The following is a 57,045-nucleotide window of genomic DNA, read 5'->3' on the forward strand; positions in this document are numbered from 1 at the left end:
GGAAGCGGTAGACGCCGGGATCGGTCGGAATCTCCCCCTGTCGCGGCTTGTACGGAAGCTCCTGCGCCATCAGCCCGCCTTGCGCGCCGCCCGGTCCACCCCGAGTACCTCGGCGAGGAACTGTCCGGTATGGCTCTCCTCGACCCGCGCCACCTGCTCGGGCGTGCCGACGGCGACGATCTGCCCGCCGCCGGAGCCGCCTTCGGGACCGAGGTCGATCACCCAGTCGGCCGACTTGATCACGTCGAGGTTGTGCTCGATCACGATGACGGTGTTGCCCTTGTCGACGAGCCCGTTCAGCACCTCCAGGAGCTTGCGCACGTCTTCGAAGTGCAGCCCCGTGGTCGGCTCGTCGAGCACGTACACGCTGCGGCCGTTGCTGCGCCGCTGCAGTTCGGTGGCGAGCTTCACGCGCTGCGCCTCGCCGCCGGAGAGCGTCGTGGCCGACTGGCCGAGCCGCACGTATCCGAGCCCCACATCGACAAGAGTGCGCAGATAGCGGTGGATGGCCTGGATCGGCTCGAAGAAGTCGGCCGCCTCTTCGATCGGCATCTCGAGCACCTCGGCGATGTTCTTGCCCTTGTAATGCACCGCGAGCGTGTCGCGGTTGTACCGCTTGCCGTGACAGACCTCGCAGTCCACGTACACATCGGGCAGGAAGTTCATCTCGATCTTGATCGTGCCGTCGCCGGAGCACGCTTCGCAACGCCCTCCCTTGACGTTGAAGCTGAACCGGCCCGGCTGATAACCGCGCACCTTCGCCTCTGGCGTCTCGCTGAACAGTGTGCGGATGCGGTCGAAGACGCCCGTGTACGTCGCCGGGTTCGAACGCGGCGTGCGGCCGATCGGCGCCTGATCGACGTGCACCACCTTGTCGAGGTTGTCCAGGCCCGTCACGCGCGTGTGTTTGCCCGGCACGTTGCGGGCTCCGTTCAGGCGGCCCGCGAGAACCCGGTAGAGGATGTCGTTGACGAGCGATGACTTGCCGGACCCGGAGACGCCGGTCACCGCCGTCATCACGCCGAGCGGGAAGTCGGCCGTCACCGACTGCAGGTTGTTCTCCCGCGCGCCGACGACGCTGAGCATCCGCTTCTTGTCGATGCGTCGTCGCGTGGCCGGAGTGACGATCTCGCGGCGACCGGCCAGATAGTCGGCGGTGAGCGACCCTTCGGCCGACAGCAGCGCCTCGTAAGGGCCGGAGTGGACGACGAGTCCACCTCCGACACCGGCTCCCGGGCCGATGTCGACGATCCAGTCGGCGGCCGCGATGGTCTCCTCGTCATGCTCGACAACGATCAGCGTGTTCCCGAGGTCGCGCAGGGTGACGAGCGTCTCGATGAGGCGGCGGTTGTCGCGCTGGTGCAGCCCGATCGACGGCTCGTCGAGCACGTAGAGCACCCCGGTCAGGCCCGACCCGATCTGCGTGGCGAGACGGATGCGCTGCGCTTCGCCACCCGACAGCGATCCTGCGGAACGGCTCAGGTTGAGATAGGCCAAGCCGACCTGCAGCAGGAAGTCAAGACGCAGCCGGATCTCGCGCAGCACCTGCGCGGCGATCTTCGCCTCGCGCGGGGTCAGCTCGAGTTTCTGCATGAACACCTGCGCGTCGGCGAGGCTCATGTGCGAGACCTCGGCGATCGAGTGCCCGTGCACGAGCACCGCGAGCACCTCGGGCTTGAGCCGGTCGCCGTTGCACACGGGGCACGGCACCTCGCGCAGGAACTCGCCCCAGCGGTTGCGCTGGTTGTCGCTCTCGGCCTGCAGGTACTGGCGCTCGATATACGGCACGACGCCCTCGAAACCCGACGTGTACCGCATCTCCCGCCCGTAACGGTTCTTCCACTTGACGGTGACCTTGTAGTTCTCGCCGTGCAGCACGGCGTCGCGCACATCCGAGTGGAGCTCCCGCCACGGTGTGTCGAGCGAGAAGTCGAGGTCGCGCGACAGGCCCTCCAGCAGCCGCTCGTAGTACTGGAACAGGCCCTTGCCCTGGGTGGTCCACGGGATGATGACTCCCTCGCTGATGGAGAGGTCCTCATCGCCGAGCATGAGATCGACGTCGACCGACATCCGCGTACCCAGCCCCGAGCAGGCCTGGCACGCGCCGAACGGCGCATTGAAGGAGAAGGTGCGCGGCTCGATCTCGGTGAGCGTGATGGCGTGCCCGTTGGGGCAGGCGAGTTTTTCGGAGAACGACTGCCAGGCGTCGTCGCCCTCCTCGTCGACGAAGTTGACCTGCGCCACGCCGCCGGCGAGCCCCAACGCCGTCTCGACCGAGTCCGTGACCCGGCCGAGGATGTCGGGAGCGGCGACGAGACGATCGACGACGACGGCGATGTCGTGCTTGTAGCTCTTCTTGAGCGCCGGGGGTTCGGCCAGCTGGACGAGCTCGCCGTCGACGATCGCGCGCGCGTACCCCTTCGCGCCGAGCTCGCGGAACAGGTCGACGAACTCGCCCTTCTTCTGCGTCACCACGGGCGCCACGATCTGGTAGCGCGTGCGTTCGGGCAGCTCCATGAGCTGGTCGGCGATCTGCTGCACGGTCTGCCGCTGGATCTTCTCGCCGCACTCGGGGCAGTGCGGGATGCCGATGCGCGCCCACAGCAGACGCATGTAGTCGTAGATCTCGGTGATCGTGCCCACGGTGGATCGCGGGTTGCGGTTGGTCGACTTCTGATCGATCGACACCGCCGGGCTCAGCCCCTCGATGAAGTCGACGTCGGGACGGTCGACCTGCCCGAGGAACTGACGGGCGTAGGCGCTCAGCGACTCGACGTATCGGCGCTGCCCCTCGGCGAAGATCGTGTCGAAGGCGAGGCTGGATTTTCCCGAGCCCGAGAGCCCGGTGAAGACGACGAGCGAGTCGCGCGGGATCTCCAGGTCGACGTTCTTGAGGTTGTGCACGCGGGCACCGCGGACACTGAGCTTTCCTGGGCTGGCAACGGGAACAATCGGCACCCGACAAGTCTAGGAGGGGCCACCGACATCGGCTCCGCTGCACTGCCAGCCCCGGGTTCGGTCAGCTCGACGTCTCGGCCGCGCTCTCCCTGGCGGCGCCGATCCAGAACATGAGCGACTCGTCGTCGCCGATGGCCGTGGGTGCCACGTCGAGCCAGCTCGGCCCCATGGTCTTCGCGCCCATCACCGCCACAGAGGCTCCTGGCTCGGCGAGCAGCGCCGCGCCCTTCTCGTCCGTCACGCGCACGAGAAGCACACCGTTCTTGCGGGCCCCGACGAGGATGCGGCCGTGCAGCAGAAAGGCGCGCGTGCCGAACATCCGCTTCTCCTCCAGGCCCGGCTCGGCCATGAGCAGCGCGCGAACGCGATCGGCGAGTTCTGTGGCGGCGGCATCCATCGTCCGATCCTCTCACCGCCCGTCGGTCATAGCGTCACCGCGCCGACGAACGGGGCGAGGCCGTCGCGCACCGCGCTGACGTGTGCGGCATCCATGCCGAGCCGGGACATTACCTGGCGCGGCACGGTCACGGCCCGCTCGCGCAGCGCCCAGCCCTCGTTCGTGACGTCGATCTCCAACCGCCGTTCGTCTGCCGATCCGCGCCGACGCACCACCAGCCCGTCTGCTTCGAGACGCTTCACGAGGGGTGATGCCGTGGCCGACTCGAGCGCCAGAGCTTCCGCGAGTTCTCCGAGGGAGAGCGGCGCCGATTCCCACAGAGCGAGCATGACGAGGTATTGCGGATGCGTGAGACCCAGCGGCTCGAGGATCGGCCGATAAATGGCGACGATGTTGCGCGCAGCGGTCACCAGCGCGAAGCACAGCTGGTTCTGCAGCAGCAGGAGTTCGTCGTCCGTGGGTTCTGACATGATTCGATCATACTTGCGCTAATCATTAGTACACTAAGCATTATGGACGATCCGATGCCCGACGCTCCTCGAGCGCGCTTGAGCGACCGCATCCGCGAGGCCGGCGGGTTCTACGCATGGTTCAACAGCACGCTCATCCGCGTCGCCGGTCCCGCCTCCGTCGGGCCGTACGAGACGACCCCGCCGCCGTCCGAGGCCGAGCGGGCTCAGCGGGCATGCCCGCTCTGCGGAGCACCAATGAGCGAGCACGAGATCGACAGGACCGGGCCGAAGCCGCTTCTGCACTGCCCGTGATCCGCCTTCCCCGCGAACGCACGGTCGCACGTGACGGCGTCAGGCGTGACCGGCGCGTTCCATCGCCCTCAGCTCCTTCTTGAGGTCCTGCACCTCGTCGCGCAGGCGCGCAGCGAGCTCGAACTTCAACTCGCCCGCGGCCGACAGCATCTGCTCGGAGAGGTCGGCGATCGTGGCCTCCAGCTGCTGAGCTCCCTCGGCGGCGATCCCGGTGCGATCCTTCGAACCCAATCGCGGCGTGGGGCTCTTGCCCTTGCCCGTCGCGTTCTTTCCGCTCAGCAGCTCCCGCGTATCGGATGCCTCCCGAGCAAGCACGTCGGTGATGTCGGCGATGCGCTTGCGCAGCGGCTGCGGATCGATGCCGTGTTCGGTGTTGTACACGATCTGCTTCTCACGACGGCGCTCGGTCTCGTCGATCGCGTTGCGCATCGAGTCGGTCATCGTGTCGGCATACATGTGCACCTCGCCCGACACGTTGCGCGCCGCGCGACCGATGGTCTGGATGAGCGAGGTGCCCGACCGCAGGAACCCCTCCTTGTCGGCGTCGAGGATCGCGACGAGCGATACCTCAGGCAGGTCGAGCCCCTCGCGAAGCAGGTTGATGCCGACGAGCACGTCGTACACGCCGGCGCGCAGCTCGGTGAGCAGTTCGACGCGACGCAAGGTGTCGACGTCGGAGTGCAGGTAGCGCACTCGGACGCCGTGCTCGCCGAGGAAGTCGGTGAGCTCTTCGGCCATTTTCTTGGTAAGGGTCGTCACGAGCACGCGCTCATCGCGCTCGACCCGCACGCGGATCTCCTCGAGCAGGTCGTCGATCTGCCCCTTCGAGGGCTTGACGACGATCTTCGGGTCGACCAGTCCGGTCGGACGGATGATCTGCTCGACCACGCCATCGGCGATGCCCATCTCGTACTTGCCCGGTGTCGCCGAGAGGTACACCGTCTGACCGATGCGCTTCGTGAACTCGTCCCAGCGCAGCGGCCGGTTGTCCAGCGCGCTCGGCAGCCGGAATCCGTGATCGACGAGTGTGCGCTTGCGCGAGGCGTCGCCTTCGTACATCGCGCCGATCTGCGGCACCGTCACATGGGACTCGTCGATGACGAGCAGGAAGTCGTCGGGAAAGAAGTCGAGCAGCGTGTGCGGCGGCTCGCCGGGCTCTCGCCCATCCATATGCCGCGAATAGTTCTCGATGCCTGAGCAGAACCCGAGCTGCTGCAGCATCTCCAGGTCGAAGCTCGTGCGCATCTTCAGCCGCTGCGCCTCCAGCAGCTTGCCCTGCTTCTCGAGCTCGGCGAGGCGCTCAGTGAGTTCGTCCTCGATCTGGCCGATCGCGCGCTGCACGACGTCGGTGCCGGCGACATAGTGCGATGCGGGGAAGATCGGCACGGAGTCGAGGCGTTCGATGACCTCTCCGGTGAGCGGATGAAGCGAGTACAGCGCCTCGATCTCGTCGCCGAACAGCTCGATGCGGATCGCGTGCTCTTCGTACACCGGGATGATCTCGATCGTGTCGCCGCGCACCCGGAAGTTGCCCCGCGAGAAGTCGACGTCGTTGCGGTTGTACTGCATCGCGATGAACTGTCGGATGAGGGCATCGCGGTCGTACCGCTCCCCCACCTGGAGGGCGACCATCGCCCGCAGATACTCCTCCGGCGCGCCCAGTCCATAGATGCACGACACGGTGGAGACCACCACGACATCGCGCCGGCTGAGAAGCGAGTTCGTCGTAGAGTGCCGCAGCCGCTCGACCTCGGCGTTGACCGAGGAATCCTTCTCGATGAAAGTATCCGTCTGCGGCACGTAGGCCTCGGGCTGGTAGTAGTCGTAGTACGAGACGAAGTACTCCACCGCGTTGTGCGGCATGAGGTCGCGGAACTCGTTGGCCAGCTGCGCGGCGAGCGTCTTGTTGTGCGCCAGAACCAGCGTCGGCCGCTGCACCTGCTCGATGAGCCACGCGGTCGTCGCGGACTTTCCCGTACCCGTGGCCCCCAGCAGCACCACGTCGGTCTCACCTGCGTTTATTCGCGCCGCCAGTTCGGCGATCGCCTGCGGCTGATCGCCGGCAGGAGCGTACTCGCTGACGACCTCGAAGGGCCGGACGCTGCGCGTGGTCTGCATCACTCCAGCGTATGCGGGACCTCCGACAAAGGGGCCGCGACCTCGACGTCCGCGGCCCGTCCACCGGTCAGTGCGTCACGCCTCGGGCCAGCTGGGCGGCGTCGGCCCGGCGAGGGACCCCGTACCCAGGTTCGGGTCGACGATCATGTTGACGAGCGTTCCACCGTCGGGGAAATCGCCTCCGGGAGCCAGGACAACCGTGCCGGTGAACGTAAGCGAGTTGTCTTCCGGGCGCACGGCGGGGTCGAGCAGCCACTCGTAGGAGCCGATCGTCGGCTCCGTGCTCGCGAAGGCCGTCGTCGCCGAGAACGTGACGGTGTTGGCGGTGACGTCGATCGCCGGCCAGGCGGGGTTCTGCGCCTTCATCCAGTCCACGCCGTACGGCGTGTTCAAGAAGCTGAACCCCGGGTTCGATCCCGTGTACGTGAGGGTCACCGTGAACACGGTTCCCGCGGCGACGACCTTCGGATCGGACGGATCGGTCGGAGAGATCCGCACCCCGTTGGAACGCACGGAACCGGCCGCGTTCGCGTTGCCGATGACCTCGCCCGCGGTGAGGTAGAAGTCGAACTGCTCGGCTACCGAGCCGCCTGCGCTCGCCGCTCGTGCGGGTACCGCGACAGCGGCGGCGACGAGGGGAACGGACCACGCCGCTCCCTTGATGACGGTACGGCGGGAAAGGCCCGATTTCTGGATGTCCACGACGATGCTCCTGTGTGACGGCATGACGGCATGGCTTCGGCCACGCCCATGAGGTCGGCAGACAGAAGGTCTCCGCACCGCGACGGCGGCTGGCCAGCGCTCCGGCGCGCGCCCGGAATCGGGCTCTGTTCCAACGCCCTCAGATTAGCGACGACACCTGGGATAACGCCGAGTGCGGGCCGTAGGGTGGTCGGTGTGATCGAGTTCGTCATCGGCATGAGCCTGGCCGCCGCCGCAGGGCTCAACGCGTGGATGCCGCTGTTCCTGCTCGGGCTCGCCGACCGCGTGATCCCCGTCGTTCAACTGCCCGCGGGGTGGTCATGGTTGTCGGGCGATCTCGCGCTCTGGATCATCGGCGGTCTCCTCGTGTTCGAGATCGTCGCCGACAAGATCCCCGCCCTCGATTCCCTCAACGACGTCGTGCAGAGCCTGCTGCGTCCGGCCGCGGGCGGGGTGGCCTTCGGGGCCGGGTCGGGAGCGCAGACCATCGCCGTCGACGACCCGTCCTCGTTCTTCGCCGACAACGCGTGGGTGCCGATCGTCGTGGGAATCGTCATCGCCCTCGCCGTGCACGTCATGAAGGCGGGGGCGCGCGTCGCCGGCAACACGCTGACGGCAGGCCTCGCCGCACCCGTGCTCAGCACCGCGGAGGACGGAGCATCGTTCGCCCTTGCAGCGGCCGCGATCCTCGTACCGCTCCTCGCGGCGCTCCTGCTCATTCTGCTCATCGTCGGCGCCATCGTCTGGTTCCGCCGCATACGTCGCTCCGGTGTCCGGATAGAGCAAGAGCGTAGAGAAGCGACCTGATCAGGATCGGCCCGCGACACGCCGCCACAGCGCATCGGTCTGCGCGAGGGTGTCCTCCATCGAGCCGGAGGTGTCGATCACGACATCGGCGAGAGCGCGCCGGTCGGCGTCGGAGACCTGCGCGGCGATCCGTGCACGCGCATCGGCCTCACCCATCCCGCGCTGCTCGACCATGCGCGTGACCCGCAGCGCTGCGGGCGCATCGGCGACGACGACGAGATCCCAGGAGTCGTCCGACCGGGCTTCGGCGAGCAGCGGCACGTCGTAGACGACGACGGCCTGGGAGTCCTCAGCGAACGCCGCCGCGAACTGCCTCGCCGACTCCGTCCGCACGGCGGGATGCACGATGGCGTTCAGCCTGGCCAGGGCGCCGGCGTCGCCGAACACGCGGGCTCCGAGCGCCGACCGATCCAGCTCGCCGTCGGCGGTGAGGATGTCATGCCCGAACTCCGCCGCGATCCGATCCAGCACAGGCGAGCCCGCGGACTGCACCTCGCGGACGATGCGATCGGCATCCACGACGACCGCGCCGTGCGCGGCCAGGCGTGCGGCGATGGTCGACTTGCCCGAGGCGATGCCTCCCGTGAGGGCGATCAGCGGCATGCCGCCAGTCTTCCACAGGAGGGTCCGGATCCCCGCAGGGCTCAGCGCGCGGCGTCCTCCCAGCGGAACCGCCCGCCCTGCGCGGCGAACTCCTCGGCCACGGCCGCCCGCAGCGCCGGATCGGAGAGGTAGTCCGCCGCCGTCGAGGCGAGGGCGACCGCGGCATCCGCGAGCGCCTCGAACGCCGGAGGCCGCACAGTGCACGCGGCGAAGGCCGCATTGTGCGGGTGCACGTCCTCGGGCCCGCCCAGGCCGATGGACGGCTGGATCGCGGGCAGGTACCGCGTGACGTTCCCCATGTCCGTCGACGCCCCGCCCTGCACCGCGACGGGCGGCGAGGGCGGCACCCTGCGGCCCCGACCGCGCACCGAATCTGCCCAGCGCCTGGTCAGCGCGAGGTTCTGCTGCAACGGCAGATAGGGAGGCACCGGATCGACATCGATCTCGGCCCGGGTCTCCGTCGCGACGGCGGCGCCCTCCAGCACGCGGACGACCCGATCGGTGAGGGCGACGAGCGTCTCGATCTCGGCGGAGCGCACGTAGAACAGCGCCGAGGCGCTCTCGGGCACGATGTTGGGCGCGGCCCCGCCGTCGGTGATGATGCCGTGGACCCGATCGATCGGAAGGATGTGCTGGCGGAGCTGAGCGACCCCCTGATACGCCGAGACGACGGCGTCCAGGGCGTTGCGGCCCAGCCACGGAGCCCCGGCGGCGTGCGCCGCGCGCCCCCGATAGGTCACGGCGACCCGGCGCACCCCGGTGTTGCGCGGTGCGAGCACCGGTGAGGCCGCAGAACCCGGCCCGGGATGCACCATGGCCGCCGCATCCACGTCGTCGAAGCCGCCCGCGCGGATGATGAGCTCCTTGCCGCCGCCGTTCTCCTCCGCGGGAGTGCCGATCAGGCTCAGCCCGACCCCGAGCCGCTCCGCGACCGGTGCGGCCGCGAGAAAGGCGCCGACGGCGCTGGCCGCGATGATGTTGTGCCCGCAGGCCTGCCCGATGCCGGGTAGCGCGTCGTACTCGGCGATGAGGGCGAAGTGCGGTCCGTCTCCCCGATGCGCGCCCGTCCGGAACGCCGTCTCGACCCCGAAGGCGCCGATCTCGGCGGTGTGCCCGTGCCGCCCGAGCAGCTCGACGATGCGGGCGACGGAGCGGTGCTCCTCGAAGCCGATCTCCGGATCGTCGTGCAGGGCGATCGCGAGATCCTGCAGCTCCGGCCGTCGCGCCTCCACGGCGCGCGCGAGCTCGGCATGGACCTCGGGGCCCGCGCCATCGAACGGGGAGCCCTCGTCGACGGGCGCGGGCACCTGGCCGCGGAGCGCGCGCTGATGCCAGTCGAGCGCGGGGGCGAGCGTGCTGCTCACAGCACGACCGTCTCTCCGCTGGGCGTGCGCAGCGTGAGCCGGAAGCCGGCGGGATCGCCCTGCACGGTCGGGGCCGCGCCGCCCTCGGGCAGTGCGCGCAGGCGCGCGGCCGCGTCGCCGGGGTCCGGTTCGACGCGCTCGAAGGCGACCAGTTCAATCGTGGCGATGTCACTGAGTCCCGGCTGCTCCGTCCGCCCCCAGTCGATGAGGAACGGCGTGCGGTATCCGGCAGTCCCGCTCCGCGTCAGCCGCCATTCCAGCAGCACCCCGTCGGGCCTACGGCGGGAGAGGTCGCGGATGTCGCCGGGGTCGAGCCCCTGCGCCCGTACTGCCGCCAGCGCGGCCTCGATGTCCTCGGGATGGATCGCGTAGGTGACGATGGTGGGAGCGTCGAGTCCGTCGATCCCGAAGGCCTGGGGTGCGGTCTCGTGCTCGACCTCCGGGTTCGGCCCGATCAGCTCCATGTAGTGCGGGCGCCGTTCGCCGCCGACCGTGAGGGCGACGAGGGCGTTCGCGGTGCCCGTCGGGTGGGCGCCGCCCGGGGTCGCCGTCACGCCGGTGCGTTCAGCGAACCACGACACGACCTCCTCCAGGTCCGGTCCCGCGATGACGACGTGGTCCAGCAACGTCGGGTGGTTCACCAGGGTCTGCGTGCTCATGCGTTCTCCTTCGTGGTCTGTTCGTCGTTCCGGCGTGGCTCGTCGCGGACGGGTCTCGTGGGTGCCTCGGGCTCTCCGAGGGAGAGCATCAACCGGTTCGCCCAGTGGAAGAACGCGGCGCTGCTGATGATGTCGAGGATCTCCGCGTCGTCGAAGCCCGCGGTGCGCAGCCGAGCGATCTCGGCGTCGCCGAAGGCGAGCGGCGTCTCGGCGAGCGCATCCGCCGCAGCGACGACCGCGTTCCACCGTTCGTCGCCGAGATCGGCGGAGACGCCGTCGTCGAGAAGACGCTGCACGTCGTCCCTCCGCCCCGACTCGCGTGTCGCCGCGGCCGCGTGCACGGAGGCGCAGAACACGCAGCCGTTGCGGCGGGAGGTCACGGCGGCGGCGAGCTCGCGCTCGGCACGGCCGACGCCGCCGTCGGTGTTGAAGAAGATGTCGAGGTCGGTGAGCGTGCGCGCCTTGAGCGCCGCCGGATCCCGGGCGAGCAGCCGGAAGTACGGCATCGCGGCCCGCTGCGGCTGGATGAGGGCGTCGATCTGTTCCTCGGTGAGCTCGCTCTGCGCGGGGGGAGCCAGCCAGGGCACCCACCCGAGCCGTTCCTGGGTGAACCGCTGGGGCCTGCTCAGCTGTGGGTGCTCGGTGACAGGAGCGCTCATCGGACGTCTCCTTCCCCGATGACGGATGCCCCTGCCGCCGGACCCTGCGCATCGGCGGCGAGATCGTCGCTCAGCACGCGGAGGCCGTGGACGAGGCGCAGCTGGAACGACAGGAACGCGACCAGCTGGGACAGGCTCACGATCTCGTCGGCGTCCCATCCCGCCGTCGCGAGGGCGCGGAGCGCGGCGGCATCGGATTCGCGGGGCCGGAATACGAGCAGGTGCGCGTGCGTGAGCGCCGCGGCGAGGCGGGCGCCCAATGCCACATCCGCCTGCCAGATCGTTCCCGGAGCGCTCTCGGCCGACAGCCCCGGTTCGCGGTAGGCGCCGTAGGGCCCCGCGGAGGCACCATCCGCCGCGGCGGCCAGGATCGACGGCACGAGCTCCGGCTCCTCGTCTCCGAGGAGATCGGCGTAGAACTCCGCGGCCCGCTCCTGCCCGTGCACCCGGGCGACGAACGCCGCGACGGCATACCGCTCGCCGAGCGAGAAGGCACCAGGGTCGCGAGGCTCCAGCAGCGCCTCGAAGCTGCGCTGGGCATTCTCCCGTGCCTGGGCGCGCAGGGCGCGGAGCCCGTGGATTCTGCTCTGCGGGGCAACCCCGGCGAGCAGGTCGACGATGTCGGCGGTCGCGACGGTCATGCGCTCGCCTCCCCGTCCGTGCGGCGTGAGGCGGAGGCGACGAGGTGCGCCTCGCGCAGGTCCTGCGCGGCCTCCGGGCCCACCCGGTATCCCAGGCGGGGTGCGACCTCCGTCGCGAGCAGCTCCAGCGAGCGGAGCGTGAGGTCGTGCGGGGCGTCGACGGAGTGGATCTGGAAGGACACGTCGGTGGACGCGGCGATGGCCAGATCCTCCGCGAGCGAGGCGGCCACCTCGTCCGCCGTGCCGATGTGGCTGTCGGTGCGGCGGGCGAGCTCGTCGAGCCCGAGACCGTCGACGTCGATGCCGTGCATCGTCGCGGCGAGGCGGCGAAGTCCCGGCTCCGCCGCCTCCCGCAGCCGCGTCCGATTCTCCTCGTCGACGACGACGGCCGTGCGCGAGGCGAGCACGCGTGCCGGTGCGCCCTCGGGAAGGCTCTCCCGATACGCCTCGATGATCGGCAACTGCGGCTCGTGCAGCGGCAGCTCGTGGGCACCGCCCGGGCGCGGCTGGGTGCGCGAGAGCAGGAGCCCGTCGCCGTCGCGTCCGGCGCGGATTCCGCCGTCGACCGAGAACGTCGCCTGCCAGATCCTGCGCTCCAGCCCCTCCGCCTCCGGGTAGATGCGCGCCTCGGTGCCCCGCACTCCCCTGCCGCCGAGAGCGTCGCGGAACACGGACGAGTGCTCGGCGAAGATCTCCCGCCGCTGCTCGGGATCGCGGCCGAACGGAACGAACGACGCCGGTGTTCCGCCCGCGGCGATGCCGAGCTGCACCCGCCCGCCGCTGAGCGCGTCGACGACGCTGGCATCCTCGGCGGCGCGCAGCGGATCGTCGATCGGGAGGGTGAGCACCCCCGTCGCCAGCGCGATCGTCGACGTGCGCTGCGCGGCAGCCGCCAGCAGGACGAGGGGCGAGGGCAGTCCTCCTTCGTCGGCATGGAAGTGATGCTGTGCGATCCATGCGGAAGCGAAGCCGTGCCGCTCGGCGTGCTCGATCTGCTCCAGCGCGTAGCGGTACCGCTCCGCCGCGCTCACCGGCTCCAGCAGTCGTGTGAAGAATCCCAGACGTGGGGCGTTCATGCGTTCTCCTTGATGATCGTGCCGCTCACGGCATCCGGGCGGAAGGCCGCCCCGGGCACTGCGGCGAGCAGTTGACGCGTGTAGGCGTGCTCCGGCGCGTCGAACACTCGCGCGATCGGCCCCTCCTCGACCTGTTCCCCGCGCCGGAGCACCGAGACCGTGTCGGCGATCTGACGAACGACGGCAAGGTCGTGGGAGATGAACACATAGGTGAGCGACAGCTCGTCCTGCAGGCGGGCGAGCAACCTCAGGATCTGCGCCTGCACGGTGACGTCCAGGGCGGAGACCGCCTCGTCCAGCACGACGAGCTGCGGCTCCAGGATGAGCGCACGCGCGATGGCGACGCGCTGACGCTGACCGCCGGAGAGCTCCGCGGGGCGCCGAGCCGCGATCTCGGGCGCCAGCGCCACCTGCTCGAGCTGATGGGCCGCACGCTCGGTGCGTTCGGCACGATTGCCGATGCCGAAGTTCTCCAGCGGCTCGGCGAGGATGCTCCCGATGCTCTGCCGCGGATCCAGCGAGGCGAAGGGATTCTGGTATACCAGCTGCGCCGCGCGCCGGAACTCCCGCGAGGTGCGGGCGCCCGTCACCTCCGTATCCCCGACCCTGATCGTCCCCGACGTCGGCCTGTTCAGCCCCGCGATACTGCGTCCCGTGGTCGTCTTCCCCGAACCGGACTCGCCCACGAGGGCGTGCGTGGTTCCGCGCGCCACAGTGAACGACACGTCGTCCACCGCGACGAAGGACCCCCGCCCCGGTGTGCGGAACTCCTGCCGCAGCGCCCTGACCTCGACAAGCGGAGGCTCTCCCTCGACAGGGCTGTGCGGCCGCCGCTCCACGATCTGAGCCAGCGAGGGCGCATCGGCCAGGAGGTTTCGGGTGTATTCCGCGGTCGGCGCGGTCAGCACGGCGGCCGACGATCCGCTCTCCTCGACGCGCCCGCGGCGCATCACCACGAGAGAGTCCGAGTGGTCCGCCGCCACGGCGAGGTCGTGCGTGATGAAGAGCACGCCGCTGCCGGACTCCTGCCGCAGCCGGTCGAGAAGTTCCAGCACGCGCCGCTGCACCGTCACATCGAGCGCGCTGGTGGGCTCATCGGCGATCACGAGCTCGGGCTCGAGCCCGAGGGCGGCGGCGATGAGCACCCGCTGGCGCATGCCGCCGGAGAGCTCGTGCGGGTACTGGGCGGCGCGCCGCTCGGGGTCGTCGATGTCGACGCGCTCCAGCAGCTCCAGCACCCTGGCCCGGATCTTGCGACGGTCCCTCCATCCGTGGATCCGCAGGGCCTCCGACACGCTGGCCCCGATGGTCGCCACCGGGTTGAGCGAGGTCCCGGGATCCTGCGGGATCAGTGCGATGCACCGGCCGCGCAGGTGCCGCCAGCGGCGCTCGGGGAGCCCGACGAGCTGGGTCGGCCCGCCTGTGCGCTCGTCGAGCACGATGCTCCCCCCGGCGACCCGGCCGTTGCGTGCGAGCAGACCGATCACGGACTGCGCGACCGATGATTTCCCCGATCCGGACTCGCCGACCAGCGCCGTGGTCTTCCCGGCCTCGACGGCGAGCGAGACGCCGTTCACCGCGGTGAGCGCGCCGCGCGAGGTGCGGTACGTCACCGAGAGGTCGTCGATCTCCAGCAATGAGCGCGTCATGCGGCACCTCCGTGGATGGTCTGGCTGAGCCGGTTGGTCGAGAGCACCACGGCGGCGACGACGGCGCCAGGCAGCACCGTGAGCCACCACGCCGTGGCGACGTAGTCCCGTCCCTCGGCGATGAGCAGCCCCCACTCCGGTGTGGGCGGCGGCGCGCCGTACCCGAGGAACCCGAGGGTGGAGATCTGGAGGATCGCGGATCCGAGCTGCAGGGCGGCCAGGGCGATCACCGGGGTGAGGGAGTTAGGCAGGATGTGGCGCCGCAGGACCGTGAAGAACGTCCCTCCCGAGCCGTAGGCCGCTTCGACGAACTCCGCGCCGCGCACGCTCACCACCTGCGAACGGGAGAGGCGCGCGAACACGGCGATGGACGTGACTCCCACGGCGATCGCGGCGTTGGTCGTGCCGAAGCCGAGCAGGATCACGATGCTGAGCGAGAGCAGGAGGCCGGGGATGGCCAGCAGCACGTCGACCAGCCGCATCAGCGTCTCTTCCACCGCGCCGCCCACGGCGCCCGCGGTGACCCCGATCGCCGTTCCCGCGACCAGCCCGACGAGGACGGCGACGACGGCGCCGAGCGCCGACTGGGAGGCGCCGTGCACGACGCGCGTGTAGAGGTCGCGGCCGGTGGCGTCGGTGCCCAGCAGGTGCGACAGGCTCGGCGCCTGCAGCGCCGCCCCCGTCGACTCCGTGGGGCTGCCGGGGGCGAAGACTCCGGGGAACAGCGCCCAGGCGAGCGCGATGAGCAGCACGATCACGGGCACGATCGTTCCGGCGTGCACGCGCACCGGGCGACGAGCGCCCGTTCCTGCAGGGCGCGGGGGCGCCTCGACGTCGAATGTCATCGCACGACCTCCTTCTCACGGATCACCGCTGGTTCGCCGCCCGCCTCGGGCCGGGAGCCCGGGCGCCGCCCCGCGGAGGAGGTCCGCAGCCTCGCGTCCAGGACCGGGTACAGCAGGTCGACGACCAGGTTGACCACCACGAACACGACCGTCGACAGCACGACGACGGCCAGCAGCACCGGGGTGTCGCGGTTGGCCACGGCCTGCGCCGTCAGCTGTCCCACGCCGGCCCGGGCGAATACGGACTCGGTGACGACCGCGCCTCCCACCAGCTCGCCGAAGAGCACTCCCGCCATCGTCAGGGTCGGGAGGAGGGCGTTGCGCGCCACCGTCCGCCACAGCAGCCAAGAGGTGCTCGCGCCGCGCGATCGCACGACCGCGACGAAGGGCTGCTCGCGCACCTCCTCGATGCTGCGCATGAGCACCTGCGCGAGCGGAGCGGCGATCGGGATCGACAGCGTCGCCACCGGGAGGATGAGCGCCTGCACCGGATCGGCCCCGATGACCGGCACCAGGCCGAGCCGGAAGGAGAAGATCTGCACGAGCACGATCCCGACCCAGAACACGGGCAGCGAGACGAGGAACGGCGGGATCGCCTGGAACAGCCGACGCAGCCAGAGCGCCCCGCCGTAGGTCGCCGTGAACGCGATCGTCACAGCGAGGAAGACCGCCACCACGATGCCCGCGACGGCCAACACCAGCGTGGAGGGCAGGGCCGTGGCGATCAGCGCAGCCACCGAGGCGCCGCTCTGCACCGAGTACCCGAGCTCGCCGCGCAGGAACCCGAGCGTCGAGTCCGCGAAGCGCTCCAGCAGGCTCCGATCCGCACCATAGGAGGATCGGATCTCGGCGAGCTGCTCGACCGAGAGCCCCAGCTCCGGGGAGCCGTACCGCGCGAGCACGGCATCCCCGGGGAGCGCGGCCAGCAGCAGATATGCCAGCGTGTAGGTCAGGGCGAGGACGAGCAGCGCCTGCCCCACCCGCCTGAGGATGTACCCCATCGTCGTCCGCCTCCGTCGCGCCGGGTCAGCGGTCCAGCCAGGTGGCGTAGAACCACGGGCGGCCGACCGACTCGGTGCGGAAGCCCTGGACGTCCGCGCGCAGACCGAACACCTGGGGCTCCTCGAAGAGGGGCAGGAAGTAGGCCTGATCCGCGATGTGGCGCTGCGCGGCCTCCGACGCCGCCTGCCGCTCCTCGACTGTCGGTGCCGAGGCGACGGCGGCAAGGAGGTCGTCCAGCGTCGGGTCCCCGATGCTGTCGTCGTCGTTCGACCGGTTGAGAAGGGTGTTGCGGTTGCCGGTGTGGAACTGGGACTTCAGGACGTCGAAGTCGGAGCGGCCGACCATCGAGTGGTACACCTGGATCGTGTCGGCCGACAGCGACGCCTCGGTCTGCGCGGCGCTGTCCCCCGCGAACAGCTCGACCTCGATGCCGATCTTCGCCAGCTGCTCCTGCACGAGCGTGATGACCTCCTTCGAGCGCGGCTGCGGCAGGGCCTCGTTGAAGGTGAGGGTCAGCTTCTGACCGTCCTTCTCGCGGATGCCGTCCGCCCCGAGGGTCCAGCCCGCCTCGTCCAGCAGCGCCGCCGCGGCGTCCTGGTCGTACTGGTAGTACTCCGAGGTGTCGAGGTAGCCGAGCGCGGTCGTGGCGAGCGCTCCCGTGGCCAGGGGGTAGCTGTCCGTGAACAGGGTGCTCACGATCGCCTCGCGATCCACACCGCTGATGATCGCCTGGCGCACCCGGATGTCGCTGAGGATGTCGTTGCGGAACCGGAAGCTGAAGCCGTTGTTCACGCCGTTCGTGGTCGCGGCGACCAGGCTCAGCCCGTCAGCGGCGAACTGTCCCTCATCCGGCGCGTCGACCTGGCGCGCGATGTCGGCCTGCCCGGCGACGACGGTGCCGACGCGGACGCTGCTCTCTCCCGCCACGACGACGTCGATGCCGTCCAGCAGGGCGGCCCCCTGGTGCTCCAGCGACGGCGGGGCCCAGTCATAGTCCTCACGGGCGGTGAGCGCCACCTCGGTGCCGATCTTCTCGTCGGAGATCACGAAGGGGCCGGAGCCGATCACCGTCGTGGCGTTGCCCGGACCGAACTCCTCGTTCGTCTTGTCGAGCGAGGCGTCGGCCAGCAGACCGGAGTTGATCGTAGAGACCGCCTGCGCGAATCCCGGGGACGGAGCGGTGAAGAAGAACGTCACGGTGTGCTCGTCCACGACCTCGCCGTGGTCATAGTTGTTGACCGCCTCGGAGACGGTCAGCGCGCGGTCCGGGTCGCCCTTGCCGTAGAGGTCGAAGTTCTTCACCACGTTCTCCGCGTCCAGCGGCGTGCCGTCCGAATAGGTGACGTCGTCGCGGATCGTGAAGGTGTACTCCGTCGCGTCCTCGTTCACCACGGGCAGCGCCGTCGCGATCCACGGCTCCAGCTCGAGGGTCTCCGGATTCTGGTAGAGCAGCCGATCGGTGATGTTGTTGACGAGCCCGCCGTTGGGGTAGAAACCCGCGGCCGGCGGGTACAGGGTCGTCCAGGTCTGCGGCTCCAGGTACGTGAGTGTGTGCCCCGGCACCGGCTCGCCCGAGCCGCCCGAGTCCGTGGCCGTGCCGGCGCATCCGGCCATCAGGGTCGCCGCGACAGCGAGTGCGGCGGAGGCGCGGAGCAGGCGGAGAGAGCGGGACATGAGGACTCCTCGGGGTGGGGGCGTCGGTGGATGTGTCGCACAGTCCAGCACAGGCGCCGCCACGGCGTCGGCGCACCGGTAACACGGTGCAACCGCGCTTAACATCGCGTCATCGATCGACCCATCGCGTCATGCGACGACATCCGAGGACACACGATCCGTCCGAGGATCCCCGCTACGAGGAGAGAAGAGGAGCGGGCCGCCACCCGAAGGTGACGACCCGCTCCTCGAAGAACGCTAAGCAGCGAGGGCGCTCAGGAATTACCGCCCGAGAGCTTCTCGCGCAGAGCCGCGAGGGCCTCGTCGTCGGCGAGGGTGCCAGCGCCGGCCGCGTCGCTCGAGAACGAGCCCGTTCCGGCAGCGACCTCGTCGCCCGCAGCGGCCTCGACCTCGGCGGCCTTGACGACCTGCGCCTTGTGCGCCTCCCAGCGGGTCTGCGCAGCAGCGTAGTCCTGCTCCCACTTCTCGCGGGCCTCGTCGAAGCCTTCCTTCCACTGGTTGGTCTCGGCGTCGAAGCCCTCGGGGTACTTGTACTCCCCGTTCTCGTCGTACTCGGCGAGCATGCCGTACAGCGCCGGGTCGAACTCTGTGCCGAACGGATCGACCGACTCGTTCGCCTGCTTGAGCGACAGCGAGATGCGGCGGCGGTCGAGGTCGATGTCGATGACCTTGACGAACACCTCTTCGCCCACGGAGACGACCTGCTCTGCCAGCTCGACGTGCTTGCTCGACAGCTCGGAGATGTGCACGAGGCCCTCGATGCCGTCTGCGACGCGCACGAACGCACCGAACGGAACGAGCTTGGTGACCTTGCCCGGCGTGATCTGACCGATCGCGTGCGTACGGGCGAAGACCTGCCACGGGTCCTCCTGCGTCGCCTTGAGCGACAGCGAGACGCGCTCGCGGTCGAGGTCGACCTCGAGGATCTCGACGGTGACCTCCTGGCCCACCTCGACGACCTCGGAGGCGTGCTCGATGTGCTTCCAGGAGAGTTCGGAGACGTGCACGAGGCCGTCGACGCCGCCCAGGTCGACGAACGCGCCGAAGTTGACGATCGACGAGACGATGCCCTTGCGGACCTGGCCCTTGTGCAGGTTGTTGAGGAACGTGGTGCGCGACTCGGACTGCGTCTGCTCGAGCAGGGCGCGGCGCGAGAGCACGACGTTGTTGCGGTTCTTGTCGAGCTCGAGGATCTTGGCCTCGAGCTCCTGGCCGAGGTACGGCGTGAGGTCGCGGACGCGGCGCAGCTCGATGAGCGAGGCCGGCAGGAAGCCGCGCAGGCCGATGTCGACGATGAGCCCACCCTTGACGACCTCGATCACCTGACCGGTGACGACTCCGTCCTCTTCCTTGATCTTCTCGACGTCGCCCCAGGCGCGCTCGTACTGCGCGCGCTTCTTCGACAGGATGAGGCGGCCTTCCTTGTCCTCCTTCTGGAGAACGAGGGCTTCGACCTCGTCGCCGACCTTGACGACCTCGTTGGGGTCGACGTCGTGCTTGATGGAGAGTTCGCGCGAGGGGATGACGCCCTCGGTCTTGTACCCGACGTCGAGCAGAACCTCATCGCGGTCGATCTTGACGATCGTGCCCTCGATGATGTCGCCGTCGTTGAAGAACTTCAGGGTCTTCTCGACCGCGGCCAGAAAATCCTCGGCAGATCCGATGTCGTTGATCGCGACCTGCTTGGCGGCCGGGGCGGTCGTTGCGGTAGTCATGTAGTGGGTTGTCCTTGTAGGTGGATACTCGGGCTCCGACGCCGCCCTGCACGCAGGAACGATGGTGTCGCCGAAGCGGATGGATGAGTGATTGCTCGCCACGCGCGCGGAAAGACCCGCCACGGGTGACACCTCAGGATATCAGACCTCGCGGCACAGCGCCGACCCGGATCTTCTTGAGCAGCGCACCCGGATCAAGGCTGTGGACAACCCTGATCACCGGGCATCACGCGGCTACCGTGACGGGATGCCGACGAGAAGCTTTCAGCCGACGGTCCTCGCCGGCGCACTGCTCCTGGGCCTGGTCGCCCTGGGCGGATGCGCCGCGACGCCTGACGAGACCACCCCGACGTCCTCCCCCGTTTTCGCGAGCGAGGACGACGCCTTCGCCGCCGCCGAGGTGACCTATCTCGAGTACATGGAGACGTTCAACTCCATCGATTTCACTGACGAAGACACCTTCGCTCCGCACCTTGATTTGACAGTAGGAGAGCTCCGCGACGAGGAACGAAAGTCGCTCTCAGAGATGCATGCCAACGGCACGCAGGTGACAGGAGCAGCGTCAGTCAAATGGTTTCGAGGGCTTGACGTTTACGCCGACGGTCTTATCTCTGCACGAGTGTGTACTGACGTTAGTCAGACAGAACTTGTCGATTCCTCCGGCAGATCACTGACGTCAGCGTCACGTCCGACTCTTGTAGCCACGGAAGTCTCGTTCGTCACTTCCAATGGCGTCCTTCTGCTGTCAGACGAGCGACCTGTGGAGGATGAATCTTGCATAAGTTAGCTCTGCTCCTCACGGTTGCCGCAGCGTTGTCGGCGCCACATGCTCTGACTGTGCCGGCCACGCTCTCATCGTCGTGCTCATCGGTCGACAAACTCAATGGAACGTGTGACCCGGAGTATGACAACGATGGTGATGGTGTCGACGTGTGGGATGACGTGAACGATCCCGGAGCCCCTGGAGGAGACCCGAGCCCGGCCGGCGACCCAGGATGGGGCGACGACCCCGCTCCAGACCCGGACGACGACGATCTCGCCTCCTGCCTGGACCCCTGGGAGAACGACCGCCAATGCTTCCCCTCGATCATTCCGGGAGTACCCGAGGACCCCGACGACCCGCTCCCGCCGATCACGATCTCAGATCTCGTGCGGTTCGTGCCCACCGGAAGCATCAGCACGACCGAGCCGGGCAACGTCGCCGTGGTCGGGCTGCCCGCCAACACGATCAACAACGCAGGAACCGAACAACTCACCGCAACACTGCTCGGGCGCACGATCCAGGTGCGATTCACACCCGTGTCGTTCGACTTCGACTACGGCGACGGCACCGCCGTATCGACAGCCACCGGCGGGGCGTCATGGAACAGCCTCGGTCAAGCCCAGTTCACACCGACCGCCACCAGCCACGTCTACACCGCACGCGGCACCTACCCCCTCGCCGTCACCATCCACTACCACGCCGACATCAACACCGGACACGGATGGACCCCGATCCGAGGCACCGTCACAGGCCCACCCGCAACGGCGACGATCCACGTCTTCCAAGCACGCACCGCCCTCGTCGACGACACATGCAACGAAAACCCCGACGCCCCCGGATGCTGACCGTTGCCGTGTCGCCCCCCTGGCAGACTGAGCGCATGAAGGACGCCCCCGGCAAGCTTCTGCTGCTCGACACCGCTTCGCTCTACTTCCGCGCTTACTACGGCGTGCCCGACAAAGTGCACGCCGCGGATGGAACCTCGGTGAACGCCGCTCGCGGACTGCTCGACATGATCGCGAAGCTCGTCGCCCTCACCGAGCCGTCGCACCTCGTGGCCTGCTGGGACGACGACTGGCGACCGCAGTGGCGCGTCGATCTCATCCCCTCGTACAAGGCGCATCGCGTCGTCGAGGAGGTCGCCGCCGGCCCCGACGTCGAAGAGGTGCCCGATCCGCTGGAGGCCCAGCTGCCCGTCATCCGCGAATCGCTGCAGGCCCTTGGCATCCCCATCGTGGGCGCCGCCGCGCACGAAGCCGACGATGTGATCGGCACGCTCGCGAGCACCGCACGCATGCCCGTCGACATCGTGACGGGCGATCGCGACCTCTTCCAGCTGGTAGACGACGCGCGCGGGGTGCGCGTCGTCTACACCGCGCGCGGCATGAGCAATCTCGAGATGATCACCGATGCCGTCGTGATCGCGAAGTACGGCGTACTCCCCACGCAGTACGCCGATTTCGCGACGCTTCGCGGCGATGCATCCGACGGGCTTCCAGGAGTCGCCGGAGTCGGCGAGAAGACCGCGGCCACGCTGCTCGCGGCGCACGGCGACCTCGCCGGCATCCGCCGAGCAGCCGCTGCGGGCGAGGGAATGTCGAAAACCGTCGCGGCGAAGGTGCTCGCGGCCGACGACTACCTCGAGGTCGCGCCGACCGTCGTCAAGGTCGTGACGAACCTTCCGCTCGATGCCGATCTGCCGCCCCTGCTCCCCCTCGACGCGGAGCGCGAGGCCGCCGCGCTCGCGCTGAGCGAGCGATGGAACCTCGGCACGTCGATGCGTCGCGCGATCGACGCCCTCGCCCGCTGACGGCGAGGCTCAGTCCAACCAGCGGCGCAGCCGCTCCAGACCCCATGTCGTCACGATGCGGGCGGGCGGGATGCCGGCGCGTTCGGCGCGTTCGGCGCCGTGATCGAGCAGCGACAGCTGGCCGGGCGCGTGCGCATCCGAGTCGATGGAGAACAGGCACCCGGCCTCCAGCGCGAGCGCGATGAGCTCGTCGGGCGGATCCTGCCGCTCCGGTCGGGAATTGAGCTCCACGGCCACGCCATGCTCGGCGCACGCGTCGAAGACCGTCCGGGCGTCGAACGTCGACGGCGGCCTGGTGCCGCGCTCGCCCTGCACGAGCCGCCCCGTGACGTGGCCGAGCACGTTCACACGAGGGTTCCCCACCGCCGCCACGAGACGTCGGGTCATCGGCGCGGAGTCCATCCGGAGCTTCGAATGGGCTGAGGCGACGACGACGTCGAGTTCGGCGAGCAGCGCGTCGTCCTGGTCCAGTGCGCCGTCCTCGAGGATGTCGACCTCGATGCCGGTGAGCATCACCAACGTCGCATCCCCAGCCCCGCGCACGAGTGGGATCTGGGCGCGCAGCCGCTCCGCCGTGAGTCCTCTGGCGACGCGCAGTCGCGGCGAGTGATCCGTGATCGCGAGGTAGTCGTGCCCGAGGTCTCGTGCCGCATCCGCCATCTCTTCGATGGAGGTCGCCCCATCGGACCAGTCGGTGTGCGCGTGCAGATCGCCGCGCAGCCGAGCACGCAGCGCCGAGGTGCGCTCAGGCTCGACGGCGCCGCGCAGTTCGACGAGGTAGTCGGGCACCGCGCCGTCGAGGGCCTGGTCGATCACAGCGAAGGTCGATGCGCCGATCCCCGCGGTCGCCCGGATGCGGGCGCGATCCCGACGGGCGTCGTCGGAGAGCCCGGCATACGCGTCCGCGGCCGCCCGGAACGCCTTCGCGCGGTATCGCGACGCGCGCTCGCGTTCGAGCAGCCGCGCGATCTCGTGAAGCGCCTCGACGGGTTCCATGCCTGCCCTAGGCCGCGAGCTCCTGCGACACCGCGACCCAGTCGTCGAGCTTGGCCGCCGCACTGCCGTCGTCCACCACGGCCTGCGCCCGGGCGTATGCATCGGCGAGGCGCTCGACGATGGGGCGCTGCGCCTGCGACACATCGTGCGAGAGCTCGTAGGCGACCACGCCTGCCGCGGCGTTGAGCAGCACGATGTCGCGCACAGCGCCCTTCTCGCCCGCGAGCGTCCTCCGCAGCACCTCGGCGTTGTGCGCAGGGGTGCCGCCGATGAGGTCGGAGAGCTCCGCGAGCGGGATGCCGAGGTCGCGCGGGTCGAGGTCGTGCTCGTGCACGTCTCCTCGGCTGACCTCCCAGATTCGACTGTGGCCGGTGGTGGTGAGCTCGTCGAGCCCGTCATCGCCGCGGAAGACGAGCGCCGTGGCGCCGCGCGTGCGGAACACCCCGGTGATGAGCGGTACCCGATCGAGTTGAGCGACGCCGACCGCGTTGGCCTCGGCCCGCGCCGGGTTGCACAGCGGGCCGAGCATGTTGAAGACCGTGGGCACGCCCAACTCGGCGCGCACGGCGCCGGCGTGCTTGAAGCCGGGATGGAAGGCCCCGGCCCAGGCGAACGTGATCCCGGTGCGATCAAGCGTGTCGGCGACGCCCTGCGGGTCGAGCGTGAGGCGAAGGCCGAGCGCGTCGAGCACATCGGACGAGCCGGAGGCCGAGCTGGCGGCGCGGTTGCCGTGCTTGACGACGGGGATGCCGAGCGCGCCGATCACGATGGCCGCTGTTGTGGAGACGTTCACGGTGCCGATCCGGTCGCCGCCGGTGCCGACGATGTCGAGTACGTCCGAGGAAACGGGAAGCGGGAGCGCCGCTTCGAGGATGGCGTCTCGGAACCCCACGATCTCGTCGATCGTCTCGCCCTTGCTGCGCAGGCCGATGAGGAATCCGGCCAGCTGCGCGGGCGTCGCCTCGCCGTGCATGACCTGCCGCATCGCCCAGGTCGACTCGTAGACGCTGAGGTCGCGCCGCTCCAGAAGGGTCGAGAGAATGTCGGGCCAGGTCAGCGCATCCACCATGTGAGCGATCCTAGCGATGTGATGCAGTCGTGATCCGCGCCGGCCCCTGCGACGCCTCCGCGGGATGACCGGCATGCACAGGCGATTCACGGTCGTTTCTTAGGATTGCCTAAGTCAGATCGGGCCGAAACGGCTCCCCACAGTGCGAGAATCGGGCCCGCGGATCGGCCATAATGGAGGGGTGACCACCTCAGCGACCTATGCCCCGGCGGCGAGAACGATCAAGCGTCCCAACCCGGTAGCTGTCGGCACCATCGTGTGGCTCGGCAGCGAGGTGATGTTCTTCGCGGGGCTGTTCGCGATCTACTTCACCATCCGCAGCACCTCCCCGGAGCTCTGGGCGTCTCGCACCGAGCTGCTCAACGTGCCGTACGCCACCGTCAACACGATCATCCTGGTGCTGTCCTCCGTGACCTGCCAGATGGGCGTGTTCGCGGCCGAGCGCATGCAGCCGTACAGCGCTCCCAACGCGAAGGGCCGCAAGCGCTGGGGAATGGTGGAGTGGTTCTGGCTGACGTTCGCGCTCGGTGCGATCTTCGTCTCCGGCCAGGTGTGGGAGTACGCCCAGCTCGTCGCCGAAGGCATGCCGATCTCCGCCGACCCGTACGCCTCGGCGTTCTACCTGACCACGGGCTTCCACGCCCTGCACGTGACCGGCGGGCTCATCGCCTTCCTCCTCGTCATCGGACGCGCCTTCGCCGTGAAGAACTTCACGCACAAGGAGGCGACCACCTCGATCGTCGTGTCGTACTACTGGCACTTCGTCGACGTCGTGTGGATCGTGCTGTTCCTGGTCATTTACTTCCTTCGATAAAGAAAGCGGAGCGGATTCCCGACATGGCACGAGAGAAGAAGCGCCGTTCCGGCCGCCGCAGCCCCCTGGCGGCTGCGGCCCTCATCGGCGCAGGCCTCATGATCACCGGTGGCGTGTACGCCGGTGCCTCTGCAGCGTTCGCGGCGAGCGAGCCCACCACGGCGACCTCGCAGGTGTCCGTCGAAGAGGGCGAGAAGCTCTTCCAGGCGAACTGCGCGACCTGCCACGGCATGGCGCTACAGGGCACCGAGAACGGCCCCAGCCTCTACGGCGTCGGGGAGCTCGCCGTCGAGTTCCAGGTCGCGACCGGCCGCATGCCGCTGCAGATGCAGGGACCGCAGGCGCCGCAGAAGGAGCCGCAGTTCACGCAGGAGCAGATCGAGGCCATGGCAGCCTGGGTCCAGTCCGTGGCCCCGGGCCCCACCTACCCCGAGGCCAGCGTGCTCGACGGCGAGGGCGACGTCGCGCACGGCGCCGAGCTCTTCCGCATCAACTGCGCGATGTGCCACAACGTCGCGGGTGCCGGCGGCGCTCTCACCGAGGGCAAGTACGCTCCCCCGCTCACCAGCACCAGCGCGCTGCACATGTACGCGGCGATGGTGACCGGTCCGCAGAACATGCCCGTGTTCGGCGACATGAACCTCTCCCTCCAGGACAAGCGCGACATCATCTCGGCGCTGCTCTTCCAGCAGCAGGAGGTGCAGGTCGGCGGGTTCACGCTCGGCTCGCTCGGACCGGTGTCCGAGGGCCTGTTCATCTGGATCTTCGGAATCGGCGCTCTCGTCGCCATCACCGTGTGGATCACGGCGAAGTCCAACTGACGCTTGCATATCGAAGAACGTACGAGGAGCACCATGGCACACGACGACGACTCGCAGGCCCTTGAAGGGGCCTATCAGCCCTCTCCGGGGCTGAGCGTCGCAGTCACGGACCCGGTGGAGAACCCGGGACTTCCGGCCCACCGCGAGCGGATGACGGACAAGGACCCCCGGGCGATGAAGACCGCCGTCCGCACGGTCTACACGCTCTTCTACATCTCGCTCGCCGGCAGCATCTGGGCGGTCGCCGCCTACATGCTGTTCCCGATCGAGAGCGGCGCGCTCATCGACGTGCGCTACAACAACCTCTTCATCGGTCTGGGCATCGGCCTCGCGTTGCTCGCTCTCGGCCTCGGCGCCATTCACTGGTCCAAGGCCGTCATGAGCGACAAGGAGTTCATCGAGCCCCGGCACGCCACCCGCGGCAAGGAGTCGACCCGCGAGGCCGCGATCAAGGCTTTCGCCGACGCCAACGAGGAGTCCGGGTTCGGTCGTCGCACGATGATCCGCAACTCGCTCATCGCCGCCGTCGTCGCTTCGATCGTCCCCGGCGTCACGCTGTTCCGCGGTCTGGCTCCCTTCAACTCCGAAGACGACCCGACGGCGGGCGACCCTGTCGCCCTGCTCAGCCACACCATGTGGAAGGGCGGGATGCGCCTCGCACGCGACCCCGACGGCACGCCCATCCGCGCGGCCGATGTCACCCTCGGCTCGGCCATGCACGTCATCCCCGAGCCGCTCACCGAGGTCAGCCACCACGACGGCTACCTGGAGGAGAAGGCCAAGGCCATCGTCCTGCTCATGCGCCTGCTCCCCGAGCAACTCAAGGAGGATGAGGACCGCAAGGGCTGGTCGTACGACGGCATCGTCGCCTATTCCAAGGTCTGCACGCATGTCGGGTGCCCCGTGGCGCTGTACGAGCAGCAGACCCATCACCTGCTCTGCCCCTGCCACCAGTCGCAGTTCGACGTGACCGAGCACGCGAAGGTCATCTTCGGCCCCGCCGCCCGGCCGCTGCCGCAGCTGCCCATCGCCGTCGACGACGAGGGCTACCTCGTCGCGCAGAGCGATTTCCACGAACCCGTCGGCCCGAGCTTCTGGGAGCGCCATTGAGCACCGCAACCGTCACCCCCGACACGAAGGGCGACAAGAAGTCGGAGAAGCCTCTCGGCGGCCGCTTCATCGGCGCCACGGCGAACTACATCGACGAGCGCACGAGCCTGTCCGGCTTCGTCAAGGAGCTCGGTCGCAAGATCTTCCCCGACCACTGGTCGTTCATGCTGGGTGAGATCGCCCTCTGGAGCTTCGTCGTCGTGCTGCTCTCCGGCACGTTCCTCACCTTCTTCTTCCAGGCCTCGATGGTCGAGACGCACTACACCGGCGCGTATGCGCCGATGCGCGGCGTCGAGATGTCGGCCGCGCTCGAGTCGACCCTGCGGATCTCGTTCGATCTGCGCGGCGGACTCCTCGTGCGCCAGATCCACCACTGGGCCGCGCTCGTGTTCGTCGCCGGCATCGGCGTGCACATGCTGCGCGTGTTCTTCACCGGCGCTTTCCGCAAGCCGCGCGAGCTCAACTGGGTCATCGGCTTCGTGCTGTTCATCCTCGCGATGGCCGAAGGCTTCACGGGCTACTCGCTCCCCGACGACCTGCTCTCCGGCAACGGCCTGCGCATCATCGACGGCATGGTCAAGGGTCTCCCCGTGATCGGCACGTGGACCTCGTTCCTGCTCTTCGGCGGCGAGTTCCCCGGCACCGACATCGTGGGGCGTCTGTACACACTGCACATCCTGCTGCTGCCGGCCATGGTGCTCGCGTTCGTCGTGATCCACCTCATGCTGATGATCATCAACAAGCACACGCAGTTCGCCGGGCCCGCCCGCACGAACGACAACGTCGTGGGCTACCCGATGATGCCGGTCTACATGTCGAAGATGGGCGGTTTCCTGTTCATCACGTTCGGCACCATCGTGCTGATCGCGACGTTCTTCCAGATCAACCCGATCTGGAACTACGGCCCGTACGACCCCTCCCCCGTGTCTGCGGGAACCCAGCCGGACTGGTACATCGGATTCGCCGACGGCGCCCTGCGCCTGGCACCGCCGCACCTCGACGTGGTCTTCCTCGACCACACCTGGTCGTTCGGCATCATCCTGCCGGTGCTCGTGCTCGGACTGTTCATCGTGCTCGTCGCGATCTACCCGTTCATCGAGGCATGGATCACCGGCGACAAGCGCGAACACCACATCGCCCAGCGCCCGCGCAACGCGGCCACGCGCACCGCCATCGGCGTCGCCGGTGTCATCTTCTATGCCGTGCTGTGGGCGGCGGCCTCGTCCGACCTCATCGCGACGCACTTCATGCTCACGATGGAGGGCGTGATCCACACGCTGCAGGCCCTGCTGTTCGTGGGTCCGGTGCTCGGCTACTTCATCACGAAGCGCATCTGCATCGCACTGCAGAAGAAGGATCGTGAGATCGTCCTGCACGGCTACGAGTCCGGACGCATCGTGCGTCTCCCCGGCGGCGAGTTCATCGAGGTGCACAAGCCGGTCGACGTCTACGACCGGTGGAAGCTCATCGACGTGGATACGTACGAGCCGCTCGTCGTGCGCCCGAACGCCAAGGGACGCATCCCCTGGACGCAGAACCTGCGCTCGGCGATGTCGCGCTGGTTCTTCGAGGATCGCCTCACCCCGCTCACGCAGGCCGAGATCGACACCGCAGACGCCCACCAGCAGCACGTGCTGCACGATGTGGACGAGACCGCGGCGGCCGAGATCAGGGGTGCTCACGAACGCGCCGGCGTCGCGGAGGAAGACATCGCTCCTGCGGATGTCGACCACGTCGACGAGACGCCGAACACCCCGAGCTCGGTCATCGCGACCGATCCGGTGCAGAAGCCGAAGAAGGGCGACCGGGCCGAGTAGGCCCCTCCCCGGATACGCTGAGGGCCCCGTCCAGTCGGATGGGGCCCTCAGCGCGTATCCGGGCCCAACGTTCGCCGTCACGGGCCCACTCCGGAGCATGCGACGCCCCTATCCTGGGATCATGATGGATCGTGCCGCCTTCTTCACCGCAAAACTCGACGCCGAGACCGACGGGAGCGACGTCTACGTCGCCCAGAGAGCCGGCGAAGAGCTCTACGTCGTCGACGTCCGCTCAGACGAGGCGTGGGCGCAGGGGCGCGTGGCAGGGGCCATCCACATGCACTACTCCGAGATCGCTGCGCGGGCCCCGCAGGAGATCCCGACCGACGCACGCGTCGTCGTGTACTGCTGGAGCCCTGGATGCAACGCCGGCGCCAAGGGTGCCCTCGAGTTCGCGAAGCTCGGATACGACGTGCGGGAGATGATCGGCGGCTTCGAGTACTGGGTCCGCGAGGGCTACCCGGTCGAGAACGTCGACGGTGTGCATCGTCGCCCCGTCGATCCGCTCACGGGCGTTCCCCGCATCCGCACGCGGGCCTGAGAGCACGGGCGAGCATACGAAGACGCCCCCGACATCTCCAGAGGAGCGCCGAGGGCGTCTTGTTCGTGATGATCAGCGGGCGAAGTTGCCGCGGTAGTACTCGTAGACCCATCCGACGATGGCCACGAGGAAGATCGCGATCGCCACGGGGAACAGGAAGTGCCCCACCGCGAGACCGATCATTCCCACACCCGCGGAACCGGCGAGGACGATCGGCCACCATGACCACGGGCTGAACTCGCCCAGCTCGGGATCGCCGTCGTCGATCTCGGAGGTCAGCACGTCTTCGGGCAGCTGGCCGCCCTGAGCGCGGTGCGTGCGGTCGAGATAGAAGGCCACCATCGCCGACATGAACGCGGTGAAGTACAGCGCCACCGTACCGACCCACTCGATCGCCGTGACGACGTCGCGGTCGGGGTGGGCGACGATGTTCCACACCGTGTAGACGGTGCCGACGACCAGGAAGAATCCGGTGAGGACCCACCAGAGGATGACGTTATCGCGCATGTCTTACTTGCCCTCTTCCTCGGCAGCGGCGCCCGCGGGAACGGCGACGGGGTGCTCCGCGGCCTCCGGGTGGTTGAGATCGAACGCAGGACGCTCGCTGCGGATACGCGGGATCGACGTGAAGTTGTGCCTGGGCGGCGGGCAGGACGTCGCCCACTCGAGGGAGGCGCCGTAGCCCCACGGGTCGTTGACCGTGACCTTGGGAGCCTTGCGCGCCGTGATCCAGACGTTGAGGAAGAACGGCAGCATCGAGGCGCCCAGGATGATCGCGCCGATCGTGGACACCTGGTTGCCCCAGGTCCAGTTGTCGTACTCCGAGTAGTCGGCGTAACGGCGCGGCATGCCGTCGACACCCAGCCAATGCTGGATGAGGAAGGTCATGTGGAAGCCGAGGAACAGCATCCAGAAGTGCACGTAGCCGAGGCGCTCGTTGAGCATGCGTCCCGTCCATTTCGGCCACCAGAAGTAGAAGCCGGCGAACATGGCGAACACGACCGTTCCGAAGACGACATAGTGGAAGTGCGCCACGACGAAGTACGAGTCGGACAGGAAGAAGTCCAACGGCGGGGCCGCGAGGATCACGCCGGTCAGGCCACCGAAGACGAACGACACGAGGAAGCCGAGCGAGAAGACCATCGGCGTCTCGAACGTGATCGATCCGCGCCACATCGTTCCGATCCAGTTGAAGATCTTCACGCCCGTCGGCACCGCGATGAGCATCGTCATCAGAGCGAAGAACGGCAGCAGAACCGATCCGGTGACGTACATGTGGTGCGCCCACACGGCCACCGACAGCGCAGCGATCGCGATCGTCGCGTAGACCAGCGTCTTGTATCCGAAGATCGGCTTGCGGCTGAAGACCGGGAAGATCTCGGAGACGATGCCGAAGAACGGCAGGGCGATGATGTAGACCTCGGGGTGGCCGAAGAACCAGAACAGGTGCTGCCAGAGGAGCACGCCGCCGTTGGCCGGGTCGTAGATGTGCGCGCCGAGCACGCGGTCGGCGGCGGCGGCGAGGATGGCTGCGGCGAGCACGGGGAAGGCCATCAGGATGAGCAGGCTCGTGATGAGCGTGTTCCACGAGAAGATCGGCATGCGCCACATGGTCAGCCCCGGCGCACGCATGGTGATGATCGTCGTGATGAAGTTGACGGCGCCGAGGATCGTTCCGAAGCCCGACATGCCGAGTCCGAGCATCCACAGGTTGCCGCCGACGCCGGGAGAGAACGACGCGTTCGCGAGCGGCTGATAGGCGAACCAGCCGAACGACGCCGCACCCTGCGGGGTGAGGAAGCCGGCCACCGCGATGGTCGAGCCGAACAGGAACAGCCAGAAGGCGAAGGCGTTCAGACGCGGGAAGGCGACGTCGGGAGCGCCGAGCTGCAACGGGAGGATCGCGTTGGCGAAGCCCGCGAACAGCGGCGTCGCGAACATCAGCAGCATGATCGTGCCGTGCATCGTGAACAGCTGGTTGTACTGCTCCTTGGTCGCCACGATCTGCATGCCCGGCGAGAAGAGCTCGGCGCGGATGATGAGCGCCATCACCCCGCCGAGGAGGAAGAAGAGCACCGACGAGATCAGGTACATGTAGCCGATCGTCTTGTGGTCGGTGGACGTGATCCACTTGACCACCAGGTTGCCCTTCTGCTCCACGCGAGTGGAGGAGAGCAGGGCGGCTTGACGCGGCGGGATGGTCGTCGGGCGAGAACCGGCCTCGGAGGTGCCAGGAAGAGTGGTTGTCATGGGTGTTACTCCCCTTCCTCGGTGCTCGGACCGGTGCCGGGCAGGTTCGACAGGCGGTCGTAGGCGTCGGTGATGTCACCGGTGTTCCCGTCGGCGCGCAGCTCGTCGAGATAGGCCTCGTAGTCGTCCTGGCTGACGACCTTGACGTTGAAGAGCATCATCGAGTGGTACTCGCCGCACAGCTCGGCGCACTTGCCCTGGTATTCGCCGATACGGGTCGGCGTGAAGGACCACGAGTTGTCCTTGCCGATGTACATGTCCTTCTTGTAAAGGAAGTCGATGATCCAGAAGGAGTGGATGACGTCGCGCGACTGGAGCTCGATGCGCACCTTCTCGTCGACGGGAAGGACGAGCGTGGGCAGCGCGGCCTGATCGACGTTGCCGTCCTTGTCCGGCTGAGCCTGGACGCCCATCGTCCACACGGCGTCGTCGTTGTGGCCGTACTGGAAGTCCCACGACCACTGCTTGCCGATCGCAGTGATCTCGACATCCGGGTCGTCATACTGCGTCTCGATCAGGGTCTGGTCCCTCGCGGTGAACGCGAACATGCCGAGCACCAGGATGAGCGGAATGACCGTGTAGAAGATCTCGATCGGCATGTTGTACCGGAGCTGCACGGGCAGGCCCGTCTGCCCCTTGCGGCGCCGATACGCGACGGCGGCCCATCCCATCAGGCCCCAGGTGACCACGCCGACCACGAGGAGGACGATCCAGGAGTTCACCCAGAGGGAGGTCACCCGCTCGGTGTGGTTGGTGGCGAACGTGCCATCGTCGAAGCCGGGGAGGAAGCCACGAGCCTCGAGCGAGGAGCACCCCGCGAGGGCCACGGCAGCCGCTGCTCCCAAAGGAAGAGCGGCCCAGCGAAGGCGGCGTTTCGAGGGCACGATGCACCTTTCAGATCACGGACAAGGCTGCATTCATTCTAGGGCAACCTCTCACCCTATTCACGCCAACCATGCAGGTTCGACGTGGTCACGATCGGGTCTCGAGCACCCTCCGCGAGTCAGTGGAAGCTGTCGCCGCAGGCGCACGAACCGCCGGCGTTGGGGTTGTCGATCGTGAAGCCCTGCTCGGAGATCGTGTCCTTGAAGTCGATGGCGGCGCCGTCGAGATACGGCACGCTCATGTTGTCGACGATGACCTCGACCCCGTCGAAGTCGACCGTCTCGTCGCCGTCGAGGTAGCGCTCGTCGAAGTAGAGCTGGTAGATCAGTCCGGAGCAGCCGCCCGGCTGCACCGCCACGCGCAGGCGCAGGTCGTCGCGCCCCTCCTGCTCCAGCAGGCTCTTGACTTTGGCGGCAGCGGCGTCGGTCAGGCTGACGCCGTGGGCACGGGTGGTCTCGGGGGTGAGGGTGATGTCGCTCATGTCGCTCCTTGAGGTGACCGTCGGCGGAAACCGTTCTCCGTGCGATTCTACCGCCGTCTGGCCGGAACAGGCCGGGCGCCGGGCTCCTCGCGCAGAACTCTCCGCACACTGGCTCAGAGCGTGCGGGCGTTCATCCTCGCCAGCAGCAGCGCCTCCGTCGCGACCGCATTGCGGAACGTGTCGAGGTGCAGCGACTCGTTGGGGCTGTGTGCGCGCGTGTGCGGATCCTCGACGCCGGTCACGAGGATCTGCGCCGCGGGGAAGGTCTCCACGAGGTCTGCGATGAACGGGATCGACCCGCCGACGCCGAGATCCACGGGGGCCTTGCCGTATCCGTCGGTCATGGCGGCGCGCGCGAGCTCGACCGCCCACCCGCTGGTGTCGACGAGGAAGGGGGATCCGAGGTCTTCATCCGAGAACGTCACCTCGGCGCCGAAGGGCGCGTTCGTGCGCAGGTGCCGCTGCAGGGCGTCGTACGCCTCCTGCGGATCCTGCCCCGGGGCGATGCGGCAGCTCAGCACGACGCTGGTCTGCGGAGCGAGGGTGTTCGAGGCGCGCTCGACCGAGGTCGCGTCGATACCGGTCACCGTGACGGTGGGCTTGTTCCAGATGCGGCTGAGGATGCTGCCGTCGCCGATCGGCGAGACGCCGGGCAGCAGGCCCGCCTCGTCGCGGAGCGTCTCCTCGCCGTACTCGGGCGTCTCCGCATCGCGCACGAGCAGGCCGTCGACGGCGACGGCGCCGTTCTCGTCCCAGAGCGTGTCGAGCAGGCGGATCGTCGCCATCATCGAATCGGGCACCGCTCCCCCGAACATCCCGGAATGCGAAGCGTGGTCGAGGGTGCGTACGGTGAGGGTGAAGCGCACGGCGCCGCGCAGCGAGACGGTGAGGCCCGGCGTCTCGGAATCCCAGTTGCCGGAGTCGGCGACGACGATGGCGTCGGCGCGCAGCGCGTCGCGGTTGTCGCTGAGGAACTGCCCAAACGAGCGCGAGCCGTACTCCTCCTCGCCCTCGATGAACAGGGCGACGCCCAGATCGAAGTCGTCCCCGATGGCCTCCGACACGGCGCGCAGGGCGGCGATGTGCGCCATGACGCCGGCCTTGTCGTCGGCCGCCCCGCGCCCGTACAGCCGCCCGTCGCGCACGGTCGGCTCGAAGGGCGGCGTCTCCCAGAGCGCGTCGTCGCCGGGGGGCTGCACGTCATGGTGCGCGTAGAGCAGAATCGTGGGCCGGCCGTTCTTCGCGGCGCGCGTGGCGAGCACGGCGGGCTGGCCCACCTCATCCGTGCCGGGAATCGCGGCGCGCACGACGCGCACGCTGTCGAACACGCCGGTGCCCGCGGCGAGGGCGGCCACCGCCTCGGCGCTGCGCACCAGCTCGTCCTGATCGAATGCAGGCCAGGCGATTCCGGGGATGCGCACGAGATCGCCAAGATCTCCCAGGGCCGCGGGGATGCCGTTGCGCACGGCGTCGACCACCGCGGCGTCGACCGGATCGGGCAGGGATGAGGGGGAAGAAGCCATGCGAGTAATCTTAAGGCGAACCCCGAATCGCGATACGTCAGGAGCCTTCGTGCCCGAAACCCCCGCTTCCCCCTCGACCGACGACGAGAACGCCTCGACGGCCGCCGGCAAGGGACGCCCGACGCCGACGCGCGCCGAGCAGGAGGCGGCGCGCCGTCGTCCGCTCGTCGTCGACTCCAAGGAGGCGCGTGCGCGCGCCAAGGCGGAGCTGCAGGAGCGGCGGGACAAGGCCAGGGTCGGGATGGCCAACGGCGACGAGAAGTACCTTCCGCCGCGTGACAAGGGGCCGCAGCGGCGGTGGGTGCGCGACTACGTCGACGCCGGCTGGCACCTCAGCGAATGGGTCATGGTGCTCATGCTCGCCGTGATCCTCGCCTCGCTCGTGCCGAACACGGCGGTCGCGTACTGGGCGTTCATCGTACTGTGGGGATACATCGTGCTCGTGATCGCCGACATGGCGCTGCTGAGCTGGCGCGTGAAGAAGAAGGCGGCCGAGAAGTTCGGCATCGAGCGGCGCGAGAAGGGGCTCGGCTGGTACGCCGCGATGCGCTCCATGCAGATGCGCTTCATGCGTCTGCCCAAGCCCCAGGTGCGCCGCGGCGAGTACCCGGCCTGATCAGTCCGCGCGACGCAGGGAGCGCGTGATCTGCCGCGCCCACAGCGGGCCGCGGTACAGGAAGCCCGTGTACCCCTGCACGAGAGTCGCGCCGGCCTCGAGCCGCACCCGCGCATCGGCGCCGGTCTCGATCCCGCCCACCGAGATCACGCAGAACTCCGCGGGAACGCAGGCGCGTACGATCCGCAGCACCGCGAGCGATCGCTCGCGCAGCGGAACGCCGGACAGTCCACCCTCCCCTGCCGCGGCGACGACCGCGGGATCCGTCTGCAGTCCGTCGCGCGAGATCGTGGTGTTCGTCGCGATGAGCCCGTCGAGGCCCTCGGCGACGGCGAGGCGTGCGATGGCCTCGACCTCGTCGTCGGGCAGGTCCGGGGCGATCTTCACGAGCAGAGGGGTCGTCCCCGCCGCGGTCTTGACCGCGCGCAGCAGCGGGGCGAGGGTCTCCACCGTCTGGAGCCCGCGCAGGCCCGGTGTGTTCGGAGACGACACGTTGATCGCGAGATAGTCGGCGAGCGGCGCGAGCAGTTCGGCCGAAGCGACATAGTCGGCGACGGCGTCCTCCACGGCGACGACCCGGCTCTTGCCGATGTTCACGCCGATCACGGCGGAGGGCCGGCGGCGGCGCAGACGCTCCAGTCGCGGCTTGGCCGCTGCGGCACCGTCGTTGTTGAACCCCATCCTGTTGATCACGGCACGGTCCGGAATGAGCCGGAACAGCCGAGGACGCGGGTTTCCGGGCTGCGCGAGAGCCGTCACCGTTCCGATCTCGACGTGGCCGAAACCGAGGGCCGAGAGCCCTCGAACGCCGACCGCGTTCTTGTCGAAGCCCGCCGCGACCCCGAAGGGCGTGGGGAAGACGAGTCCGAGCGCCTCGACCCGATGCGCGTCATCCGGACGGGTCAGCGCACGTGCGATCCAGGAGAACGGAGGGACGCCGAGGATGCGGATGACCAGCATGGCCGCGTGGTGGGCGAACTCGGGGTCGAATCGCGACAAGACGAGTCGGAACAGGAGCGCATACATCCGTGCCAGGCTACCGGTCTGCGGATGCCGGCGAAGACGTGCCGTGCTCGGCGCGGAGCTCGGCGATCGCGGCGTCGAAGTCCTCCAGCGACTCGAACGCCTGGTACACGCTCGCGAACCGCAGGTACGCCACCTCATCGAGATCGCGCAGCGGGCCGAGGATGGCCAGACCGATGTCGTTGGCGTCCAGCTGGGAGACGCCGGTCTGACGCACCGTCTCCTCCACGCGCTGTGCGAGCACGGCGAGGTCGGAATCGGTGACCGGACGACCCTGGCAGGCCTTGCGAACTCCGGCGATGACCTTCTCACGGCTGAAGGGCTCCATCACCCCCGACCGCTTGATCACGTTCAGGCTCGCGGTCTCGGTGGTCGTGAAGCGGCCACCGCACTCCGGGCACTGCCGACGCCGGCGGATCGAGAGCCCGTCGTCGCTGGTGCGCGAGTCGACCACGCGTGAATCGGGATGACGGCAGAACGGGCAATGCATAGTGAGTAAGACTACGCGGGCGTCGCGAAACGGGCCTGCACGGCATCGCCGTGCGCGGGCAGCAGTTCCGCCTCGGCCAGGGCGACGATCCCGTCTCGCACCGTCGCCAGCGCATCGTGATCATAGGAGATCACCTGCTGCGGGCGCAGGAATGTGTAAGCGCCGAGCCCCGGCGCGTACCGTGCCTGGCCTCCGGTCGGCAGCACGTGGTTGCTTCCGGCCATGTAGTCGCCCAGGCTCACCGGCGTCTGGTCGCCGACGAAGACGGCCCCCGCGCTCGTGAATCGCGACGCCGCATTCCTGGCGTCTTCGAGGTGCAGTTCGAGGTGCTCGGGGGCGTACGCGTTGCTGAACGCGACCGCGGTGTCGCGGTCGTCCACGAGCACGATCGCGGACTGCGGCCCGGCCAGCGCCGCGCCGACCCTGGCCGTGTGCGCCGTGCGCTCGGCGGCGTCCGCCACCGCGACGGCGACGCGGTCGGCGAGCCCCGGGGAGTCGGTGACGAGCACGGCCGAGGCCTGCTCGTCGTGCTCGGCCTGGCTGACGAGGTCGGCGGCGATGAGACGCGGATCCGCGTGGGCGTCGGCGACGACGAGGATTTCCGTCGCGCCCGCCTCGGAATCCGTGCCGACCACGCCCGCGACCACGCGCTTCGCCGAGGCCACGTAGTTGTTGCCGGGACCCGAGATGACATCCACGGGATCGAGCCCGATCGCGTCGACGCCGTACGCGAACGCCCCGATCGCCCCCGCGCCGCCGATCGCGTACACCTCGTCGATGCCGAGCAGCGCGGCAGCCGCGAGGATGGTCGGGTGCACGCGGCCGCCCGCGCTCTGCTGCGGCGGCGAGGCCAGCGCGATGCGCGTGACGCCGGCGACCTGCGCGGGCACGACGTTCATCACGACGCTCGACGCGAGCGGAGCCTTGCCCCCAGGGATGTAGACGCCGACGCGGCCGACCGGCTGCCAACGCTGCTCGATGCGCGCTCCCGGCCCGATCTCGGTGATCCTCGGCTCGGGAACCTGCGCGCCCGAGGCCCGGCGCACGCGCTCGATCGCCACTTCCAGCGCGGCGCGGACCTCGGGATCGACGGCGGCGAGGGCCTCATCGAGGTGCGCCGCCGGCACGCGGATGTCGTGCCCCGTCACCGCGTCGAAGCGCTCCGCCTGGTCGCGAAGCGCCTCCTCGCCGCGGTCGCGCACCGCGGCGACGATCTCCGTCGCCGCGGCCAGCGCTTCGGCACGGGCCGCGGCCGCGCGCGGAACGGCGGCCAGCATCTCGGCAGGCGTGAGCGAGCGCTCCCTCAGGTCGATGATCTGCATCTGCGTGCTCAGCCTCGTGTCATGTTCGTCGTATCGTGCAGGTATCCGATCCGGCCGTCGTCGTGGCGGACGACATAGGCGCCGTCGCGATCCTCCAGCACGAGGGTCCACGCATCCGGACCGATCTCGTAGATCACCTCGCCCTTCTCGTCGTGCACCGGGCGGATCTCGGGCGCGAGCGCCCAGAACGGCTGTCCGGCGTCGGCGGGGCGGGCTTCCTGCACCGCATTCTCGTCGACGGCGATGTCGCCGAAGACCTCGGTGAGCGCGTCCGGGTGCGCCTCGGCGACACCGGACACCGCGGGCACCGGTTCAGGCGCCTCGAACCCGTCGACGTCCTCGGGCTCATCGACGTCTTCGGACTCGTCGACATGCTCTTCCGATGCCGCCTCGTCCTGCGGTTCGATGCGGTCGTCGTCCTCGCCGTCGGCGACCTCGGTACCGGTGATCTCTCTGCCGGTGATCTCCGTGCTGTCGCTCTGGGCGACGATCGGCTCGCCCGCGGCTTCTGCCGGGGCGATCGACGAGCCGCGCGCGTAGGCGGGTATGTACGAGTCGTCGAGACCGTCGATCTCGAGAACGCCGGATTCGCCGCCGGCGGCGTGCTCGAACGAGAACCGCTGCGGGATGCCGGCATCGGCGACGTCATCGACCGCATCCGCATCGACGGCAGACACCGCATCCGCCGCGGGGCGCGGGCGGGCGACGACCGGACGCACGGGGTCGGCGTAGCGATGCGCCAGCGACTCCTGACGTCCGTGGAAGTCCTCACGGATCACGGGCACGAGCGGGGCGAACACCGTGAGCACCACGAGGGCGAGCGAGAGCAGCAGCTCGACGCATGTCACCCAGGCGCCGAGGAACGACACGCCCATCACGGTGATGACGTGGATCTGCTGCCACAGCAGCACCGCCCAGCTCGCAGCCGCGACCGAGAAGGCGACGGAGGCGAACTGGTCGATGCCGAGAGAGCCGACCCGACGGATGCCGTCGGGCGAGAGCCGACGCAGCACGAGCAGGAAGACCGCGACGGTGCTGATGCCGATCGTGAGCAGCCACTGTCCGTCCAGGGCCCAGATCGACAGGCCGTCGCCCAGCGCCGAGCGGCCGACGGGGAAGAAGGAGAGCACGAAGGCCACGAGCCATACACCGCCGATGATCAGCTCACGCAGGGTGAATCCGGCGTAGCCCTCCTGCGGCACGACGTCGAAGAGGCCGTCGTCTGCGGCGAGGGCCTCGTCCGTCACAGGATCCGCGATCACCTCGCCGCTCACATCGATTCCGGCGGGATCGGCGCCTGCGCGCCCGTCCGCAGGCGCAGCGCTGTCGTGGCTGGTCATGAACATCCTTTCGTCGTCGTGCGCGACGTGGCGCCTCCAACGCGACCCGATCCTACCCGGGCCGCTCGACGTGACGCTGAACCGCCGTCGCCAGCGGTCACGGACGGCACCGGAATCCCGCTCGATGCGCTCAGCCGAGGCACTGCGGGCCGAGAAGCGACTTCAGGTCGCCGAACAGATCCGCCGTCACGGCGACCGGCATCGGCACCTCGAAGACCTTCGCCCGGTCGCCCCGGTGCATGCGCAGCGTGACCTCGGTGTCGCCGGAGTGACGGCGCAGCACCTCGGCGAGGTCTTCGATCACGCGTTCCGTCGCACGCTGCTCGGCGACGACGAGCGAGAGCGGGCCGTTGGCGTCGAACGAGCCGACATCCGGGATGAACGCCGACTGCGCATGCAGGTTCAGCCCGTCGTCTCGGCGAGACACCCGGCCGCGCACGGCGAGGATGGCATCCTGCTGCAGGAGACTCTGGAACTCCAGGTAGGTCTTGCCCATGAACATGATGGTGACCTCGCCGTGGAAGTCCTCGACCGTGATCATGCCGTAGGGGTTGCCGCTGGCCTTCGCCACTCGGTGCTGCACGCTCGTGACGAGCCCGGCGACCGTCACCTGATCGCCGTCCTGCAGATCCTCCGACTCGAGGAGGTTGTTGATGGCGATCGACGCGTGCTTGGCGAGCGGCACCTCGAGGCCCGCCAGCGGATGATCCGAGACGTACAGCCCCAGCATCTCGCGCTCGAAGGCGAGCTTGTCCTTCTTGGTCCATTCCGGCCGATCCGGCACCTGGGGCGGCGGCACCTCATCGGCCTCGTACAGGCTGTCGAAGTCGAACCCGATGGCTCCGGTGGCCTCGTTGCGCTTGATGCCGACCGCCGCCTCGACGGCATCTTCGTGGATCTCCACGAGGGCGCGACGGGTGTGCCCCATCGAGTCGAACGCGCCCGCCTTGATGAGCGATTCCACGGTGCGCTTGTTGGCGACGTGCAGCGGCACGCGGCTCAAGAACTCGTGGAAGGAGCCGAAGGCCTCGCCCTCGCGTGCCGCGACGATGCCGTCGACGACGTTGGTGCCGACGTTGCGGACGGCACCCAGGCCGAAGCGGATGTCCTCCCCGACGGCCGCGAAGAAGTTGATCGACTCGCCGACATCGGGCGGCAGCACCTTGATCCCCATCCGGCGGCACTCGTTGAGATACAGCGCCATCTTGTCCTTGGAGTCGCCAACGCTGGTCAGCAGCGCGGCCATGTACTCCGCGGGGTAATGCGCCTTGAGGTAGGCCGTCCAGTACGACACGACGCCGTAGGCGGCGGAATGGGCTTTGTTGAAGGCGTAGTCCGAGAAGGGCAGCAAGATGTCCCAGAGCGCCTTGACGGCGCCCTCGCCGAATCCGCGCTCCTTCATGCCGCCGGAGAAGCCCTCGTACTGCTTGTCGAGCTCGGACTTCTTCTTCTTGCCCATCGCGCGGCGCAGGATATCGGCCTGTCCGAGGCTGAACCCGGCCACCTTCTGCGCGATCGCCATCACCTGCTCCTGGTAGATGATCAGGCCGTACGACTCTTCGAGGATGTCTTTGAGCGGCTCCTCCAGTTCAGGATGGATCGGCGTGATCGGCTGCAGGCCGTTCTTGCGCAGCGCGTAGTTCGTGTGCGAGTTGGCGCCCATCGGGCCAGGTCGGTACAGGGCGATGAGCGCCGAGATGTCGCCGAAGTTGTCGGGCTTCATCAAGCGCATGAGCGAGCGCATCGGTCCGCCGTCGAGCTGGAACACCCCGAGCGACTCTCCGCGCGAGAGCAGGTCGTACGAGGGCCGGTCATCGAGGGCGAGATGCTCCAGATCGAGTTCTTCACCCCGGTTCATGCGGATGTTGTCGAGCGCATCCGAGATGATCGTGAGGTTGCGCAGTCCCAGGAAGTCCATCTTGATCAGCCCGAGCGTCTCGCACGACGGGTAGTCGAACTGCGTGACGATCTGGCCGTCCTGCTCGCGACGCATGATCGGGATGATGTCGAGCAGCGGCTCGGACGACATGATCACCCCCGCGGCGTGCACGCCCCACTGGCGTTTGAGGCCCTCCAGCCCCAGGGCGCGATCGAAGACCGTCTTCGCCTCGGGATCGGTCTCGATGAGAGTGCGGAACTCGCTGGCCTCCTTGTAGCGCGGGTGCGCCGAGTCGAACATGCCGTCCAGCGGCATGTCCTTGCCCATGACGGGCGGCGGCATGGCCTTGGTCAGCCGCTCCCCCATGCTGAACGGGAAGCCGAGTACGCGCCCGGCGTCCTTCAGCGCCTGCTTGGACTTGATCGTGCCGTAGGTGACGATCTGCGCGACGCGCTCCGAGCCGTACTTCTCGGTGACGTACTCGATCACCTCGCCGCGGCGCCGGTCGTCGAAGTCGACGTCGAAGTCGGGCATCGAGACGCGATCCGGGTTGAGGAACCGCTCGAAGATGAGCCCGTGCTCGATCGGATCGAGGTCGGTGATCTTCATCGCGTAAGCGACCATCGAGCCGGCGCCCGAGCCGCGGCCAGGACCGACGCGGATGCCGTTGTCCTTGGCCCAGTTGATGAAGTCGGCGACGACGAGGAAGTACCCCGGGAACCCCATCTGCAGGATGATCCCGGTCTCGTACTCGGCCCGCTTGCGCACCGCATCCGGGATCCCGTTCGGATAGCGATAGTGGAGCCCGAGCTCGACCTCCTTGACGAGCCAGCTGTCCTCGGTCTCGCCGTCGGGCACGGGGAAGCGCGGCATGTAGTTCGCGGCGGTGTCGAACTCGACCTCGCATCGCTCGGCGATCAACAGGGTGTTGTCGCACGCCTCGGGATGATCGCGGAAGAGCTGGCGCATCTCCTGCGCCGTCTTGATGTAGTAGCCGTCGCCGTCGAACTTGAACCGGTTGGGATCGTCCATCGTCGATCCGGACTGCACGCACAGCAGCGCCGCGTGCGCATCGGCCTCGTGCTGGTGCGTGTAGTGCGAGTCGTTCGTGGCGACGAGCGGGATGTCGAGATCTTTCGCCAGCCGGAGCAGATCGCTCACCACCCGGCGCTCGATGGACAGGCCGTGATCCATGATCTCGGCGAAGTAGTTCTCCTTGCCGAAGATGTCCTGGAACTCCGCCGCCGCGGCTCGTGCCGCGTCGTACTGCCCGAGCCGCAGGCGCGTCTGCACCTCGCCGGAGGGGCATCCGGTCGTGGCGATGAGCCCCTTGCCGTACGTCTGCAGCAGCTCGCGGTCCATGCGCGGCTTGAAGTAGTAGCCCTCCATGCTCGACAGCGAGCTGAGGCGGAAAAGGTTGTGCATCCCCGCGGTGCTCTGGCTCCACATCGTCATGTGGGTGTAGGCACCGGACCCGGAGACGTCGTCGCTCTTCTGATCGGGCGACCCCCAGGCGACGCGGGACTTGTCGCTGCGGTGCGTCCCCGGTGTCACGTATGCCTCGAGGCCGATGATGGGCTTCACGCCCGCCGCCTTCGCCGCGTTGTAGAACTCGAACGCCGCGAAGGTGTTGCCGTGGTCGGTGACGGCGATGGCGGGCATCTCGTAGTCGGCCGCGGCTTGGGTCATCGCGGCGATCTTGGCGGCGCCGTCGAGCATCGAGTACTCGCTGTGCACGTGCAGGTGGACGAAGGAGTCTGACGCCATGCCCCGAGTCTACGTTCACGCCTCCGACACGGGCTCGACGACGTGCATGAAATGGAAGCCGTGCACGCGCAGCGAAGCCACAGCCGGGAGCGCCCCCTCGGCGGTGCTGCCCTGGGGCTGGTTCATGTGCGCGAGGATGATGCCGCGGTCGGCCACCCGACCGAATTCGCTGCGCACGACATCGGCCGAGTACGTGGCTCCGCCGTCGCCGTTCACCGAGAAGCCGACAGGAGTCTCGCCGAGGTCGTGCACGATCTGCACGGCGACGTCGTCGTAGTGCGCGGTGCCTGCGCGGAACAGCGTCGGCGGGGTTCCCACGAGCTCGGTGAGCACGACGTGGTTGCCCCAGACCTCGGCCACGGCCTCGGCCACGGATGCCGTACCGGGAATGCCGTAGGCGCTCGCGCCGATGACCGAGAGCGGAACGTGGCGGGTGCCGTGGTTTCCGAGCAGGAACAGCGGATCGGCGGCCAGCTCCGCGGCGAGGGCGGCATTGGCCTCGATCCACCGCGCGTTGAGGAACAGCGTCGCCGGGGTGCGCGTGGCCCGCAACCCGTCGATCAGCTTGTGGTCGATGTCGGATCCGCCGCGTCCGCCGCACGCATCGAAGGTGAGCGCGATGCGCGGTCCGAGCGATGCATCCGTCGAGGCCGCCAGCTGTGTCGTGATCCCCGGAAGATCCATGCCCCACGCCGTCGGGACGGCGCCGATGAAGCGCTCTGCGACCGCGTCCGGGTCGGGCACGTAGTGCGGCGGCGGGGGTAGCGGCGCGGCGTGCGCCGTCGGATGCGGTGTGTGATGCAGAGCTTCGGAGGGCCCCGGTGTCGACGATTGCGGCCCGCGCGGCGCGGCCGCGCATCCCGTGATCCCGACGGCGAGCAGGCCGAGCAGAGCCGTGCGTCTGTCGATGCCCCTCATCGTCGCGATGCCCCTCATCGTCGCCTCCCCGTCTGACCCTATCTCCCTGCGGGGCGCACGGACGCCTCGCCCCCAGCCCCTCGTTCGCGAATGGGCGACCGGAACGAGATCGAGGGCGCGTACGGACGCTCAGTCCGCGCGGAGGAGCTCCAGTGCCCGGGCGAAATCCTCCGGGTAGGGCGACTCGAACGAGACCCGCTCGCCGGTCGCCGGATGCGCGAACGCCAAGCGGTGCGCATGCAGCCACTGCCGGGTCAGCCCCAGACGGGCGGCCATCGTCGGGTCGGCGCCGTAGAGCGGGTCGCCCACGCACGGATGGCGGTGCGCCGCCATGTGCACCCGGATCTGGTGCGTGCGCCCCGTCTCGAGGTGGATCTCCAGCAGCGAGGCCCCGGGGAACGCCTCGAGCGTCTCGTAGTGCGTCACCGACGGTTTGCCGTCGGGGGTGACCGCGAACTTCCAGGAATGGCTCGGATGCCTCCCGATCGGCGCGTCGATCGTGCCGGCGAGCGGGTCGGGATGGCCCTGCACGACGGCGTGATAGATCTTGTCGACCGTGCGATCCTTGAACGCGCGCTTGAGAACCGTGTACGCGTGCTCGGTCTTCGCGACCACCATGAGTCCGCTCGTGCCGACATCGAGCCGATGCACGACGCCCTGCCGCTCGGGAGCTCCGCTCGTCGCGATGCGAAAGCCTGCTGCGGCGAGGGCGCCGACCACGGTCGGCCCATCCCAGCCCACCGAGGGGTGGGCGGCCACACCGGTGGGCTTGTCGACCACGACGATGTCGGCGTCATCGTGCACGATGCCCAGCGCGGGCACGGCGATCGGCTCGATCCGCGGAGCCTGCCGCGGTTCCCAGCTCACCTCGAGCCATCCGCCGCCACGGAGACGATCGGACTTGCCGACCGTCGCGCCGTCGACGACGACACCGCCGGCGGCCGCCACGTCGGCGGCGAAGGTTCGCGAGAATCCGAGCATCTTCGCCAGGGCCGCGTCGACACGGGTGCCGTCGAGCCCGTCGGGCACGGGAAGAGAGCGGTGCTCCACCGTCACTCGCCGTCGTGTTCCTGCGGCACCGCACGCTCACGTGTACCGTCCAGTCCGATGCCGAGCACGACGAGCAGGGCGACCGAGATCATCCCGGTGACGATGAAGATGTCGGCCACGTTGAAGATCGCGGGCATCATCCACGGCATCGAGATCATGTCGACGACGTGTCCGACAGCGAAGCCGGGCTCACGGAAGAGCCGGTCGCTCAGGTTGCCCAGCACACCGCCGAGCAGACAGCCGAGCACGACCGCCCAGAGCCGGGCGCGAACCGCGAACGTCTTCCACACGATCACGGCGGCCACCACGGCCAGGGCGATCGTGAACAGCCATGTGACCCCGGATCCCAGCGAGAACGCGGCACCGGAGTTTCGCACGTAGTACAGCTGCAGGAACTCGCCCCAGACGGGAACGACCTTCTCCCGCGGCAGGTTCTCGATCGTGAGGTGCTTCACGAACTGATCGGCGGCCAGCACGACCACGGCGAGAATCGCCACGATCGCGCCGGCCGCCGACCCGTGAAGAGGACGACGTCCCGGCAACGGGGAGTCCTATCGTCCGAACGAAGACACCGGGTTGTCCGATGCGTCCGACGGCCCCGCCTGCGAATCGAGGTCGCGGAGCTGACCCTCGATGTAGGTGCGCAGCTGCGCACGGTACGAGCGCTCGAAGTCGTGCAACTCGGTGATCCGGCTCTCGAGCACATTGCGCTCGCGCTCGAGGCGGCTCGTCTGCTCGCGCTGCTTGACCTCGGCGTCGGACAGGATCTTCGCCGCCTGCGACTTCGCATCGGCGATGAGTTGGTCGCGCTGCGTCTTGCCCTCGGCGATGTGCTCGTCGTGCAGGCGCTGGGCGAGCTCGATGATTCCCGCGGTCGCGGTCGATCCCAGTCCTTCGGAGCCGGCGACAGGAGTCGCCGCCGGTGCGGCGGCAGCAGGAGCGGGTGTCGCCGCAGGGGCGCGCTCGCCGGACTCGTAGGCGGCCAGCTTGGCCTTCAGCTCGGCGTTCTCGTCGAGGGCCTTGCGCCACTCGATGACGATCTCGTCCAGGAAGTCGTCGACCTCGTCGGGGTCGAAGCCGTCCTTGAAACGGACGTGCTGGAATTGCTTGGTGACGACGTCATCCGGCGTCAATGCCATGGGTGGCTCCTCTTTCCTCGGCGGCCAGGTGGACGTTGAGCATGTGCCGCGGCCCGCACTTCATGACGAGCATAGTCTCCCCGTCGGAGTCGTGCGATGGCGTGCGTTCAGGTGGCAGTCAGATGAAGGATCGCGTGATCGACATCAGGATGAGCACGACGAGCATCGTCAGCGCGAACCCGAGATCGAGCGCAACCGGTCCGAGCCTCAGCGGAGGGATGAGGCGTCGGAACAGCTTGATCGGCGGATCGGTGACGGTGTACACGATCTCCGCCGCTGCCAGCCCCACTCCCCGTGGTCGCCATCCCCTGTTGAACAGGGGGATGTATTCGAGCACAAGACGCACGAAGAGCAGGAGGAAGTACAGCAGGAGCAGGAGATTGAGGATCGCTGCGATCAGCGAGACCGGTGACACCTGTCAGGAGTGGGCGAGAACGGCCTCGGGGTCTCCCCCGGCGATTCCGCCTTCACCCGACACCGCGACGCTCTCCGGCGACAGCAGGAACACCTTGCTCGTCACCCGCTCGATGCGACCGTACAGCCCCAGCGACAGTCCGCTGGCGAAGTCGATCAGGCGCCGGGCGTCGGCGTCGCTCATCTGCGACAGGTTGATGATGACCGGGATCCCCTCGCGGAAGTTCTCGGCGATCAGCTGCGCGTCACGGTACTGCTTGGGGTGCACGGTGAGGATCTCGTTGACGGCGCCGACCGTGGGCTGACGCACGGCGGTGGGCCGGCGCAGCGGGGTCACCGGCGCGGCCGGCTTGGCCTCGTCGCGATGCTGCTCGCGCTCACGACGCACGGGGGCGACGGCCTCCTCCTCGTAGACCTCTTCCTCATCGGCGAGGCCGAGGTAGACCATGGTCTTCTTCAGCGGGTTCCCCATCTTGTCCTCCGAGCTTTGGGGGTTGATTCTTGTCCGAGGCTAACCCTGTGCAGGGCGCGGACCCGTGATTGCCGAACCGATGCGAAGGTGTGTCGCGCCGGCGGCGATCGCCTCGGCGAAGTCGCCGGTCATGCCCGCCGAGATCCACCGCGCCTCCGGCGCGACGGTCCGCAGCCGTTCGGCAAGCCCGTGCAGCCGGGCGAAGGACTCTGCGGGATCGGCATTCAACGGCGCGACCGCCATGATCCCCCGCAGGGCGAGCGTCTCGCATTCGAGCACATGCTCGGCGAGGTGCTCGAGGCCGTCGGGCGCCACGCCGCCGCGGCCGGGATCGTCGGTGAGGTTCACCTGGAGCAGCACGTCGAGCACATCGTCGTCCACGGCCACGCGGTCGAGGGCGTCGGCGATGCGTTCGCGATCGATCGAGTGCACCGCGGTCGCGGCACGGCGGATCGCCGCGGCCTTCTTCGTCTGGGCCTGACCGATGAAGTGCCAGCGCATCTCGGCGAGCTCGGTCAGCTCCTGCGTCTTGGCCGACAGCTCCTGCTGCCGGTTCTCCCCCACGTCCCGCACTCCCAGCGCATGCAGGTCGCGCACGAGGGATGCCGGATGGAACTTGGTCACCACGATGCGGGTGATCGCATCCGCTGAGCGCCCGGCGTGCTGCGCAGCCGCCGCGATCCTCTCGTCGATCGCGGCCAGCCGCGCAGCCAGGTCCGCCATCCCGCGAGACCTACTTCAGGAACTCGGGGATGTCGATGTCGTCGTCGCTGAACGCCGGCTCGAATCCCGTGGAGACGACGGGAGCGGGCACGGGAGATGCGGGAGCGGCGGCGTCCTCGGACGACGCGCGCGCGTCATCGCCGTCGGCGTCGTCATCGCGGCTCGCCACGACATCAGCCGCGGACGGACGCGAGACCACCATCGGGTCGAGCCGCAGCGAGGGCTCGCCGCCGTCGAAGCCCGCGGCGATGACCGTGACGCGCACCTCGTCGCCGAGGGTGTCGTCGATGACGGTTCCGAAGATGATGTTCGCCTCCGGGTGGGCGGCCTCCTTGACGAGGTCGGCGGCATCGTGGATCTCGAAGATGCCGAGGTTGGATCCGCCCTGGATCGAGAGCAGCACGCCGTGCGCGCCCTCGATGGACGCCTCCAGCAGCGGCGACTCGACGGCGAGTTCGGCGGCCTTGATCGCCCGATCCGCTCCGCGCGCGGAGCCGATGCCCATGAGCGCGGACCCCGCCCCCTGCATGACCGACTTCACGTCGGCGAAGTCGAGGTTGATGAGACCCGGCGTGGTGATGAGGTCGGTGATGCCCTGCACGCCGGCGAGGAGCACCTGATCGGCCGTGGCGAATGCCTCGATCATCGAGATGCCGCGGTCACTGATCTCCAGCAGCCGGTCGTTCGGCACGACGATGAGGGTGTCGACCTCTTCCTTCAGTTTGGACACGCCCGCCTCGGCCTGGCTCTGCCTGCGTCGCCCCTCGAAGGAGAACGGCTTGGTGACGACACCGATCGTCAGTGCGCCGATGGATTTGGCGATGCGTGCGACCACCGGCGCGCCGCCGGTGCCCGTGCCGCCTCCCTCGCCCGCGGTGACGAAGACCATGTCGGCGCCGGTGAGCGCCTGCTCGATCTCTTCGGCGTGATCCTCGGCGGCACGACGGCCGACCTCGGGATCGGCGCCCGCCCCGAGACCGCGGGTGAGTTCGCGGCCCACGTCGAGCTTCACATCGGCATCGCTCATGAGCAGTGCCTGCGCATCGGTGTTCACGGCGATGAACTCGACTCCGCGCAGCCCGAGATCGATCATGCGGTTGACGGCGTTGACGCCACCACCGCCGACGCCGACGACCTTGATCACGGCGAGGTAGTTCTGGTTCTGGCTCATCCCGGCCTCCGATTGTCGAGCCTTGAATCGGGAACCTTAAACCTCAATGAGAAGGTTAAAGTATTTCCCGGTATTGCTTTCCTTCGAGTCGAAGGTAAGCCGCGCAGGGTTCTCCGGACGCCAGGACACGCGCGTGTCGGCGTTAAGAATCCCGGAGACGGCGATGGTCGGCCGCCCCACCCGCTAACCGACGGAGACGGCGTCGGGCGCCGACACGTCGTACACGCTCTGGCCGGGGACGGCGGCCATGAGCTTCTCCAACCGCAGCGCCTTGTCGCCCGAGCGCTCCGCACTGCCCCAGACGACCGACGTGCCCGAGGTCAGCACGAGCGTCACGTCGTCGATCGACGATGCTCGCACCACGTCCACCTGGGCCCGCAGCGCTTCGGAGAGCGAGCGCATGACGGTGCCCGCCGCCGTGAAGGCATCCGACGAGGTGCCGCCCCTGACCTCGATGAGCGCGTACCCCGCGGGACGTTCTTCGGTCGTCGACAGGACGACGCCGGCCCCGTCGACCACGGCGAAACCCGCATTGCTCTCGAGAACGCCGACGGGAGTGCGCTCGACGATGCGCACCGTGAGCTCGTGCGGAGGCTTGGCCTCCAGCCCGTAGGTCTCGATGAGCGGGAACTGCACGAGCGCGGCCTTGACCTCGCTCGAGGAGACGAGCGCAAGGGGCACGCCCTTCTGCGCCTCCAGCGCGGCTTCGACCGCGGCCGGATCGAGGAACTTCGTGCCGACGACCGTGATCTTCTCCACGGCGAACAGCGGGCTGTAGGCCGCCGCCGCGCTTCCTGCCACGACGAGCAGCGCGACGCCGATGCCCGCCGCCCAGGCGATGCGGCGACGGCGCGAGCGCTGGGTGAACCGGCGGATCTCCGCGCGCAGGGTGCGGCGGCGGGCCTTGGCTGCGCGCCACACATCGCGTCCGCTCAGCGGGCGATCGGTCTCGGCCGTCACGGCGCTCTCGGGCGCATCGTGCGTCTCGGCCGCGGGTGTCTCTTCTGCCAGAGGCAGGACGGGCCTGCGGGGCTCCGGCGCCTCCGCCGGCGCGGCCGGACGCTCGGGTGACCTCGGAAACGGAGAGGGCCGGCGCAAGGATCAGACCCCGGAGGTGCGTCGCAGGGCGTCGAGCACCTGCGGAATGATCTGGTACACGTCGCCGCAGCCGAGGGTCACCACGACGTCGCCGTCGCGAACGACCGACGCCGTGTAGTCGGCGGCCTGCTGCCAGTCGGCCACGAAGTGCACGCGCCCCTGGTCGGCGAATGCGCCGCTCACGAGCTCGCCGGTGACGCCGGGCACCGGATCCTCCCTGGCCCCGTAGACGTCGAGCATGACGGTGTGATCGGCGAGGCTCTCCAGCACGTCGGCGAACTCGCGATACATGTGCTGGGTGCGCGAGTAGGTGTGCGGCTGCTGGATGGCGATCACCCGCCCCTCCCCCGCGATCGTGCGCATCGCCTCGAGTGCGGCACGCACCTCCGTGGGGTGGTGCGAGTAATCGTCGTACACGCGCACGCCGCGCTCGGCGCCGTGCAGCTCGAGGCGACGCACCGTGCCCGCGAAGAGCTCCATCGCCCGCGCGGCGTCGGTGAGCGGATACCCCAGCACTCGCAGCACGGCCACGGCACCGGCGGCGTTGATCACGTTGTGCACACCGGGCACGGACAGCCGCATCCGCACGCTCTCCGCGCCGTGCGTGAGAGTGGCTGCGACGGCCCCCTCCGTCGTGACGTCGGAGATGCGCACATCCGCGGCGTCGGCGAATCCGAAGGTGAGCACCTGCGGATGGGTGACGCCGGCCCGCACGCGCTGCGCGCCCGGATCGTCGCTGGAGATCACGACCGCCTCGTCCGCCTCGTTCGCGAACCGGATGAATGCGTCGTGGAACGCCTCCTCCGAGCCGAAGAAGTCCAGGTGGTCCGGGTCGACGTTGGTGATGACCGCGATCGACGTGTCGTACAGCAGGAAGGTCCCGTCGGACTCGTCCGCCTCGATCACGAAGAGGTCGTCGGCGCCCGAACCGCTCGACAGCCCCAGCTGCTCGATCACTCCGCCGTTGACGAAGCTGGGGTCGGCGCCCAGCGCCTGCAGCGCCGTGACGATCATGCCCGTCGAGCTCGTCTTGCCGTGCGCCCCCGCCACGGAGACGAGGCGGTGACCGCGGATGAGCCAGTGCAGCGCCTGCGAGCGATGGATGACATGCAGCCCGCGCTCCTTCGCCGTGACGAACTCGGGGTTCTCCGGCCAGATCGCGCCGGTGTGCACGACGGTGTCGGCATCGCCGAGGTGAGCGGCGTCGTGACCGACGTGCACGGTGGCGCCGAGCGCGGCGAGCGCGCGCAGATTGTCGCTGTCGGCGCGGTCGCTGCCCGACACGCGGATGCCCGCATCGAGGAACATGCGCGCGAGGCCACTCATCCCCGATCCGCCGACGCCGATGAAGTGAGCGGAGCGGATCTCGTCGGGGATCGGCAGGGAGAGGTCGGGTCTGATCATGGCCTCATCATCCTAAATCGCAACACCGGCGGAGCCGGCCGCGCATCGCCGTTCAGGATCGACCGAGCGCGCGGTCGACGAGCGCGATGAGATCCTCGGTCCCGGTGCGCGAACCCACGTTCTCGGCAGCCCTGGTCATGGCCGCACGGCGCTCTTCGTCACCGAGCAGCGGGATGACCTCGGAGCGCACGCGGTCCGGGGTGAACGCGGCGTCGTCGATGATGACGGCGGCGCCGGCGCGCACGGCCGAGTCGGCGTTGAGCCGCTGCTCTCCATTGCCCACGGCGTACGGCACGTAGACGGCAGGGATGCCCAGTGCACTGATCTCGCTGACCGTGGCGGACCCGGCGCGCGAGACGATGAGGTCCGCGAGTGCGAAGGCCAGGTCCATCCGGTCGATGTAGCGGCGCAGCGCGTAGCCCTCCGCGGCGGGATCCTCCTGCGTGGAGCGCTCCCCCGTGACATGCAGCAGCTGCCAGCCGGCCTCCCGCACGTCCTGCCACGATCCGGCGAACGCCTCGTTGAGCCGCTGGGCGCCGAGAGACCCGCCGAAGACGAGCAGCACGGGGCGCTTCGGATCCAGGCCGAACTCCGCCGCAGCCTCTTCGCGCAGTGCCGCGCGGTCGAGGTCGACGATCTCGCGCCGCAGCGGCATGCCCACGACCTCGCCTCCGCGCAGCGGCGTGCCGGCGAACGCGACGCCGACGCCCGCGGCGCGCCGTGCGCCCAGCACATTGGCCAGGCCAGGGCGTGCGTTGGCCTCGTGCACGACGAAGGGCACGCCCTCGCGTCGCGCCGCGACGTACGCCGGAGCGGATGCGTACCCGCCGAACCCAACGACGACGTCCACAGCGTGCTCGCGGATGTATCCGCGCACCTGAGCGATCGCGCGCCGGAATCGCGCGGGGAAGGCGAGGGCCGCGCCGTCCGGGCGCCGCGGGAAGGGAACCTTGTCGACGATCAGCAGCTCGTATCCTCGCTCGGGCACGAGACGGGACTCCAGCCCCTCGCGCGTGCCGAGCACGAGCACCCGCGCCGATTCCTCACGGGCGAGGATGCCGTCGGCCACGGCGAGCAGCGGATTGACATGGCCGGCGGTCCCGCCGCCGGCCAGCAGATAGGTGGTCACCGAGCGACCCTACCCCGCATGGTCGCTGGAGTCTGCACTCCCGGGGCCGGAAGGGTGCGCGCGAAGGCGAGCAGCACGCCGCACGCCAGCAGCACCGAGACGAGCGAGGTGCCGCCCTGCGACATGAACGGCAGGGGCACGCCCAGCACGGGGAAGACCCGCAGCACCACGCCGACGTTGATGAGGGCCTGTCCGATGATCCACACCACGATGGCGCCGGAGACGATCCGCACGAAGGGGTCGTTCGTCTTGCGGATCACGTGGAAGGCGCCGACGGCGAGCAGCGCGAACAGGGCGAGCACGACCGCGCAGCCGATGAGGCCGAGCTCTTCGCCGACGATCGCGAAGATGTAGTCGTTGGACGCGGCGGGCAGCCAGCCGTACTTCTCGCGCGAGTTGCCCAGACCAAGGCCGAAGACTCCCCCCGATGCCATGCCCCACACCGCGTGCAGCTGCTGCCAGCATCCGCCCGCCGCGTAGTAGCAGTCGACGTTGTCGCGGTCGAACAGGCTCGCGACCTGACTCATCCGTCGTTCGCTGGTGAGCACGAGTACGCCCACCGCGATCACCGAGAGGATCAACGGCAGGATGAAGATCCGCAGCCGCACGCCCGAGAAGAACAGGGCGCCGAGCACCACCAGGAACAGGATCATGGCCGTGCCGAGGTCGTGGCCCGCCATGACGGTGGCGATCACGAGCGCGGTGACCGGCACGAGCGGGATGAACACGTGCTTCCACAGCCGCAGCAGCTTCTCCTTGCGCGACAGGATGATGCCCGCCCACAGGGCCAGCGACAGCTTGAGGAACTCGGAGGGCTGGATGTTCTGCCCCGCGATGAGGATCCAGTTGCGGTTTCCGTCGTTCTCGACCCCGAGGGGGGTGAACACGAGCAGCTGGAAGACCGTGGTGACGATGAGCGCGGGCCAGGCGATCTTCTTCCAGAACCCCAGCGGGAACCGGCTGATGATGAACATCGCCGGCACCCCCACCAGCGCGAACATGCCCTGGCGGAGCACCGTGTCGTAGGGGCCTTCGCCATTCGCCGCGGCGGTCGCGCTGGTCGCCGAGAGGACCATGACCAGGCCGAACACCGTCAGCAGCAGCGCGGTGGAGGCGATGAGGAGGAACTCCGATGGGACCGGAGCGAAGATCTTGCCGAGCCGGACGCGCGCCGCGAGTCCCCGGGCGTCGTCGCGGTCAGCGCTCGTCCCGGGGCGGGCCACCTGCGTCATGCGCGCTCCCCCGGCTCATCCACTCCCGCACCGCTTCGGCGAAGCGGCGGCCACGATCCTCGTACGAGGAGAACTGGTCGAAGGATGCGGCGGCGGGTGCCAGCAGCACGGTGTCGCCGTCTTCCGCGATCCCCGCCGCGATCTCCACGACGCGGGTCATGACATCTTCAGTGTCGCCGGGGACGACCTCCACGACGGTCACCGCGGGCGCGTGTCGCCGGAACGCCGCGACGACGGGCTCCCGATCCACGCCGATCACGACCGCGGCGTGCGCCGTCGCTCCGGCGCCGCCGACGAGCTCCGACACGTCGACGCCCTTCAGATCTCCGCCGACGATCCACACCGCGCCCGGGAAGGCGCGCAGCGACGACTCCGCCGCGTGGGGGTTGGTGGCCTTCGAGTCGTCGATCCAGGTCACCCCCGCGGCCTGCGCAACGACCTCGATCCGGTGCGGGTCGAGGCGGAACCCCTCCAACGCACGGCGGATCGCCTCGGGCTCGACGCCGAGCGAGCGCGCGATCGCGGCGGCCGCCAGCACGTTCTGCACCATGTGCGGCGCCGACAGCCCCCGGCCGGCCAGGGCCTCGATCGTGGTGATCTCGAGCGCCGAGGTGCGGCGCTCCTCGAGGAAGGCGCGATCGACGACGAAGCCGTCGACGACCCCGAGATCGCTGGGTCCTGGCACCCCCAGGTCGAATCCGATCGCGCGGGCGCCCTCGGTCACGTCGGCGTCCTCGACCATGCGGCGAGTGGCGACGTCGGCCTTGTTGTACACGCAGGCGGTGGTCGTGTTGCGGTAGACCACGGCCTTCGCGGCGCGATAGGCCTCGGCGCTGCCGTGCCACACGAGGTGATCGTCGGCGAGATTGAGGCAGACCGACGCGTGCGGCACGGGCTGCCCGGCCGGGGCGCTGAGCCCGAGATACCACAGCTGATGGCTGGAGAGCTCGACGACGAGCGCGTCGAACCCGCCCGGATCGCGCACGGCGTCGAGCACGGGCACGCCGATGTTGCCGCACGGGGCGGCGCGAAGCCCGCCTTCGACGAGCATGGTCGCGGTCATCCGCGTGGTCGTCGTCTTGCCGTTGGTCCCCGTGATGAGCGCCCAGTCGGCGGGGGTGCCGTCAGCTCGCAGCACCTTGTCGCGCACGCGCCAGGCGAACTCCACATCGCCCCAGAGCGCCACCCCGCGCTCCTGGGTCCACCGGATGAGCGGGTGCGAGGGCGCGAACCCCGGTGAGGCGATGACGAGCTGGGGATCGAAGGCGACCAGCTCATCCGGCACCTCGGCGAGAGGGCCGAGGTGCAGTCGCGCCCCGATCACCGGGATCAGGCGTTCGTGGTCCGCGCTCGCCGCCTCGGACACCACGAGCACGTCGGCGCCGAGCTCGGCGAGCGTGTCGGCGACGGAGAAGCCCGTGGCCGACAGCCCCAGCACGGCGACGCGCAGACCCGACCAGTCCGCATGCCAGCTGGTCAGCGCGTCGAGGTCGATCGAAGAGGAACCGCCGGCCGTCATGACCGGGTGAGCCATTCGACGTAGAACAAGCCCACGGCCGAGACGGCGAGGAGTCCGGAGATGATCCACATCCGCACGACGATCGTCGCCTCGGGCCATCCCCGCATCTCGAGGTGATGGTGGAACGGGCTCTGCAGGAAGAGCCGCTTGCCGCGGGTGAGCTTGAAGTAGGTGAGCTGCACGATGACCGATCCGGGGGCGATGACGAAGACGCCGGCGAGCAGCGGCAGCAGCAGCTCCGCCCGGGTGAGGATCGCCATCGCCGCGATCACCCCGCCGATCGCCATCGATCCGACATCTCCCATGAACACCTTCGCCTTGGGCGCGTTCCACCACAGGAAGCCGATGAGGGCGCCGACGAACGAGGCCGACACGACGGCCAGATCGAAGGGATTGGCCACGTCGTAGCAGCCGTCCTGCACCGAGGACTCCAGCGCCGCGGCCACGCACGACTGCTTGAACTGCCAGAACGAGATGAGGCTGTACGCGCCGATCACGAAGACGCCCGCACCCGCCGCGAGCCCGTCGAGGCCGTCGGTGAGGTTGACGGCGTTCGACGAGGCGACGCCGATGAGCGAGAGCCAGGCGAGGTACAGCAACCAGCCCACGATCGGGCCGAGGGCGAACAGCCACAGCGCCGGGATGTCGCGGAACAGCGAGATGAACTCGCTCGCAGGCGCCTTGCCGTAGCCGTTCGTCGTCGTGAGCGCCACGATCCCGAAGGGGAGCACGACGAGCAGCTGGCCGACGATCTTCCGCCAGCCCGACAGGCCGCCGCTGCGCTGGCTGCGCACCTTCATGTAGTCGTCGATGAATCCGACCGCGCCGAATCCGACCATGAGCCACAGCACGAGAAGGCCGGAGGCGGTCGGATAGCTGCCGCCGGTGAACGTGCCGATCCCGTATCCGACGAGCGAGCCCGCGATGAAGATCGTCCCGCCCATGCTGGGCGTGCCGCGCTTGGTCTCGTGGCTCGGGTTCTCGATCGCCTCGGGAGTGCGGATCACCTGCCCCCAGCCCCACTTCCGGAACAGGCGCAGGAACACCGGCGTCAGGAAGAGGGTGAAGGCCAGCGATATCGCGGCAGCCGTTAGCAGGGACCTCACGAGAACGATTCTCCCAGACGATCGCCGAGGAACCGCAGCCCCGCAGAGTTGGAGGACTTCACGAGCACCCGATCACCGGGGCGGAGCTCGTCCCGCAGGTACTCGAAGGCTGCGCCGGCGTCGGGCAGATGCACGGCCTCGCCATCCCACGACCCCTCGCCCACGGCCGCCAGGAACAGCCGGCGGGCATCGTCGCCCACGACCACGATGCGCTGGATGTTCAGTCGCACGGCGAGCAGGCCGATCCGGTCGTGCTCGTCGCCGGCCGACTCGCCCAGCTCGCTCATCGCGCCGAGCACCGCCACCGTGCGCTCGTCGGGCCCGGTGATCTGCGCGAGTGTGCGCAGAGCGGCGGCCATCGAGTCGGGGCTGGCGTTGTACGCGTCGTTGATGATGCGCACCTTCTCACCGCCCATCGGCTGCATCCGCCAGCGCTCGGCGATCTCGACGGTCTCCAGCCGCGCGGCCGCATCGGCCGGGCCGACCCCCAGCGCCCGCGTCGCCGCGATCGCCGCGAGGGCGTTGCCGACGTGGTGCGCACCGAGCACCTGGAGTCGGACCGGGATGCGCTCGGCTCCGATCTCGACGACGAACGAGGTGCCCGCCGCGTCGACGTCGACACCGGTCGCGCGCACCTCCGCGTCGCCCTGGCCGAAGCCGACGATCTGCAGGCCGCGCTCCCGTGCCGGCTCCGCCATGGCCGCCACCCGAGGGTCGTCG

At 68.9% G+C, this 57,045-nt stretch carries 55 protein-coding genes (2 of these 55 cut by a window edge); 11 read left to right on the top strand and 44 right to left on the bottom strand.

The annotated features are described in order from the left end of the window. The 4 genes from uvrC to BKA02_RS13555 all read right to left on the bottom strand — a co-directional run. On the bottom strand, nt 1–70 hold the 5' portion of the coding sequence (uvrC, locus tag BKA02_RS13540) for an excinuclease ABC subunit UvrC (RefSeq protein WP_179434820.1). It extends 1,808 nt beyond the left edge of the window; the window shows 70 of its 1,878 coding nt (coding positions 1–70); the start codon lies at nt 68–70; its stop codon lies off the left edge, out of view. Continuing rightward, nucleotides 70–2,958 (bottom strand): excinuclease ABC subunit UvrA, encoded by a 2,889-nt coding sequence (uvrA, locus tag BKA02_RS13545; protein WP_179434822.1) that lies wholly within the window; start codon nt 2,956–2,958, stop codon nt 70–72. Before uvrA ends, uvrC begins: the two co-directional genes overlap by 1 nt. A 61-nt stretch (nt 2,959–3,019) precedes the next feature. After that, complete coding sequence (locus BKA02_RS13550; RefSeq protein ID WP_179434824.1) at nt 3,020–3,355, bottom strand: TfoX/Sxy family protein; 336 nt, start codon at nt 3,353–3,355, stop codon at nt 3,020–3,022. Nucleotides 3,356–3,381: 26 nt separating this feature from the next. Next, nucleotides 3,382–3,825: a MarR family winged helix-turn-helix transcriptional regulator gene (locus BKA02_RS13555; RefSeq protein WP_179434827.1), complete on the bottom strand. Its 444-nt coding sequence runs from the start codon at nt 3,823–3,825 to the stop codon at nt 3,382–3,384. Nucleotides 3,826–3,867: 42 nt separating this feature from the next. On the opposite strand from BKA02_RS13555, the gene BKA02_RS13560 reads away from it, so the two are divergent. Next, complete coding sequence (locus BKA02_RS13560) at nt 3,868–4,119, top strand: hypothetical protein (protein WP_246286033.1); 252 nt, start codon at nt 3,868–3,870, stop codon at nt 4,117–4,119. 39 nt (nt 4,120–4,158) lie between these two features. Here the strand turns inward: BKA02_RS13560 and uvrB are convergent, their stop codons facing one another. Beyond that, the gene (gene uvrB, locus BKA02_RS13565; protein WP_179434829.1) at nt 4,159–6,237 is read right to left on the bottom strand and encodes an excinuclease ABC subunit UvrB; all 2,079 of its coding nucleotides are present in this window, start codon (nt 6,235–6,237) and stop codon (nt 4,159–4,161) included. A gap of 75 nt (nt 6,238–6,312) precedes the next feature. After that, nucleotides 6,313–6,939 carry a hypothetical protein gene (locus BKA02_RS13570; RefSeq protein ID WP_179434831.1) on the bottom strand — a complete coding sequence of 209 codons (627 nt, stop codon included), beginning with the start codon at nt 6,937–6,939 and terminating at the stop codon, nt 6,313–6,315. Nucleotides 6,940–7,134: 195 nt separating this feature from the next. Between BKA02_RS13570 and BKA02_RS13575 the strand changes: the two genes are divergently transcribed. Next, nucleotides 7,135–7,746: a DUF4126 domain-containing protein gene (locus BKA02_RS13575; protein WP_343045425.1), complete on the top strand. Its 612-nt coding sequence runs from the start codon at nt 7,135–7,137 to the stop codon at nt 7,744–7,746. On the opposite strand, the gene coaE is transcribed toward BKA02_RS13575, so the two are convergent. The 11 genes from coaE to rpsA all read right to left on the bottom strand — a co-directional run bounded on the left by coaE (nt 7,747) and on the right by rpsA (nt 19,633). Continuing rightward, nucleotides 7,747–8,349: a dephospho-CoA kinase gene (gene coaE / locus BKA02_RS13580; RefSeq protein WP_179434833.1), complete on the bottom strand. Its 603-nt coding sequence runs from the start codon at nt 8,347–8,349 to the stop codon at nt 7,747–7,749. Between the two features lie 41 nt (nt 8,350–8,390). Next, the gene (locus BKA02_RS13585; protein ID WP_343045426.1) at nt 8,391–9,713 is read right to left on the bottom strand and encodes an amidohydrolase; all 1,323 of its coding nucleotides are present in this window, start codon (nt 9,711–9,713) and stop codon (nt 8,391–8,393) included. Further along, on the bottom strand, nt 9,710–10,372 hold the full coding sequence (locus tag BKA02_RS13590) for a VOC family protein (protein ID WP_218844564.1): 663 nt from the start codon (nt 10,370–10,372) through the stop codon (nt 9,710–9,712). Before BKA02_RS13590 ends, BKA02_RS13585 begins: the two co-directional genes overlap by 4 nt. Next, nucleotides 10,369–11,031: an alkylhydroperoxidase domain protein gene (locus tag BKA02_RS13595; RefSeq protein ID WP_179434835.1), complete on the bottom strand. Its 663-nt coding sequence runs from the start codon at nt 11,029–11,031 to the stop codon at nt 10,369–10,371. The genes BKA02_RS13590 and BKA02_RS13595 overlap by 4 nt, the downstream gene beginning before the upstream one ends. After that, entirely contained in the window at nt 11,028–11,672 is a 645-nt protein-coding gene (locus BKA02_RS13600) for a CMD domain protein (RefSeq protein ID WP_179434837.1), read from the bottom strand. The genes BKA02_RS13595 and BKA02_RS13600 overlap by 4 nt, the downstream gene beginning before the upstream one ends. Further along, the gene (locus BKA02_RS13605) at nt 11,669–12,748 is read right to left on the bottom strand and encodes a putative FMN-dependent luciferase-like monooxygenase (RefSeq protein ID WP_179434839.1); all 1,080 of its coding nucleotides are present in this window, start codon (nt 12,746–12,748) and stop codon (nt 11,669–11,671) included. The genes BKA02_RS13600 and BKA02_RS13605 overlap by 4 nt, the downstream gene beginning before the upstream one ends. Beyond that, nucleotides 12,745–14,397 (bottom strand): dipeptide ABC transporter ATP-binding protein, encoded by a 1,653-nt coding sequence (locus BKA02_RS13610; RefSeq protein WP_179434841.1) that lies wholly within the window; start codon nt 14,395–14,397, stop codon nt 12,745–12,747. Before BKA02_RS13610 ends, BKA02_RS13605 begins: the two co-directional genes overlap by 4 nt. Next, nucleotides 14,394–15,242, bottom strand: coding sequence for an ABC transporter permease (locus BKA02_RS13615; protein WP_179434843.1), 849 nt, complete (start codon nt 15,240–15,242; stop codon nt 14,394–14,396). The genes BKA02_RS13610 and BKA02_RS13615 overlap by 4 nt, the downstream gene beginning before the upstream one ends. Next, on the bottom strand, nt 15,239–16,243 hold the full coding sequence (locus tag BKA02_RS13620; RefSeq protein WP_179434845.1) for an ABC transporter permease: 1,005 nt from the start codon (nt 16,241–16,243) through the stop codon (nt 15,239–15,241). Before BKA02_RS13620 ends, BKA02_RS13615 begins: the two co-directional genes overlap by 4 nt. A 25-nt stretch (nt 16,244–16,268) precedes the next feature. Next, the gene (locus BKA02_RS13625) at nt 16,269–17,918 is read right to left on the bottom strand and encodes a TIGR04028 family ABC transporter substrate-binding protein (RefSeq protein ID WP_179434847.1); all 1,650 of its coding nucleotides are present in this window, start codon (nt 17,916–17,918) and stop codon (nt 16,269–16,271) included. A 254-nt stretch (nt 17,919–18,172) separates the two neighbouring features. Next, nucleotides 18,173–19,633, bottom strand: a complete 1,461-nt coding sequence (gene rpsA, locus BKA02_RS13630) for a 30S ribosomal protein S1 (RefSeq protein ID WP_179434849.1) — start codon at nt 19,631–19,633, stop codon at nt 18,173–18,175. Nucleotides 19,634–19,724: 91 nt separating this feature from the next. On the opposite strand from rpsA, the gene BKA02_RS13635 reads away from it, so the two are divergent. From BKA02_RS13635 to BKA02_RS13645, 3 genes are all read left to right on the top strand, one after another. Further along, nucleotides 19,725–20,420 carry a hypothetical protein gene (locus tag BKA02_RS13635; RefSeq protein WP_179434851.1) on the top strand — a complete coding sequence of 232 codons (696 nt, stop codon included), beginning with the start codon at nt 19,725–19,727 and terminating at the stop codon, nt 20,418–20,420. A 155-nt stretch (nt 20,421–20,575) separates the two neighbouring features. After that, complete coding sequence (locus BKA02_RS13640) at nt 20,576–21,241, top strand: hypothetical protein (protein WP_179434853.1); 666 nt, start codon at nt 20,576–20,578, stop codon at nt 21,239–21,241. Nucleotides 21,242–21,276: 35 nt separating this feature from the next. Further along, nucleotides 21,277–22,206, top strand: coding sequence for a 5'-3' exonuclease (locus BKA02_RS13645; RefSeq protein ID WP_179434855.1), 930 nt, complete (start codon nt 21,277–21,279; stop codon nt 22,204–22,206). Nucleotides 22,207–22,215: 9 nt separating this feature from the next. Here BKA02_RS13645 and BKA02_RS13650 read toward each other — a convergent pair whose 3' ends face one another. Together BKA02_RS13650 and trpD are read right to left on the bottom strand one after the other, a co-directional pair. Beyond that, nucleotides 22,216–23,202: a PHP domain-containing protein gene (locus tag BKA02_RS13650; RefSeq protein WP_179434857.1), complete on the bottom strand. Its 987-nt coding sequence runs from the start codon at nt 23,200–23,202 to the stop codon at nt 22,216–22,218. A gap of 7 nt (nt 23,203–23,209) precedes the next feature. Next, the gene (trpD, locus tag BKA02_RS13655; RefSeq protein ID WP_179434859.1) at nt 23,210–24,271 is read right to left on the bottom strand and encodes an anthranilate phosphoribosyltransferase; all 1,062 of its coding nucleotides are present in this window, start codon (nt 24,269–24,271) and stop codon (nt 23,210–23,212) included. 181 nt (nt 24,272–24,452) lie between these two features. Here trpD and ctaE point away from each other — a divergent pair, with 181 nt between their 5' ends. The 5 genes from ctaE (at nt 24,453) to BKA02_RS13680 (ending at nt 29,374) form a co-directional block, all read left to right on the top strand. After that, nucleotides 24,453–25,085, top strand: a complete 633-nt coding sequence (ctaE, locus tag BKA02_RS13660) for an aa3-type cytochrome oxidase subunit III (RefSeq protein ID WP_179434861.1) — start codon at nt 24,453–24,455, stop codon at nt 25,083–25,085. A gap of 23 nt (nt 25,086–25,108) precedes the next feature. Next, the gene (qcrC, locus tag BKA02_RS13665) at nt 25,109–25,906 is read left to right on the top strand and encodes a cytochrome bc1 complex diheme cytochrome c subunit (RefSeq protein ID WP_179434863.1); all 798 of its coding nucleotides are present in this window, start codon (nt 25,109–25,111) and stop codon (nt 25,904–25,906) included. 33 nt (nt 25,907–25,939) lie between these two features. Then, nucleotides 25,940–27,016: a cytochrome bc1 complex Rieske iron-sulfur subunit gene (qcrA, locus tag BKA02_RS13670; RefSeq protein WP_179434865.1), complete on the top strand. Its 1,077-nt coding sequence runs from the start codon at nt 25,940–25,942 to the stop codon at nt 27,014–27,016. Beyond that, nucleotides 27,013–28,833: a cytochrome bc1 complex cytochrome b subunit gene (gene qcrB / locus BKA02_RS13675; protein WP_179434867.1), complete on the top strand. Its 1,821-nt coding sequence runs from the start codon at nt 27,013–27,015 to the stop codon at nt 28,831–28,833. Before qcrA ends, qcrB begins: the two co-directional genes overlap by 4 nt. Nucleotides 28,834–28,954: 121 nt before the next feature. After that, entirely contained in the window at nt 28,955–29,374 is a 420-nt protein-coding gene (locus BKA02_RS13680) for a rhodanese-like domain-containing protein (RefSeq protein ID WP_179434870.1), read from the top strand. A gap of 72 nt (nt 29,375–29,446) precedes the next feature. On the opposite strand, the gene BKA02_RS13685 is transcribed toward BKA02_RS13680, so the two are convergent. The 5 genes from BKA02_RS13685 to BKA02_RS13705 all read right to left on the bottom strand — a co-directional run bounded on the left by BKA02_RS13685 (nt 29,447) and on the right by BKA02_RS13705 (nt 34,513). Continuing rightward, nucleotides 29,447–29,881: a cytochrome c oxidase subunit 4 gene (locus BKA02_RS13685; protein ID WP_179434872.1), complete on the bottom strand. Its 435-nt coding sequence runs from the start codon at nt 29,879–29,881 to the stop codon at nt 29,447–29,449. 3 nt (nt 29,882–29,884) lie between these two features. Next, complete coding sequence (gene ctaD / locus BKA02_RS13690; protein WP_179434874.1) at nt 29,885–31,624, bottom strand: aa3-type cytochrome oxidase subunit I; 1,740 nt, start codon at nt 31,622–31,624, stop codon at nt 29,885–29,887. A gap of 5 nt (nt 31,625–31,629) precedes the next feature. After that, nucleotides 31,630–32,508 (bottom strand): aa3-type cytochrome oxidase subunit II, encoded by an 879-nt coding sequence (ctaC, locus tag BKA02_RS13695; RefSeq protein WP_179434876.1) that lies wholly within the window; start codon nt 32,506–32,508, stop codon nt 31,630–31,632. Between the two features lie 119 nt (nt 32,509–32,627). Continuing rightward, nucleotides 32,628–32,990, bottom strand: coding sequence for an iron-sulfur cluster insertion protein ErpA (erpA, locus tag BKA02_RS13700; protein WP_179434878.1), 363 nt, complete (start codon nt 32,988–32,990; stop codon nt 32,628–32,630). 113 nt (nt 32,991–33,103) lie between these two features. Beyond that, complete coding sequence (locus tag BKA02_RS13705) at nt 33,104–34,513, bottom strand: dipeptidase (RefSeq protein ID WP_179434880.1); 1,410 nt, start codon at nt 34,511–34,513, stop codon at nt 33,104–33,106. A gap of 49 nt (nt 34,514–34,562) precedes the next feature. Between BKA02_RS13705 and BKA02_RS13710 the strand changes: the two genes are divergently transcribed. Next, nucleotides 34,563–35,129, top strand: coding sequence for a DUF3043 domain-containing protein (locus tag BKA02_RS13710; protein ID WP_343045427.1), 567 nt, complete (start codon nt 34,563–34,565; stop codon nt 35,127–35,129). Here BKA02_RS13710 and BKA02_RS13715 read toward each other — a convergent pair whose 3' ends face one another. The 20 genes from BKA02_RS13715 to BKA02_RS13810 form a co-directional block, all read right to left on the bottom strand. Further along, on the bottom strand, nt 35,130–36,155 hold the full coding sequence (locus tag BKA02_RS13715) for a quinone-dependent dihydroorotate dehydrogenase (protein WP_179434884.1): 1,026 nt from the start codon (nt 36,153–36,155) through the stop codon (nt 35,130–35,132). A gap of 10 nt (nt 36,156–36,165) precedes the next feature. Beyond that, nucleotides 36,166–36,642, bottom strand: coding sequence for a transcriptional regulator NrdR (gene nrdR, locus BKA02_RS13720; protein WP_179434886.1), 477 nt, complete (start codon nt 36,640–36,642; stop codon nt 36,166–36,168). Between the two features lie 11 nt (nt 36,643–36,653). Further along, the gene (hisD, locus tag BKA02_RS13725) at nt 36,654–37,964 is read right to left on the bottom strand and encodes a histidinol dehydrogenase (RefSeq protein WP_179434888.1); all 1,311 of its coding nucleotides are present in this window, start codon (nt 37,962–37,964) and stop codon (nt 36,654–36,656) included. Nucleotides 37,965–37,972: 8 nt separating this feature from the next. Further along, nucleotides 37,973–39,304, bottom strand: a complete 1,332-nt coding sequence (locus BKA02_RS13730; RefSeq protein WP_179434890.1) for a hypothetical protein — start codon at nt 39,302–39,304, stop codon at nt 37,973–37,975. Between the two features lie 130 nt (nt 39,305–39,434). Next, complete coding sequence (gene dnaE, locus BKA02_RS13735) at nt 39,435–42,950, bottom strand: DNA polymerase III subunit alpha (protein ID WP_179434892.1); 3,516 nt, start codon at nt 42,948–42,950, stop codon at nt 39,435–39,437. A gap of 15 nt (nt 42,951–42,965) precedes the next feature. Then, nucleotides 42,966–43,886 carry a polysaccharide deacetylase family protein gene (locus BKA02_RS13740; protein WP_179434894.1) on the bottom strand — a complete coding sequence of 307 codons (921 nt, stop codon included), beginning with the start codon at nt 43,884–43,886 and terminating at the stop codon, nt 42,966–42,968. 111 nt (nt 43,887–43,997) lie between these two features. Further along, nucleotides 43,998–44,918: an RluA family pseudouridine synthase gene (locus BKA02_RS13745; RefSeq protein WP_179434896.1), complete on the bottom strand. Its 921-nt coding sequence runs from the start codon at nt 44,916–44,918 to the stop codon at nt 43,998–44,000. 2 nt (nt 44,919–44,920) lie between these two features. Continuing rightward, a complete protein-coding gene (gene lspA / locus BKA02_RS13750; RefSeq protein WP_343045443.1) occupies nt 44,921–45,400 on the bottom strand; it encodes a signal peptidase II in 480 nt (159 codons plus the stop codon). Nucleotides 45,401–45,469: 69 nt separating this feature from the next. Next, a complete protein-coding gene (locus BKA02_RS13755) occupies nt 45,470–46,057 on the bottom strand; it encodes a DivIVA domain-containing protein (RefSeq protein WP_179434900.1) in 588 nt (195 codons plus the stop codon). Between the two features lie 118 nt (nt 46,058–46,175). After that, nucleotides 46,176–46,472: a YggT family protein gene (locus tag BKA02_RS13760; protein WP_179434902.1), complete on the bottom strand. Its 297-nt coding sequence runs from the start codon at nt 46,470–46,472 to the stop codon at nt 46,176–46,178. Nucleotides 46,473–46,475: 3 nt separating this feature from the next. After that, nucleotides 46,476–46,943, bottom strand: coding sequence for a cell division protein SepF (locus tag BKA02_RS13765; RefSeq protein ID WP_179434904.1), 468 nt, complete (start codon nt 46,941–46,943; stop codon nt 46,476–46,478). Nucleotides 46,944–46,982: 39 nt separating this feature from the next. Beyond that, entirely contained in the window at nt 46,983–47,666 is a 684-nt protein-coding gene (locus BKA02_RS13770; protein WP_179434906.1) for a YggS family pyridoxal phosphate-dependent enzyme, read from the bottom strand. A gap of 10 nt (nt 47,667–47,676) precedes the next feature. Then, entirely contained in the window at nt 47,677–48,837 is a 1,161-nt protein-coding gene (gene ftsZ / locus BKA02_RS13775) for a cell division protein FtsZ (protein ID WP_179434908.1), read from the bottom strand. Between the two features lie 183 nt (nt 48,838–49,020). Continuing rightward, nucleotides 49,021–49,797, bottom strand: coding sequence for a cell division protein FtsQ/DivIB (locus BKA02_RS13780; protein WP_343045428.1), 777 nt, complete (start codon nt 49,795–49,797; stop codon nt 49,021–49,023). 141 nt (nt 49,798–49,938) lie between these two features. After that, on the bottom strand, nt 49,939–51,339 hold the full coding sequence (gene murC / locus BKA02_RS13785; RefSeq protein ID WP_179434912.1) for a UDP-N-acetylmuramate--L-alanine ligase: 1,401 nt from the start codon (nt 51,337–51,339) through the stop codon (nt 49,939–49,941). A 52-nt stretch (nt 51,340–51,391) separates the two neighbouring features. Continuing rightward, nucleotides 51,392–52,468, bottom strand: a complete 1,077-nt coding sequence (locus BKA02_RS13790; protein ID WP_179434914.1) for a glycosyltransferase — start codon at nt 52,466–52,468, stop codon at nt 51,392–51,394. Continuing rightward, nucleotides 52,465–53,700 (bottom strand): putative lipid II flippase FtsW, encoded by a 1,236-nt coding sequence (gene ftsW, locus BKA02_RS13795; protein ID WP_179434916.1) that lies wholly within the window; start codon nt 53,698–53,700, stop codon nt 52,465–52,467. The genes BKA02_RS13790 and ftsW overlap by 4 nt, the downstream gene beginning before the upstream one ends. Continuing rightward, nucleotides 53,666–55,219, bottom strand: a complete 1,554-nt coding sequence (murD, locus tag BKA02_RS13800) for a UDP-N-acetylmuramoyl-L-alanine--D-glutamate ligase (protein ID WP_179434918.1) — start codon at nt 55,217–55,219, stop codon at nt 53,666–53,668. The genes ftsW and murD overlap by 35 nt, the downstream gene beginning before the upstream one ends. Next, entirely contained in the window at nt 55,216–56,325 is a 1,110-nt protein-coding gene (gene mraY, locus BKA02_RS13805; protein ID WP_179434920.1) for a phospho-N-acetylmuramoyl-pentapeptide-transferase, read from the bottom strand. The genes murD and mraY overlap by 4 nt, the downstream gene beginning before the upstream one ends. Then, a protein-coding gene (locus tag BKA02_RS13810) for a UDP-N-acetylmuramoyl-tripeptide--D-alanyl-D-alanine ligase (RefSeq protein WP_179434922.1) crosses the window boundary here: on the bottom strand, nt 56,322–57,045 show its 3' portion. It continues 686 nt past the right edge of the window; only the last 724 of its 1,410 coding nucleotides appear in the window; its start codon lies off the right edge, out of view — the gene reads right to left on this strand; its stop codon occupies nt 56,322–56,324. Before BKA02_RS13810 ends, mraY begins: the two co-directional genes overlap by 4 nt.

Source organism: Microbacterium pseudoresistens (genome assembly GCF_013409745.1).
In the GTDB taxonomy this organism is placed as follows: Bacteria; Actinomycetota; Actinomycetes; order Actinomycetales; family Microbacteriaceae; genus Microbacterium; species Microbacterium pseudoresistens.

Bases quoted from the DNA above. Each gene is read 5' to 3' on its own strand.
- BKA02_RS13645 (WP_179434855.1), top strand. From the start codon at position 21,277: ATGAAGGACGCCCCCGGCAAGCTTCTGCTGCTCGACACCGCTTCGCTC.
- BKA02_RS13755 (WP_179434900.1), bottom strand. From the start codon at position 46,057: ATGGCATTGACGCCGGATGACGTCGTCACCAAGCAATTCCAGCACGTC.
- coaE (WP_179434833.1), bottom strand. From the start codon at position 8,349: ATGCCGCTGATCGCCCTCACGGGAGGCATCGCCTCGGGCAAGTCGACC.
- uvrB (WP_179434829.1), bottom strand. From the start codon at position 6,237: ATGCAGACCACGCGCAGCGTCCGGCCCTTCGAGGTCGTCAGCGAGTAC.
- BKA02_RS13715 (WP_179434884.1), bottom strand. From the start codon at position 36,155: ATGTATGCGCTCCTGTTCCGACTCGTCTTGTCGCGATTCGACCCCGAG.
- BKA02_RS13555 (WP_179434827.1), bottom strand. From the start codon at position 3,825: ATGTCAGAACCCACGGACGACGAACTCCTGCTGCTGCAGAACCAGCTG.
- hisD (WP_179434888.1), bottom strand. From the start codon at position 37,964: ATGCAGATCATCGACCTGAGGGAGCGCTCGCTCACGCCTGCCGAGATG.
- BKA02_RS13560 (WP_246286033.1), top strand. From the start codon at position 3,868: ATGGACGATCCGATGCCCGACGCTCCTCGAGCGCGCTTGAGCGACCGC.
- BKA02_RS13680 (WP_179434870.1), top strand. From the start codon at position 28,955: ATGATGGATCGTGCCGCCTTCTTCACCGCAAAACTCGACGCCGAGACC.
- nrdR (WP_179434886.1), bottom strand. From the start codon at position 36,642: ATGCATTGCCCGTTCTGCCGTCATCCCGATTCACGCGTGGTCGACTCG.
- BKA02_RS13620 (WP_179434845.1), bottom strand. From the start codon at position 16,243: ATGGGGTACATCCTCAGGCGGGTGGGGCAGGCGCTGCTCGTCCTCGCC.
- qcrC (WP_179434863.1), top strand. From the start codon at position 25,109: ATGGCACGAGAGAAGAAGCGCCGTTCCGGCCGCCGCAGCCCCCTGGCG.
- dnaE (WP_179434892.1), bottom strand. From the start codon at position 42,950: ATGGCGTCAGACTCCTTCGTCCACCTGCACGTGCACAGCGAGTACTCG.
- BKA02_RS13615 (WP_179434843.1), bottom strand. From the start codon at position 15,242: ATGACATTCGACGTCGAGGCGCCCCCGCGCCCTGCAGGAACGGGCGCT.
- BKA02_RS13595 (WP_179434835.1), bottom strand. From the start codon at position 11,031: ATGAGCGCTCCTGTCACCGAGCACCCACAGCTGAGCAGGCCCCAGCGG.
- ftsZ (WP_179434908.1), bottom strand. From the start codon at position 48,837: ATGAGCCAGAACCAGAACTACCTCGCCGTGATCAAGGTCGTCGGCGTC.
- BKA02_RS13770 (WP_179434906.1), bottom strand. From the start codon at position 47,666: ATGGCGGACCTGGCTGCGCGGCTGGCCGCGATCGACGAGAGGATCGCG.
- ftsW (WP_179434916.1), bottom strand. From the start codon at position 53,700: ATGACGCAGGTGGCCCGCCCCGGGACGAGCGCTGACCGCGACGACGCC.
- BKA02_RS13765 (WP_179434904.1), bottom strand. From the start codon at position 46,943: ATGGGGAACCCGCTGAAGAAGACCATGGTCTACCTCGGCCTCGCCGAT.
- erpA (WP_179434878.1), bottom strand. From the start codon at position 32,990: ATGAGCGACATCACCCTCACCCCCGAGACCACCCGTGCCCACGGCGTC.
- trpD (WP_179434859.1), bottom strand. From the start codon at position 24,271: ATGGTGGATGCGCTGACCTGGCCCGACATTCTCTCGACCCTTCTGGAG.
- BKA02_RS13590 (WP_218844564.1), bottom strand. From the start codon at position 10,372: ATGAGCACGCAGACCCTGGTGAACCACCCGACGTTGCTGGACCACGTC.
- BKA02_RS13625 (WP_179434847.1), bottom strand. From the start codon at position 17,918: ATGTCCCGCTCTCTCCGCCTGCTCCGCGCCTCCGCCGCACTCGCTGTC.
- murD (WP_179434918.1), bottom strand. From the start codon at position 55,219: ATGACGGCCGGCGGTTCCTCTTCGATCGACCTCGACGCGCTGACCAGC.
- BKA02_RS13605 (WP_179434839.1), bottom strand. From the start codon at position 12,748: ATGAACGCCCCACGTCTGGGATTCTTCACACGACTGCTGGAGCCGGTG.
- BKA02_RS13600 (WP_179434837.1), bottom strand. From the start codon at position 11,672: ATGACCGTCGCGACCGCCGACATCGTCGACCTGCTCGCCGGGGTTGCC.
- qcrA (WP_179434865.1), top strand. From the start codon at position 25,940: ATGGCACACGACGACGACTCGCAGGCCCTTGAAGGGGCCTATCAGCCC.
- BKA02_RS13550 (WP_179434824.1), bottom strand. From the start codon at position 3,355: ATGGATGCCGCCGCCACAGAACTCGCCGATCGCGTTCGCGCGCTGCTC.
- BKA02_RS13730 (WP_179434890.1), bottom strand. From the start codon at position 39,304: ATGACCAGCCACGACAGCGCTGCGCCTGCGGACGGGCGCGCAGGCGCC.
- rpsA (WP_179434849.1), bottom strand. From the start codon at position 19,633: ATGACTACCGCAACGACCGCCCCGGCCGCCAAGCAGGTCGCGATCAAC.
- BKA02_RS13610 (WP_179434841.1), bottom strand. From the start codon at position 14,397: ATGACGCGCTCATTGCTGGAGATCGACGACCTCTCGGTGACGTACCGC.
- BKA02_RS13705 (WP_179434880.1), bottom strand. From the start codon at position 34,513: ATGGCTTCTTCCCCCTCATCCCTGCCCGATCCGGTCGACGCCGCGGTG.
- BKA02_RS13740 (WP_179434894.1), bottom strand. From the start codon at position 43,886: ATGAGGGGCATCGCGACGATGAGGGGCATCGACAGACGCACGGCTCTG.
- BKA02_RS13685 (WP_179434872.1), bottom strand. From the start codon at position 29,881: ATGCGCGATAACGTCATCCTCTGGTGGGTCCTCACCGGATTCTTCCTG.
- murC (WP_179434912.1), bottom strand. From the start codon at position 51,339: ATGATCAGACCCGACCTCTCCCTGCCGATCCCCGACGAGATCCGCTCC.
- BKA02_RS13650 (WP_179434857.1), bottom strand. From the start codon at position 23,202: ATGGAACCCGTCGAGGCGCTTCACGAGATCGCGCGGCTGCTCGAACGC.
- ctaD (WP_179434874.1), bottom strand. From the start codon at position 31,624: ATGACAACCACTCTTCCTGGCACCTCCGAGGCCGGTTCTCGCCCGACG.